This window comes from Thiocapsa sp. UBA6158, from assembly GCF_002423035.1.
In the GTDB taxonomy this organism is placed as follows: domain Bacteria; phylum Pseudomonadota; class Gammaproteobacteria; order Chromatiales; family Chromatiaceae; genus Thiocapsa.
On sequence record NZ_DIUM01000138.1, the window covers coordinates 1 to 55,467 of the forward strand.

Annotated in this window: 57 protein-coding genes, 1 tRNA gene, 1 other RNA gene and 2 pseudogenes (1 of these 61 only partly in view); 28 read left to right on the top strand and 33 right to left on the bottom strand. The window is 65.0% G+C overall.

Annotated elements, in window-relative coordinates; genetic code table 11:
* The first annotated feature begins 71 nt into the window (after positions 1–71).
* The 6 genes from trpE (at position 72) to trpC (ending at position 5,649) form a co-directional block, all read left to right on the top strand.
* Positions 72–1,565, top strand: a complete 1,494-nt coding sequence (gene trpE / locus B4N44_RS19285) for an anthranilate synthase component I (protein WP_296704558.1) — start codon at positions 72–74, stop codon at positions 1,563–1,565.
* 153 nt (positions 1,566–1,718) lie between these two features.
* Positions 1,719–2,213: a putative toxin-antitoxin system toxin component, PIN family gene (locus B4N44_RS19290; protein ID WP_296704561.1), complete on the top strand. Its 495-nt coding sequence runs from the start codon at positions 1,719–1,721 to the stop codon at positions 2,211–2,213.
* Positions 2,210–2,473 (top strand): hypothetical protein, encoded by a 264-nt coding sequence (locus B4N44_RS19295; protein WP_296704564.1) that lies wholly within the window; start codon positions 2,210–2,212, stop codon positions 2,471–2,473. Before B4N44_RS19290 ends, B4N44_RS19295 begins: the two co-directional genes overlap by 4 nt.
* A 110-nt stretch (positions 2,474–2,583) precedes the next feature.
* Positions 2,584–3,186, top strand: coding sequence for an aminodeoxychorismate/anthranilate synthase component II (locus B4N44_RS19300; RefSeq protein WP_296704566.1), 603 nt, complete (start codon positions 2,584–2,586; stop codon positions 3,184–3,186).
* Positions 3,187–3,799: 613 nt separating this feature from the next.
* Positions 3,800–4,840, top strand: a complete 1,041-nt coding sequence (trpD, locus tag B4N44_RS19305) for an anthranilate phosphoribosyltransferase (RefSeq protein WP_296704569.1) — start codon at positions 3,800–3,802, stop codon at positions 4,838–4,840.
* A 2-nt stretch (positions 4,841–4,842) separates the two neighbouring features.
* Positions 4,843–5,649: an indole-3-glycerol phosphate synthase TrpC gene (gene trpC / locus B4N44_RS19310; RefSeq protein ID WP_296704573.1), complete on the top strand. Its 807-nt coding sequence runs from the start codon at positions 4,843–4,845 to the stop codon at positions 5,647–5,649.
* Positions 5,650–5,896: 247 nt separating this feature from the next.
* Here the strand turns inward: trpC and crp are convergent, their stop codons facing one another.
* Positions 5,897–6,553 (bottom strand): cAMP-activated global transcriptional regulator CRP, encoded by a 657-nt coding sequence (gene crp / locus B4N44_RS19315; RefSeq protein WP_296704575.1) that lies wholly within the window; start codon positions 6,551–6,553, stop codon positions 5,897–5,899.
* 173 nt (positions 6,554–6,726) lie between these two features.
* On the opposite strand from crp, the gene B4N44_RS19320 reads away from it, so the two are divergent.
* Both B4N44_RS19320 and speD read left to right on the top strand, forming a co-directional pair.
* Entirely contained in the window at positions 6,727–7,176 is a 450-nt protein-coding gene (locus B4N44_RS19320; RefSeq protein WP_296704576.1) for an OsmC family protein, read from the top strand.
* A 36-nt stretch (positions 7,177–7,212) separates the two neighbouring features.
* Positions 7,213–8,037, top strand: coding sequence for an adenosylmethionine decarboxylase (gene speD, locus B4N44_RS19325; protein ID WP_296704579.1), 825 nt, complete (start codon positions 7,213–7,215; stop codon positions 8,035–8,037).
* Between the two features lie 28 nt (positions 8,038–8,065).
* On the opposite strand, the gene coq7 is transcribed toward speD, so the two are convergent.
* Complete coding sequence (gene coq7, locus B4N44_RS19330; protein WP_296704582.1) at positions 8,066–8,710, bottom strand: 2-polyprenyl-3-methyl-6-methoxy-1,4-benzoquinone monooxygenase; 645 nt, start codon at positions 8,708–8,710, stop codon at positions 8,066–8,068.
* Positions 8,711–8,925: 215 nt separating this feature from the next.
* Positions 8,926–10,164, bottom strand: coding sequence for a (Fe-S)-binding protein (locus tag B4N44_RS19335; RefSeq protein WP_296704585.1), 1,239 nt, complete (start codon positions 10,162–10,164; stop codon positions 8,926–8,928).
* 153 nt (positions 10,165–10,317) lie between these two features.
* Here B4N44_RS19335 and B4N44_RS19340 point away from each other — a divergent pair, with 153 nt between their 5' ends.
* From B4N44_RS19340 to B4N44_RS19360, 5 genes are all read left to right on the top strand, one after another.
* On the top strand, positions 10,318–10,629 hold the full coding sequence (locus B4N44_RS19340; protein ID WP_296704588.1) for a (2Fe-2S) ferredoxin domain-containing protein: 312 nt from the start codon (positions 10,318–10,320) through the stop codon (positions 10,627–10,629).
* Between the two features lie 389 nt (positions 10,630–11,018).
* Positions 11,019–11,456 (top strand): 50S ribosomal protein L13, encoded by a 438-nt coding sequence (gene rplM, locus B4N44_RS19345; RefSeq protein ID WP_296704591.1) that lies wholly within the window; start codon positions 11,019–11,021, stop codon positions 11,454–11,456.
* An 11-nt stretch (positions 11,457–11,467) separates the two neighbouring features.
* A complete protein-coding gene (gene rpsI, locus B4N44_RS19350; protein WP_296704593.1) occupies positions 11,468–11,857 on the top strand; it encodes a 30S ribosomal protein S9 in 390 nt (129 codons plus the stop codon).
* Between the two features lie 160 nt (positions 11,858–12,017).
* A tRNA-Gln gene (locus B4N44_RS19355) sits at positions 12,018–12,091 on the top strand.
* Between the two features lie 499 nt (positions 12,092–12,590).
* Positions 12,591–13,946 carry a porin gene (locus B4N44_RS19360; protein ID WP_296704596.1) on the top strand — a complete coding sequence of 452 codons (1,356 nt, stop codon included), beginning with the start codon at positions 12,591–12,593 and terminating at the stop codon, positions 13,944–13,946.
* Between the two features lie 442 nt (positions 13,947–14,388).
* Here the strand turns inward: B4N44_RS19360 and rpiA are convergent, their stop codons facing one another.
* Positions 14,389–15,048: a ribose-5-phosphate isomerase RpiA gene (rpiA, locus tag B4N44_RS19365; RefSeq protein ID WP_296704600.1), complete on the bottom strand. Its 660-nt coding sequence runs from the start codon at positions 15,046–15,048 to the stop codon at positions 14,389–14,391.
* A 541-nt stretch (positions 15,049–15,589) separates the two neighbouring features.
* Between rpiA and ilvA the strand changes: the two genes are divergently transcribed.
* Entirely contained in the window at positions 15,590–17,122 is a 1,533-nt protein-coding gene (gene ilvA, locus B4N44_RS19370; protein WP_296704602.1) for a threonine ammonia-lyase, biosynthetic, read from the top strand.
* Here ilvA and B4N44_RS19375 read toward each other — a convergent pair.
* Both B4N44_RS19375 and B4N44_RS19380 read right to left on the bottom strand, forming a co-directional pair.
* Positions 17,119–17,478, bottom strand: a complete 360-nt coding sequence (locus tag B4N44_RS19375) for a hypothetical protein (protein WP_296704605.1) — start codon at positions 17,476–17,478, stop codon at positions 17,119–17,121. The two genes, ilvA and B4N44_RS19375, sit on opposite strands and share 4 nt — an antisense overlap.
* 194 nt (positions 17,479–17,672) lie before the next feature.
* On the bottom strand, positions 17,673–17,894 hold the full coding sequence (locus tag B4N44_RS19380; protein WP_296704608.1) for a hypothetical protein: 222 nt from the start codon (positions 17,892–17,894) through the stop codon (positions 17,673–17,675).
* A 331-nt stretch (positions 17,895–18,225) separates the two neighbouring features.
* Between B4N44_RS19380 and B4N44_RS19385 the strand changes: the two are divergent.
* Positions 18,226–18,345 (top strand): annotated as a pseudogene (locus B4N44_RS19385) (diguanylate cyclase domain-containing protein); the annotation flags it as partial.
* A gap of 49 nt (positions 18,346–18,394) precedes the next feature.
* Positions 18,395–18,562: a GGDEF domain-containing protein gene (locus B4N44_RS19390; protein ID WP_296704611.1), complete on the top strand. Its 168-nt coding sequence runs from the start codon at positions 18,395–18,397 to the stop codon at positions 18,560–18,562.
* 50 nt (positions 18,563–18,612) lie between these two features.
* Here the strand turns inward: B4N44_RS19390 and B4N44_RS19395 are convergent, their stop codons facing one another.
* The 8 genes from B4N44_RS19395 to B4N44_RS19430 form a co-directional block, all read right to left on the bottom strand.
* Entirely contained in the window at positions 18,613–21,789 is a 3,177-nt protein-coding gene (locus B4N44_RS19395) for an EAL domain-containing protein (protein WP_296704613.1), read from the bottom strand.
* Between the two features lie 85 nt (positions 21,790–21,874).
* Positions 21,875–23,674, bottom strand: coding sequence for a sensor domain-containing diguanylate cyclase (locus B4N44_RS19400; RefSeq protein ID WP_296704618.1), 1,800 nt, complete (start codon positions 23,672–23,674; stop codon positions 21,875–21,877).
* 26 nt (positions 23,675–23,700) lie between these two features.
* Positions 23,701–26,598: a bifunctional diguanylate cyclase/phosphodiesterase gene (locus B4N44_RS19405; protein WP_296704623.1), complete on the bottom strand. Its 2,898-nt coding sequence runs from the start codon at positions 26,596–26,598 to the stop codon at positions 23,701–23,703.
* Positions 26,599–26,656: 58 nt separating this feature from the next.
* Complete coding sequence (locus B4N44_RS19410) at positions 26,657–26,878, bottom strand: hypothetical protein (protein ID WP_296704627.1); 222 nt, start codon at positions 26,876–26,878, stop codon at positions 26,657–26,659.
* Between the two features lie 105 nt (positions 26,879–26,983).
* Positions 26,984–27,124 (bottom strand): hypothetical protein, encoded by a 141-nt coding sequence (locus B4N44_RS19415; RefSeq protein WP_296704630.1) that lies wholly within the window; start codon positions 27,122–27,124, stop codon positions 26,984–26,986.
* Complete coding sequence (locus tag B4N44_RS19420) at positions 27,096–27,686, bottom strand: PAS domain S-box protein (RefSeq protein WP_296704632.1); 591 nt, start codon at positions 27,684–27,686, stop codon at positions 27,096–27,098. Before B4N44_RS19420 ends, B4N44_RS19415 begins: the two co-directional genes overlap by 29 nt.
* 125 nt (positions 27,687–27,811) lie before the next feature.
* The gene (locus B4N44_RS19425; RefSeq protein WP_296704635.1) at positions 27,812–28,084 is read right to left on the bottom strand and encodes a PAS domain S-box protein; all 273 of its coding nucleotides are present in this window, start codon (positions 28,082–28,084) and stop codon (positions 27,812–27,814) included.
* Between the two features lie 90 nt (positions 28,085–28,174).
* Complete coding sequence (locus tag B4N44_RS19430) at positions 28,175–30,766, bottom strand: ATP-binding protein (RefSeq protein ID WP_296704638.1); 2,592 nt, start codon at positions 30,764–30,766, stop codon at positions 28,175–28,177.
* Positions 30,767–31,088: 322 nt separating this feature from the next.
* Between B4N44_RS19430 and B4N44_RS19435 the strand changes: the two genes are divergently transcribed.
* Both B4N44_RS19435 and B4N44_RS19440 read left to right on the top strand, forming a co-directional pair.
* Positions 31,089–31,862 carry a transporter gene (locus B4N44_RS19435; RefSeq protein WP_296704779.1) on the top strand — a complete coding sequence of 258 codons (774 nt, stop codon included), beginning with the start codon at positions 31,089–31,091 and terminating at the stop codon, positions 31,860–31,862.
* Between the two features lie 105 nt (positions 31,863–31,967).
* Positions 31,968–32,213: a hypothetical protein gene (locus B4N44_RS19440; RefSeq protein WP_296704641.1), complete on the top strand. Its 246-nt coding sequence runs from the start codon at positions 31,968–31,970 to the stop codon at positions 32,211–32,213.
* Here B4N44_RS19440 and B4N44_RS19445 read toward each other — a convergent pair.
* The 4 genes from B4N44_RS19445 to B4N44_RS19460 form a co-directional block, all read right to left on the bottom strand.
* Positions 32,186–32,749: a 5-formyltetrahydrofolate cyclo-ligase gene (locus B4N44_RS19445; protein WP_296704645.1), complete on the bottom strand. Its 564-nt coding sequence runs from the start codon at positions 32,747–32,749 to the stop codon at positions 32,186–32,188. The two genes, B4N44_RS19440 and B4N44_RS19445, sit on opposite strands and share 28 nt — an antisense overlap.
* Before the next feature lie 70 nt (positions 32,750–32,819).
* Positions 32,820–33,005, bottom strand: a non-coding RNA gene (gene ssrS / locus B4N44_RS19450) — 6S RNA.
* A 14-nt stretch (positions 33,006–33,019) separates the two neighbouring features.
* Complete coding sequence (locus B4N44_RS19455) at positions 33,020–33,349, bottom strand: cell division protein ZapA (RefSeq protein WP_296704647.1); 330 nt, start codon at positions 33,347–33,349, stop codon at positions 33,020–33,022.
* Entirely contained in the window at positions 33,346–33,555 is a 210-nt protein-coding gene (locus B4N44_RS19460) for a TIGR02449 family protein (protein WP_093032316.1), read from the bottom strand. Before B4N44_RS19460 ends, B4N44_RS19455 begins: the two co-directional genes overlap by 4 nt.
* An 84-nt stretch (positions 33,556–33,639) precedes the next feature.
* Here B4N44_RS19460 and B4N44_RS19465 point away from each other — a divergent pair, with 84 nt between their 5' ends.
* The 4 genes from B4N44_RS19465 to B4N44_RS19480 all read left to right on the top strand — a co-directional run bounded on the left by B4N44_RS19465 (position 33,640) and on the right by B4N44_RS19480 (position 38,348).
* Positions 33,640–34,257 (top strand): UPF0149 family protein, encoded by a 618-nt coding sequence (locus B4N44_RS19465; protein WP_296704653.1) that lies wholly within the window; start codon positions 33,640–33,642, stop codon positions 34,255–34,257.
* Complete coding sequence (locus B4N44_RS19470; RefSeq protein ID WP_296704656.1) at positions 34,254–35,654, top strand: aminopeptidase P N-terminal domain-containing protein; 1,401 nt, start codon at positions 34,254–34,256, stop codon at positions 35,652–35,654. Before B4N44_RS19465 ends, B4N44_RS19470 begins: the two co-directional genes overlap by 4 nt.
* Before the next feature lie 206 nt (positions 35,655–35,860).
* Positions 35,861–37,099 carry a 2-octaprenyl-6-methoxyphenyl hydroxylase gene (gene ubiH / locus B4N44_RS19475; protein WP_296704658.1) on the top strand — a complete coding sequence of 413 codons (1,239 nt, stop codon included), beginning with the start codon at positions 35,861–35,863 and terminating at the stop codon, positions 37,097–37,099.
* Positions 37,100–37,124: 25 nt separating this feature from the next.
* The gene (locus B4N44_RS19480; RefSeq protein WP_296704781.1) at positions 37,125–38,348 is read left to right on the top strand and encodes a UbiH/UbiF/VisC/COQ6 family ubiquinone biosynthesis hydroxylase; all 1,224 of its coding nucleotides are present in this window, start codon (positions 37,125–37,127) and stop codon (positions 38,346–38,348) included.
* A gap of 242 nt (positions 38,349–38,590) precedes the next feature.
* On the opposite strand, the gene B4N44_RS19485 is transcribed toward B4N44_RS19480, so the two are convergent.
* Positions 38,591–38,782 (bottom strand): hypothetical protein, encoded by a 192-nt coding sequence (locus B4N44_RS19485; RefSeq protein ID WP_296704661.1) that lies wholly within the window; start codon positions 38,780–38,782, stop codon positions 38,591–38,593.
* A 78-nt stretch (positions 38,783–38,860) separates the two neighbouring features.
* Between B4N44_RS19485 and B4N44_RS19490 the strand changes: the two genes are divergently transcribed.
* The 5 genes from B4N44_RS19490 to yihA all read left to right on the top strand — a co-directional run bounded on the left by B4N44_RS19490 (position 38,861) and on the right by yihA (position 42,830).
* Positions 38,861–40,114, top strand: a complete 1,254-nt coding sequence (locus B4N44_RS19490) for a 6-phosphofructokinase (RefSeq protein ID WP_296704663.1) — start codon at positions 38,861–38,863, stop codon at positions 40,112–40,114.
* Positions 40,115–40,419: 305 nt separating this feature from the next.
* On the top strand, positions 40,420–40,968 hold the full coding sequence (gene ppa, locus B4N44_RS19495; protein ID WP_120796295.1) for an inorganic diphosphatase: 549 nt from the start codon (positions 40,420–40,422) through the stop codon (positions 40,966–40,968).
* Positions 40,969–41,104: 136 nt separating this feature from the next.
* The gene (gene moaC, locus B4N44_RS19500; RefSeq protein WP_349681106.1) at positions 41,105–41,680 is read left to right on the top strand and encodes a cyclic pyranopterin monophosphate synthase MoaC; all 576 of its coding nucleotides are present in this window, start codon (positions 41,105–41,107) and stop codon (positions 41,678–41,680) included.
* Positions 41,677–42,162 carry a bacteriohemerythrin gene (locus tag B4N44_RS19505; RefSeq protein WP_296704669.1) on the top strand — a complete coding sequence of 162 codons (486 nt, stop codon included), beginning with the start codon at positions 41,677–41,679 and terminating at the stop codon, positions 42,160–42,162. Before moaC ends, B4N44_RS19505 begins: the two co-directional genes overlap by 4 nt.
* 23 nt (positions 42,163–42,185) lie before the next feature.
* Positions 42,186–42,830, top strand: coding sequence for a ribosome biogenesis GTP-binding protein YihA/YsxC (gene yihA / locus B4N44_RS19510; protein WP_296704673.1), 645 nt, complete (start codon positions 42,186–42,188; stop codon positions 42,828–42,830).
* 72 nt (positions 42,831–42,902) lie between these two features.
* Here the strand turns inward: yihA and B4N44_RS19515 are convergent, their stop codons facing one another.
* The gene (locus B4N44_RS19515; protein WP_296704676.1) at positions 42,903–43,784 is read right to left on the bottom strand and encodes a hypothetical protein; all 882 of its coding nucleotides are present in this window, start codon (positions 43,782–43,784) and stop codon (positions 42,903–42,905) included.
* 389 nt (positions 43,785–44,173) lie between these two features.
* Here B4N44_RS19515 and B4N44_RS19520 point away from each other — a divergent pair, with 389 nt between their 5' ends.
* A complete protein-coding gene (locus tag B4N44_RS19520) occupies positions 44,174–45,661 on the top strand; it encodes a phosphomannomutase (RefSeq protein ID WP_296704680.1) in 1,488 nt (495 codons plus the stop codon).
* A 292-nt stretch (positions 45,662–45,953) separates the two neighbouring features.
* Here B4N44_RS19520 and ptsP read toward each other — a convergent pair whose 3' ends face one another.
* The 13 genes and pseudogenes from ptsP to kdsC form a co-directional block, all read right to left on the bottom strand.
* Complete coding sequence (gene ptsP, locus B4N44_RS19525; protein ID WP_296704684.1) at positions 45,954–47,696, bottom strand: phosphoenolpyruvate--protein phosphotransferase; 1,743 nt, start codon at positions 47,694–47,696, stop codon at positions 45,954–45,956.
* A pseudogene (locus B4N44_RS19530) lies at positions 47,693–47,821 on the bottom strand (HPr family phosphocarrier protein); the annotation flags it as partial. The gene ptsP and the pseudogene B4N44_RS19530, both read right to left, overlap by 4 nt.
* A gap of 108 nt (positions 47,822–47,929) precedes the next feature.
* Positions 47,930–48,241 carry an HPr family phosphocarrier protein gene (locus tag B4N44_RS19535; RefSeq protein WP_296704686.1) on the bottom strand — a complete coding sequence of 104 codons (312 nt, stop codon included), beginning with the start codon at positions 48,239–48,241 and terminating at the stop codon, positions 47,930–47,932.
* Positions 48,238–48,645 (bottom strand): PTS sugar transporter subunit IIA, encoded by a 408-nt coding sequence (locus B4N44_RS19540; RefSeq protein WP_296704689.1) that lies wholly within the window; start codon positions 48,643–48,645, stop codon positions 48,238–48,240. Before B4N44_RS19540 ends, B4N44_RS19535 begins: the two co-directional genes overlap by 4 nt.
* Positions 48,642–49,511 carry an RNase adapter RapZ gene (rapZ, locus tag B4N44_RS19545; RefSeq protein ID WP_296704785.1) on the bottom strand — a complete coding sequence of 290 codons (870 nt, stop codon included), beginning with the start codon at positions 49,509–49,511 and terminating at the stop codon, positions 48,642–48,644. The genes B4N44_RS19540 and rapZ overlap by 4 nt, the downstream gene beginning before the upstream one ends.
* Before the next feature lie 56 nt (positions 49,512–49,567).
* The gene (hprK, locus tag B4N44_RS19550) at positions 49,568–50,530 is read right to left on the bottom strand and encodes an HPr(Ser) kinase/phosphatase (RefSeq protein ID WP_296704692.1); all 963 of its coding nucleotides are present in this window, start codon (positions 50,528–50,530) and stop codon (positions 49,568–49,570) included.
* 22 nt (positions 50,531–50,552) lie between these two features.
* Positions 50,553–51,002 carry a PTS sugar transporter subunit IIA gene (locus tag B4N44_RS19555; protein ID WP_296704695.1) on the bottom strand — a complete coding sequence of 150 codons (450 nt, stop codon included), beginning with the start codon at positions 51,000–51,002 and terminating at the stop codon, positions 50,553–50,555.
* Positions 51,003–51,243: 241 nt separating this feature from the next.
* On the bottom strand, positions 51,244–51,579 hold the full coding sequence (gene hpf / locus B4N44_RS19560) for a ribosome hibernation-promoting factor, HPF/YfiA family (protein WP_296704697.1): 336 nt from the start codon (positions 51,577–51,579) through the stop codon (positions 51,244–51,246).
* A 30-nt stretch (positions 51,580–51,609) separates the two neighbouring features.
* Positions 51,610–53,094, bottom strand: coding sequence for an RNA polymerase factor sigma-54 (locus B4N44_RS19565; RefSeq protein ID WP_296704700.1), 1,485 nt, complete (start codon positions 53,092–53,094; stop codon positions 51,610–51,612).
* Between the two features lie 197 nt (positions 53,095–53,291).
* A complete protein-coding gene (gene lptB / locus B4N44_RS19570; RefSeq protein ID WP_296704703.1) occupies positions 53,292–54,062 on the bottom strand; it encodes an LPS export ABC transporter ATP-binding protein in 771 nt (256 codons plus the stop codon).
* 89 nt (positions 54,063–54,151) lie between these two features.
* Entirely contained in the window at positions 54,152–54,673 is a 522-nt protein-coding gene (gene lptA / locus B4N44_RS19575) for a lipopolysaccharide transport periplasmic protein LptA (protein WP_296704706.1), read from the bottom strand.
* Positions 54,670–55,296, bottom strand: coding sequence for an LPS export ABC transporter periplasmic protein LptC (gene lptC, locus B4N44_RS19580; RefSeq protein ID WP_296704708.1), 627 nt, complete (start codon positions 55,294–55,296; stop codon positions 54,670–54,672). The genes lptA and lptC overlap by 4 nt, the downstream gene beginning before the upstream one ends.
* Positions 55,293–55,467, bottom strand: partial view of a 3-deoxy-manno-octulosonate-8-phosphatase KdsC gene (gene kdsC / locus B4N44_RS19585; protein WP_296704711.1) — the end only. 347 nt of this gene lie beyond the right edge of the window; 175 of the gene's 522 nt are visible here — the last part of the coding sequence; its start codon lies beyond the right edge, outside the window — the gene reads right to left on this strand; it ends in the stop codon at positions 55,293–55,295. Before kdsC ends, lptC begins: the two co-directional genes overlap by 4 nt.

Consider the following 55,467-nt stretch of genomic DNA (forward strand, 5'->3'; position numbering starts at 1 on the left):
GAGATGTGTGTAATGGGATGGGTTGAGACCGCGTTCCGACCTGCCTTGAATCCCATTGCTCGGAGACCCCGATGACCCCAGCCGCATTTCGCGCCCTGGCCGACCAGGGCCACAACCGGATTACGATCCTGCGCGAGGTCCTTGCCGACCTCGACACACCGCTCAGCGTCTATCTCAAGCTCGCCGAGGGGCCTTACTCCTATCTGCTCGAATCCGTGCAGGGTGGCGAGAAGTGGGGGCGTTATTCCATCATCGGCCTGCCCTGCCGCACCCTGCTGCGGGTGAGCGGCCACGCGATCCGCGTCGAGCGTGACGGCGCGGTGATCGAGTCCGTCGAAACGGCCGATCCGCTGGCCTGGATCGACGCCTACCAGCAGCGCTTCAAGGTTGCCGATCTCGCCTGTCTGCCGCGCTTTACCGGCGGTCTGGTCGGCTATTTCGGCTACGACACCATCCGCTATATCGAGCCGCGTCTGGCGACCTGCCCCAACCCGGATCAGCTGCAGACGCCGGACATCCTGCTGATGGTCTCCGACGAGGTGGTCGTCTTCGACAATCTCAGCGGACGGATGTACATCATCCTGAACCTCGATCCGAGCGCCGGGGATACCCTGGAGGCCGGCGAGGCGCGCATCGATGCACTGTGCGAGCGGATGCGCTGCGGTGCACCGCGACGCTCGTCCGAGCCGGGGCGCACGGTCAGCGAGACCGACTTCGTCTCCGGCTTCACCGAGGACGGGTTCAAGCAGGCGGTCGAGCGGATCAAGGACTACATCCTGGCCGGCGACTGCATGCAGGTCGTGATCTCGCAGCGTCTCTCCATCCCCTTCCGGGCGCCGCCGCTGGATCTGTATCGTGCGCTGCGCGGGCTCAATCCATCACCCTACATGTATTTTCTCGATCTGGGCGATTTCCACATCGTCGGCTCCTCGCCCGAGATCCTGACCCGTCTCGAGGACGGCGTGGTCACGGTCCGCCCGATCGCCGGCACCCGCCGTCGCGGCGAGACCGAGGCCGAAGACCAGGCGCTCGAAGTCGAGCTGCTGGCCGATCCCAAGGAGCTGGCCGAGCATCTGATGCTGATCGATCTGGGTCGTAACGACGCCGGGCGCGTCGCCGAGATCGGTAGCGTGCAGGTGACCGACAAGATGATCGTCGAGCGCTATTCGCACGTGATGCACATCGTCTCGAACGTGGTCGGCGATCTGCGCGAGGGCATGGACGCGATCGACGTGCTGCGCGCGACCTTCCCGGCCGGGACCGTCTCCGGGGCGCCCAAGATCCGCGCGATGGAGATCATCGACGAGCTGGAACCCGTCAAGCGCGGGATCTACTCGGGCGCGGTCGGCTATCTGTCCTGGAACGGCAACATGGACACGGCCATCGCGATCCGCACCGCCGTCATCAAGGACGGCATGCTCCACATCCAGGCCGGCGCCGGCATCGTGGCCGACTCGGTCCCGGACGCCGAATGGAAGGAGACCATGAGCAAGGGTCGCGCGGTCTTTCGCGCCGTGGCCCTGGCCGAGGCGGGGATCGAGCGCGGTGCCGGGCGGGTCGTTTGAGCCTCGGCTTGCTATGATTGCAGGCACGCTCGTTCGTCGGAGTAAGCTCATCGCCAGTCTCGTCGTCGGAAATCCTGACCAAAGCATCGTCGAAGCGTTGAGGTGTCTGGTCGTCGTCGATGATTGGAGCGTTGAATCCGATCACCGCAGACCATGACCGGCTCGACAATCGCAGCCGCGTCCGGCGACGACGCCCGAACTGCCTGGGCAAACAATGCTCCGCGAGTCGTTGTCGATACCAGCGTGCTTGTCGCAGGACTGCGTAGCCGAAACGGGGCATCGTTCCAGCTCTTGGCGTCAGTGACCGCGCGTTGCTTCGTGCCCTTGCTCTCGGTTCCGCTGTTCCTGGAGTACGAAAGTGTCTTGAAACGTCAGGAACAGCGGGTCGTGCATGGTTTGTCAATCGCCGATATCGACGCGATCCTCAACACTTGGGCAGCGCTGGGTGAACCGATTCGATTGCACTACCTGTGGCGCCCGCAGTTACGCGATAGTGACGATGAAATGGTGTTGGAGACCGCGATCAACGGGCGAGCGAACGCGATCATTACCCACAACACGACGGATTTTCGCCCCGCTGCCGAACGCTTTGCGCTGGACGTGCTGACACCCGCTCAGATCATCGCTCGCTTGAGGAGAGAACCATGACCCAACTTGCCCTCGATCTACCCGATTCTCTGCTGAACGCAGCACGCAAGGCTGCGGCGCGCGATGGCACCTCGCTTGATCATTTTTTGGTGATCGCGCTCGCCGAGAAGCTTTCGGCGCTCCAGACAGAGGACCTGATCGCCAAAAGGGCAAGTCAGGCCGACTTCGCGCAGTATGCGGATGTCCTGAGCCGGGTGCCCGACAGGCCACCGTTGCCGGGCGACGAGCTTCCTGCCGAAACCCCGCCGATGAGCAATTGATGTAGAAGGCTCGGTCGGGCACGCTCACACCGAATTCGGTGACCGATGGAAGCTGGTGATACGCTTGCGACCTAGCGGATTGCTCAACGTCAACCTGTCCTAAAAACGCCATGCTCCTGATGATCGACAACTACGACTCCTTCACCTACAACCTGGTGCAATATCTGGGCGAGCTGGGTGCGGAGGTGTGCGTGGTGCGCAACGACGAGCTGAGTCTCGACGAGGCGATTGCGCTGGCGCCCGAGCGGATCGTGATCTCGCCCGGGCCCTGCACGCCGAACGAGGCCGGGATCTCAGTCCCGCTGATCAAGGCGATGGCCGGGCGTGTGCCCATCCTCGGTGTCTGTCTGGGTCATCAATCGATCGGACAGGCGTTCGGCGGACACATCATCAAGGCGCCGAGCGTGATGCACGGCAAGACCTCGCCAATCCACCACACAAACGTCGGTGTGTTCAGCGGACTGGAAAACCCCTTCGAGGCGACCCGATACCACTCGTTGGTGATCGAGCAGGCGACCCTGCCTGAGTGTCTTGAGGTCACGGCCTGGACCGAGACCGCCGAGGGCGAGCGCGAGGCCATCATGGGCGTGCGCCATCGCGAGCTTGCGGTCGAGGGCGTGCAGTTCCATCCGGAGTCCATCCTGACCCGGCACGGCCATGACCTCCTCAAAAACTTCTTAAACCGCGCCCGGCGCGGTAAGCGATGTTTTTGAATGGGATCGGCGCCGGCAGACCTGACGTCCGCTGGAGCCGGCGCGGTTTAAGATTTTAAGAAATATATCATTCTAAACCGCGTCCCCGCTAAGGGCCGTGGATGCACCAACCGTCGAACTCACTCGAAATTGAGCATGTCGCTCTGGACGCGGTTTAGGAAAGGTTCAAAAATAAGCCAAGCAACTCGACGAGAGAATGCCTTTTCGAGGGTGGTCGTGTTTGTGTTTGTGTTCGTGGGCATCCGGAATCCGATTACGACAACGACAACGAGTCGAGCCTTCGACCACTTTGCCTGGTGCCGGCTCTCTCGGGTCATCTAAACCGCGCCCGGTGCGGTATGCGTCATTTGTTGGAGTGGATCGGCCGCGCCAGCTCCGACGACTGTCGTAGCCGGCGCGGTTTAGAGTATTAAAAAAATATTAAATTTTTAAACCGCGTCTCCAAAAAGGTCGGAAAATCCTTGAGCCCGACACAACATGAATATAACGCACGTCGCGCTGGACGCGGTTTAGATTAAAAATAATCACTTAAAACGCGCAGCTCCGACAGACGAAAGCTGCGATAAGGTGATTTCCACATGACGATTTCTCATCAACCAAAGGGCGCGTTTTAATGGAGCTGAGAGAGGCGATCAACCGCTGCCTGGAGCACCGTGATCTCACCGCCGACGAGATGACGACGGTCATGCGCACCATCATGACCGGCGGTGCGACCCCGGCACAGATCGCCGGCTTCCTGATCGCGCTGCGCATGAAGGGCGAGGCGGTGCCCGAGATCGCGGCGGCGGCAGGCGTGATGCGCGAGCTGGCGACCGGCGTGGATATCGGCGGGCTCGATCATGTGGTCGACATCGTCGGCACGGGCGGGGATTCCTCGGGGACCTTCAACGTCTCGACCACCAGTATGTTTGTCGCAGCGGCGGCCGGCTGTCATGTCGCCAAGCATGGTAATCGCTCGGTCTCCAGCCGCTCCGGTGCGGCCGACGTGCTCGAAGCGGCCGGTGTGCGGCTGGATCTGACCTCCGAGCAGATCGCGCGCTGCGTGCGCGAGGTCGGTGTGGGCTTCATGTTCGCGCCGGGCCATCACAGCGCCATGAAGCACGCGATCGGCCCGCGCAAGGAACTGGGCGTGCGGACCATCTTCAACGTCCTGGGTCCGCTGACCAATCCGGCCGGTGCGCCCAATCAGGTCCTCGGCGTCTTCAGCGAGGATCTACTCGAGCCGCTCGCGCTGGTGCTGCAGCGTCTCGGCAGTCGTCATGTGCTGGTTGTCCATGCCCGCGACGGTCTGGACGAGATCAGCATCGGCGACAGCACCGACGTGGCCGAGCTGAAGGACGGCGTGATCCGCCGCTACGCCATCCAGCCCGAGGACTTCGGTCTGAAGCGCGTGAATCTCGATACAATCCGCGTCGGGAACCCGGCCGAGAGCCTGGTGATGCTGCGCGGAGTGCTCGCCAACCAGGCGGGGCCGGCACGGGATATCGTTCAGCTGAATGCCGGCGCTGCGATCTATGCCGCCGGCCGTGCCGAGAGTCTCGCTGCAGGACTGGCACGAGCCGATGTTGCCATCTCCAGCGGCGAGGCGGAGCGTCGACTCGAGCGTTTGATCGAGCTGACGGCGAGCTTCGATCGCGCGAAGGACGGTCATTGACGATGAGCGACACCCCCGACATCCTCAAAAAGATTATTCACCGGAAGGTCGAAGAGGTCTCGGCCCGGTCGGCGTGCGTGCCGCTCGATCGACTGGCTGCAGGCTTACATGAGGCCGATCCGCCGCGCGGGTTCGCCGACGCGCTCCGGGCTAAAATCGAGGCCGGTGCCCCGGCGGTGATCTCCGAGATCAAGAAGGCCAGTCCGAGCAAGGGTGTGCTGCGCCCGGATTTTCGGCCCGCCGAGATCGCGCAGAGCTATGCCCGCAAGGGCGCGGCCTGTCTTTCGGTGCTGACCGACCGTGATTTCTTTCAGGGGAGCGACGAGGATCTCAAGGCGGCGCGCGCGGCCTGCGCCCTGCCGGTGATCCGCAAGGACTTCATCGTCGACCCCTATCAGGTCTACGAGGCCCGCGCCCTGGGTGCGGACTGCATCCTGCTGATTGCTGCTTGTCTGGACGATGCCCGCCTCGCCGAGCTGAATGCTCTGGCCGGACAGCTCGGGCTCGACGTACTGGTGGAGGTCCACGACGCGGACGAGCTGGAGCGGGCGCTGGCGGTCCCGGGCCGCCTGATCGGGATCAACAACCGTAATCTTCGGACCTTCGAGGTGACCCTGGACACGACGCTCGGGCTTCTGGGGCGGGTCCCGAGCGACCGGCTTCTCGTCACCGAGAGCGGCATCCTGATCCCTGAAGATGTGGCGCGGATGCGCGCGAGCGGTGTGAACGCCTTCCTCGTCGGCGAGGCCTTCATGCGTGCCGATGATCCGGGCGAGGAGCTGGCGCGGCTGTTTCTCGGGGTGTCATGAGTTGGATTCCCCCGGGATCGTCGACTTGCAGTCGACTCTTCGGCTGCCCTGACGGGCTCAGGTTATTTCCGGGAATAAGCACCGGTCTGCGCATGCTTGGAAGGCCTTAGGGGCTCCGCGTGCGAATAAATTCGCACCTATACGCCGGTCGCTCTTTTCCCGGAGATCACCCAAACCCAACGATCTCCCGCGCGGGCGGGATCGCGTTTGATCCGGCAGCATCGTCCGGCTGGCGGCTGAAAGCCCCCTACCGTGTCCCGAACACCACGATCGTCTTGCCCTTTACACTGACCAGTCCCTGCTCCTCCAAGCTCTTGAGCACACGCCCGGCCATCTCGCGCGAGCAGCCGACGATGCTGGAGAGCTCCTGTCGGGTAACGCGGATCTGCATCCCGTCGGGATGGGTCATGGCGTCGGGCTGCTTGCAGAGGTCCAGCAGTGTACCGGCGATGCGGCCGGTCACGTCCAGGAAGGCCAGGTGACCGACCTTGCGGCTGGTCTGGCGCAGGCGCTGCGAGAGTTGCAGTCCGACGCTGTAGAGAAAATCCTTGGCGTATTCTTTGAGCTCGACATCGAGCAGACGATCGAGCCGCTGGTAGCTGATCTCCGCGACCTTGCACTTGGTACGGGTGCGGATGATGACGCTGCGTATCTTCTGCGGGACGAAGAGCCCCATCTCGCCGATGAACTCGCCCTTGTTGATGTAGGCGAGCAGCAGCTCGCGACGCTCCTCGGGATCGTCGATCATCGCCGCGACGGAACCTTCGATGAGATAATAGAGCGTGTCGGCCGCCTCGCCCTGACGGATGAATTCCACGTTCTTGTCGTAGCTCTTGGTGTGACAGTAACGCAGCAAGGGCTCCAGCCAACGGGGATCTTGTTTGGGCGGCGTCAGAATGGTCATGGATCGCTCTGCCTGATCTGTCCCGGACTCTGGTCTGGATTCTAGGCGCGCCCGTGTCCCTTGTCGAACACCGACAAACGCGAGGCGCGCCGCGGCTGCATGTCCCCGAGCGCGAGCGGGTTGCGCATCGGGTCTTCTTTATTTTGCGGGATGAACGACGGCGGAGAGTTCGGATGAAAGCGCGTGTGAAATGGATCGAAGGTGCAGCGATGCTGGGCGAGGCCGGCTCGGGTCATGCCATTGTGATGGACGGGCCGCCCGATCTGGGGGGGCGCAACATCGGGGTGCGCCCGATGGAGATGCTGCTCATCGGCTTGGGCGGCTGCACCCAGTTCGACGTTTTGCTCATCCTGCGCAAGGCGCGCCAGGCGGTGACGGACTGCGTCGTCGAGTTGACGGCCGAGCGCGCGGAGACGGATCCCAAGGTCTTCACCGCGATCCATGTCCATTTCATCCTGACCGGACGCGGCCTGGATCCGCAACGCGTGGAGCGGGCCATCAAGCTGAGCGCCGAGAAATACTGCTCGGCATCCATCATGCTGGGCGCGACCGCGACCGTCACGCACGATTTCGAGATCCGCGATCTCGATACTGCTCTTGCATCCGTCGAACCGGAACGGTAGCGTGCGCGCTCCTGTTGTTCTGGAGGTCTTACGCCGATGCCCACGACTCTGAAAAAGCTGCGCCTGGAGGGGTTCAACAACCTCACCAAGACACTCAGCTTCAACATCTACGATGTCTGTTACGCGGACTCGGACGAGCAGCGCGAGGCCTACATCCAGTATATCGACGAGGCCTACAATGCCGAGCGTCTGACCGCGATCCTGACGGATGTCGCGGAGATCATCGGTGCAACCATCCTGAATGTCGCGCACCAGGACTACGACCCGCAGGGTGCCTCGGTCACCATGCTGATCTCAGAGGAGCCGATCGCGGCGGGGCAGATCTCCAACACCACCTCGCCGGGCCCCTTGCCCGAGGCCGTGGTCGCCCATCTGGACAAGAGCCACATCACGGTCCACACCTATCCGGAGAGCAATCCGCAGACCGGGATCAGTACCTTTCGCGCGGATATCGATGTCTCCACCTGCGGGCGGATCTCGCCGCTGCGGGCCTTGAACTATCTGATCCACGCGTTGGAGTCCGACGTGGTCATCATGGACTACCGGGTGCGCGGCTTCACGCGCGATGTCGGCGGGCGCAAGCACTTCATCGACCACAACATCAGCTCGATCCAGAACTATCTGTCGCGCGACACCAAGAACCGCTATCAGATGGTCGATGTGAACGTCTACCAAGAGAACCTCTTCCACACCAAGATGGTCATCAAGCACTTTCGGCTCGACGACTATCTCTTCTGCATCGAGGCCAAGGATCTCTCCGAGCGCGAGCACCAGCGGATCCAGAAGCTGTTGCGCCGCGAGCTGAGCGAGATCTTTTACGGGCGCAATCTCGGGCGCAACCTGGAATATCTCGGGGGCTGAATCCCGCTATCGCGGGATTCAGCGCGGTTTAGACCCAGTAGACCGTGCCTGTCATCACCTTCGAGGTCAGGCGCATTGCCGAACGAATCGGCGCCGGCAGCTCGGCCCCGCCGGCGGCGTGGGCAATCTGCGCGTGGTGGACCTCGTCGGCCTTCATCTGCTCGAGGACGGTGCGCGTCTTCTCGTCGTCGCTCGGGATCTGGGCGAGGTGCTCGTCGAGATGGTCCTCCACCTGACGCTCGGTCTCCACGACGAAGCCGAGGCTCCATTTGTCGCCGGCCAGCCCGGCCGCCGCGCCCATCGCGAAGGAGCCCGCATACCACAGCGGGTTCAAGAGACTCTTGCGGTCCCCCAGGTCTTCCAGGCGCGCGGCACACCAGGCGAGGTGATCGTTTTCTTCCTTGGCGGAGCGCTCCAGGCGCTTGCGCGTGTCCGGCAGCTTGGCGGTCAGCGCCTGACCCTGATAGAGGGCCTGGGCGCAAACCTCGCCGGTGTGGTTGATCCGCATCAGGCGTGCGACGTGCCGCCGCTGCTCGTCGGTAAGGTCCGCCTCCGGGATGTCCTCGGCCGGGTTGGGGCGTTCGGTGGTTTGCGGGCGCCCGAACAGGGTCCTCAGTGCGTGATCGGCGTTGATCAGGATCTGGTCGATAGGCGTCAGACGGCGTGTCGTCATGGATTCCTCCGGTCGAAGAGTGATGAGTTGTGGTCAGTATCTCGGATTCCGAACAACAACGACAACGAGCAGCGCCTTCGAGCGCTTTTCTTGGTTCGGCTTTGCCGGTAGATCCTGATCCCGGAAATCACCTTAAACCGCGCCAGCTCCGGTCGTCGCAGGAGTTCGCGCGGCCGAGACAATCCAAAAACAACGCATACAGCATCGGGCGCGGTTTAAGGCTCGGGGCCGAGTGCCGCGGCGATCAGCTCGACGGGATGCAGGACCGCGATATCCAGCCCGGCCTCGCGAACGCCTGCGGACAGGTGCAGGGCGCACCCCGGATTGGTGGTGACGATCACGTCCGGGGTGTCCAGACGCACCGGGGCCAGCAGCTCGGCGAGCAGGGCCTCGGCCATGGCCGGGTGCTGGAGCAGGTAGGTTCCGGCGGCACCGCAGCAGCCTTGGCCGGGTGGCATCGGCGTTATCTCCAGACCGTGGATGCGCCCGAGCAGTCGATGGACCGCGGCATTCCCGCCGAGCCGGTTGCGATGCGAGCAGGGCTCATGGACCAAGACGCGACGCCGATCGGGTCGGATCCGCAGCGATTTCGGCCACTCGACCCCGTCCAGGAAGGCGCACAGCTCCAGGGTGTCGCGCAGCGCCGGATCCCCCCGAAGCTCGGCCACACAGGCGCTCGCCAGACCCACGAGCGTGCGCTCGCCATGCGTCCGAACGCAGGCATCGCGCTGCGCGTCGGCCTGTGCGGGCAATCCGTTGTGTCTGAGCATCGCGCCGCAGCAGGTGTCGGGCGAAACAATGCGAGGGCGCAGATTCAGTCGAGCCGCGACCTTCAAGGTCGCCTCGACGGCACGCCCTTCAGCCGCGGAGCCCATGCAGCCGAGGAACAGATCGATGTCCGCCCCTTCCGGGTTGCGTGGGGCGATCGGCCGCGCAACGGCCCCCATCGCTGTCGCCATTCGATGGTAGGGGCGCAGTGCGGTGATTCGGTCGAGCCTGAGTCGCTCCACCAGTCGGGCCAGACCAAGACGGCGGTACAGGCGCGTGATCCGGGCGAATCGGCTCATCAGCTGCGCGCTCGACAAGGCGCGAAGCACGAGCCGCTTGAGGGTCCGCGCGGGTGCGGGCGACGCGGCCGTGCGCAGCGCCTTCGCCTGATCGGCGATGCGCCCGTAGGCGACCTCCGAGGGGCAGACGCGCTCGCAATTCAGGCAGCCGAGACAGGTGTCGAGATGCCCGGCGAGGGTCGACGTCATCGCCAAGTGGCCGCCCGCCCACCCTTGGATCAGGGCGATCCGCCCGCGCGGCGAGTCCGCCTCTTGGCGTGCCTGTTGGAACGTCGGGCAGTGCGGCAGGCACAGCCCGCATTTGACGCATTGATCGGCAAGCTGCAACAGCTCGCGGTTTGCGCCGGTCTGCAAGAGGCTGTGCGGGTCTTCGGTCGAGTTCTTCAATCGCGCGGGTCGTCCAGTGGCTCGGTCGGTTCGTTCGGAGTGCGTCCATGCCGGCGGACCTGTTGCCTCGGACGTGGGTGGCGCTCGGTCGCTGCGGAGCTTGATTATGTTACCCTTCCGCGGCCGCTTTGCGTTCAATCCAGGTCATTTAAGATGTCGTACTACCGTTACCATGTCTTCTTCTGCACCAACCAGCGCGAGGACGGCAGCCAATGCTGCAACCAGTGCGGGGCCACGGCGATGCGCGATTTCCTCAAGCGTCGCACCAAGGAGCTGGGTCTGACGGGGCGTGGCGGGGTGCGCATCAACACCGCCGGTTGTCTCGATCGTTGTGCTGAAGGACCCGTGATCGTGGTCTATCCGGAGGACACCTGGTATACCTACGTCGACAGCGAGGACCTGGAGGAGATCCTGCAGGAGCATCTGATCGGCGGGCGGGTGGTGGATCGGCTGCGGCTACCCTAAACCGCGTCCATCGCGAGATGCTGAATTTTCCAGTGAACTCGACGTTTGGTGCATCCACGGCCTCCGGCCGGGACGTAGTTTTAAATCATTTGTTTTTGAATGCCTTAAACCGCGCTGGTTCCAACGCTCGTCAAATCTGCCGGGGCCGATCCCATCCGGAAACATCGCATACCGCGCCGGGCGCGGTTTAAGGTTACCGGCCTGAATCGCGGCTTAAATTTCGGGTTGCGTGCGACGATGTCGTCACGTAGACTTCGCGGTCTTTCTCGACACAGAAAACGAAATCGACGGCCCGCGCGCGACTCGCCACTCGAACCGTACCGGCTCAATGCCGTCACGACGGGTTCGATGTCGAGACAACGCGAGCACGGCATCCCGGAGCGAAGGACATGACGACGACAGTGAGTGCAAAACCGGCGGAAGTCCGCCGTGCCTGGTATCTGGTCGATGCCGACGGCAAGACCCTCGGGCGGCTCGCGAGCGAGTTGGCCCTTCGCCTGCGCGGTAAGCACAAGCCGCAGTACACCCCCCACGTCGACACCGGCGACTATATGGTCGTCATCAATGCCGAGAAGGTGCGGGTGACCGGGAACAAGCGCGAAGACAAGATGTATTACCACCACACCGGTTACGTCGGCAATCTCAAGTCGACGAGTCTCGCCAAGCTGCTCGATTCCAAACCCGAGCGCGCCATCGAGATCGCCGTGAAGGGGATGCTGCCGCGTGGACCGCTCGGGCGGGCCATGTTCAAGAAGCTGCGTGTCTATGCCGGGCCGGAGCACGGTCACCAGGCGCAACAGCCGCAAGTCCTTGAGCTCAACGTTTAGGAATCAGACGCATGTCCGAGAGACAACACGCCATCGGTCGACGCAAGACGTCCGCTGCCCGGATCTTCCTGACCCTCGGGTCCGGCAACATCACGGTCAACAATCGCCCGCTTGATCAGTTCTTCGGCCGCGAGACGGCGCGTATGGTCGTACGTCAGCCGCTCGAAACCGCCGGGTTGCTCGACCGCGTCGACATCAAGGCGACCGTCGTCGGTGGCGGCAACACGGGTCAGGCCGGCGCAATCCGCCACGGCATCGCCCGGGCGCTGGTACTGTTCGACGAGAATCTCCGTTCGCCGATGCGCCGCGCCGGGTTCCTGACCCGCGATGCCCGCGAGGTCGAGCGTAAGAAGGTCGGCCTCCACAAGGCCCGTAAGCGTCCTCAGTTCTCGAAGCGTTAACGGCTCGACCGCGACACCTCGACTGCGGAGCAAACACCCCCGATTGCAGGCTCGGCGCGCCCGAGTCCTCTCCAGCGGGTACCGCAATCGGGGCGCGCGCTCATCGCGGCCTGGTCGACCGGCATCATCACTCCTCGATGCCGGCGGCACGATCCAAATTTGGGGGATCGTCTAGTGGTAGGACAGCGGACTCTGACTCCGTCAACCTAGGTTCGAATCCTAGTCCCCCAGCCACATCCCGAGCGAACTCGTCGTTCAACCGGCATCCGTCTCCTGCGTTGCCGATCCGTTCCTGTCTAAGCGAGCGCTGTACACTCTGCGCGACACCCTATCGATGTGGCATCGACGTCAACCCTGGCTTTTCGGCGAGGCGTCCCCCGGCGGTCTCGGCGAGAATCGGATGTGGTGCTTTTTTGCTTCGTTTTCGGTCGCCTGATACATCGGTTTATCTCGCTGCGCTCGAAGTCGGCGCTCGAGCGGAATCGCTTGTTCAGGCGGCTGTCTTCGTCCGTAAAGCGACACCTTCGCTGGCCTGTCCAGCCTTCGGGCCTCAAGTGGCGGGCGCCTGCTTCGGTGTGCTCCGATGCTAAAAAGCAACATGTCCCGGGTGTGTGTCTTTTTTTGTCCCACTCTGTTGCAAAACACTCCGCCTTCCACTATAGTTCGGTACGCAAAGCATGATTGCGTTGGTTTCTGCAGTCTACCTGACAAATTCACAACAGCGGAGAAGAGTATGAACAAGAAGATCCTGAGCCTCGCGGTCGCTGCCGCGATGGTCGTCCCGGGCGCCGCGATGGCCGAAGCGATCCTGTACGGCAAGCTGAACGTTTCTCTTGACTATGCAAATGTCAAGAACGTTGTCCTTCCTGAATACGACTTCGCGAGGGATGGCAACGGCAACGTAATTCTTAACAACGGGAACCCGACCCTGGTGCGGGTTGCACCCGGCCAGGACTTCGACGGTTGGGGCATGTCCAGCAACGGATACATCCCCGGTGAGGGTCGCGCCAACCGAATCGGCGTCAAGGGTTCCGAGGATCTGGGCAACGGACTCAAGGCCATCTACCAGGTCGAGTTCGGCATCAATCTGAACGACGCCAAAGGCAACGTCCTGAACAACGACGACAGTGTCACCTATCGAAACACATTCGTCGGTCTCGCCGGGGACAGCTGGGGTACCTTCCTGATCGGGCGTCACGACACCCCGATGAAGATCTCGACCGGCAAGCTGGACCTCTTCTCCGACACCATGGCGGACTACAACGGCACGGTCGGCTTCCGCGATTACCGTGCGGACAATGTCGTCGCCTACATCAGCCCGAGCCTGGCTGGTTTCCAGTTGATGGGTGCCATCATTCCTGCCGGCGGCGCAACGGGCGGCAATCAGGGCCTCAACCTCAACGAAGACAGCATTGCAGGGGCCTATTCGGTTGCCGGTATCTACAGCAACGGGCCTTTCTACGCGTCGCTGGCCTACGAGTCGCTGGGCAACGAGCATTTCAATGACCGGAACACCAGCCTGTACTTCAATGATTGCCCGTACACGGCAACGGCAACTGACCCGGCCGGAACGCTTTCCACATGTCCGTACACGGACAATGACGCAACGGCCTTCCGCGTCGGTCTTGGCTTGCTTGACTGGAACGGCTTTACGCTGACGGGCATCTACGAGAAGCGCGAGCACGAGCCGGGCAGCGATCCGTTCATTGCGGGTACCTTCAATCCGCCGAATCAGAACTCCAACTTCTTCATCCCCGGCGCCTCGAAGGATGTTGACCTGTGGCAGATCCAGGCCGGCTATGCCTTCGGCAACAGCATGGTCAAGGCCATGTACGGTCAGGCCGACTACGAGAGCGATCTTTCGCTCGGCAGCGACTTCGTTGCCGCTGCGGGCGGTCAGCTCTTCTCTGATTTAGTCGATGCCGAGTACAACAACAAGATCGAAACCTGGGCCATCGGGTTCGATCACAACCTCAGCAAGCGTACCAAGGCTTACGCGCTCTACACTGCGGTTGACAGCGATGCCAAGGAAGTCCTCCCAGGTTCGCAATGGGACGGCTTCTCGGTGGGCATGATGCACAGCTTCTAAGCCAAGCTAGCTTAGGTCTGGCATGGAACGCGAAACGGGGCCTTCGGGCCCCGTTTTTTGTTGCTTAAACCGCGTCCGGAGCGGCATGCGTCGTTTTCATCGTGCGTCTGGCTTCGGAGATATCCTCGATCTCAGTGACACGCGGTTTAGAATTTAATATTTTTTAGGCCGACTTCAGATTTCGTTGGCGCGCCATCGCGGTCGCCTCTCCTCTTGTTGACTCCGAGATACGCCCCCCGGCGTGATGCCTCGATAAAATCGCGTTCAGAGCAAGATCCTGAGCTCCGGGCGGGTTCGGCGTTGAATGCACCGCCGAAACTCGTCACAAGCGCGATTTAAAGTTCCGATTTCTCAACATCCTAAACCGCGTCAGCTCAGACGCTCAAGGATCCGACCGAGGCAGGCCCAATCCAAAAACTCTTCATGCCGCTCCGGGCGCGGTTTAGGCCCGCAGCGTCTTGGGTCCATCCGGTGTTCCGAGGATCAAGACATCGGCCGGGCGCAAGGCAAAGATGCCGACGGTGACCACGCCGGCGATATTATTGATTTGCTGTTCCAGCTTGGCGGGCTCCATGATCTCCAGATGCTGTACATCCAGGATCAGATTGCCGTTGTCGGTGACGAAACCGTCACGCCAGACCGGGGTGCCGCCTAATTGGACCAGCTCGCGTGCCACATAGCTGCGTGCCATCGGAATCACCTCCACCGGCAGCGGGAAGGCACCCAAGACCTTGACCAGTTTGCTTTCGTCGGCAATGCAGACGAACTGCCGACTCGCCGCCGCGACGATCTTCTCCCGAGTGAGCGCACCGCCGCCGCCCTTGATCAACTGAAGCTGCGCGTTGGATTCGTCCGCCCCGTCCACGTAGAGCGAGAGCTCGCCGACGGCGTTGAGGTCGTAAACCGGGATCCCATGCGCCTTGAGTCGCTCGGTGGAGGCGACCGAGCTCGACACGGCGCCCTCGATCCGTCCCTTGATGCCGGCCAGTGCATCGATGAAATGATTCACGGTCGAGCCTGTGCCGACCCCGATGATGCCCTCCTCGACATAGGCAAGCGCCGCCTCGGCGGCCTGTTTCTTCATGGCGTCTTGTGTGTTCATATGTCCTCCGGTGTGTTGGTCGAGTGTGAGGCGTTAAACCGCGCTCGGAGCTGTATGCAGTGGGTTTGGATGGGATCGGCCCCGGCAGACTTGACGACCGCCGGAGCCGGCGCGGTTTAAGAGATTAAAAAAGATATGATTTTAAACCGCGTCCCCGCTAAGGGCCGTGGATGCATCAATCGTCGAACTCACTGGAAATGAGCATCTCCCTCTGAGCGCGGTTTAGCTTCCAGCCGCCAGCTCAGCGTCGACGATTGGTTGTGCCCCGCGCGGATCGGCCCAACCTGCTCTTTTCTAGGTCCGGCGGTATCATACCAGAGCCCAGAAACCCCACGGATCCGTCCGGGGTCACACCGTGCCGAGAGTGAGATGCTTCGTTTCGAGTGCGTCCAATGCCAAATGTCCGTCCGGCACTCGGTGGAGAGACGGCCTAAGAACCCGTCTTCTTGACACTCTAAACCGCGTCAGCTCCGACGCTCCTGCATGCAGTCGACACGGATCCAATCCAAGAACAATGCATATCACTCCGGACGCGGTTTAGATGCCCGACGCCTATATCGAACGGATACTGCGTGCTCGCGTCTACGATGTGGCGCACGAGACACCCCTGACGCATGCGCCGCAGCTCTCCTCGCGGCTCGAGAACGCGGTCTTTCTCAAGCGCGAGGACCTGCAGCCCGTCTTCTCGTTCAAGCTGCGCGGGGCCTACAACAAACTGATCCACCTGGATCCGGAGGTCCGCGCGCGCGGCGTGATCGCGGCCAGCGCGGGCAATCATGCACAGGGGGTTGCGCTCGGTGCCGCCAAGCTCGGGGTGCCGGCGATCATCGTCATGCCGCGGACCACGCCTGCCATCAAGGTGCGCGCGGTGCGCCGTCTCGGCGGCAAGGCCGTCCTGCATGGCGACTCCTACGACGAGGCCTTCGCCCATGCGATGACCTTGGTTGCGGAGAAGGGGCTGACCTTTCTACACCCCTTCGATGACCCCGACGTGATCGCCGGTCAAGGGACGATCGGGATGGAGATCCTGCGCCAGCATCCGGTCCCGCCCTATGCGATCTTCGTCCCGGTGGGCGGCGGCGGATTGATCGCGGGTGTTGCGGCCTACGTCAAATGGTTGATGCCGGAGGTGCGCATCATCGGTGTGGAGCCGCAGGATGCGCCCACGCTGCATGCGGCGCTCGCCGCAGGGCGGCGCGTCGAGCTGGCGCAGGTCGGGCTCTTTGCCGACGGCGTGGCCGTAAAGCTGATCGGCGAGGAGACCTTCCGAATCGCCCGAGAACGCGTCGACGAGGTCGTGCTCGTGAGCACCGACGAGATCTGCGCCGCGGTCAAAGACATCTTCGACGATACCCGCGGGATCGCCGAGCCGGCCGGTGCGCTCGCGGTCGCCGGCATGAAGCGGTATGTCGAGACGCACGGGATCAAGGGCGAGCATCTGATCGCGATCGAGAGCGGCGCCAACGTCAATTTCGATCGGCTGCGCCATATCGCCGAGCGCGCCGAGCTCGGCGAGCGGCGCGAGGCGTTGCTCGCGGTCGAGATCCCCGAGCGCCCAGGCAGCTTTCTGGCCTTCTGCCGCGTGATCGGGCGGCGTCAGATCACCGAGTTCAACTATCGCTACTCGGATCAGTCACGGGCGCAGGTCTTCGTCGGCGTGGAGCTTGCGCGTGGGGACGAGGAGCGTGCCGAGCTGATCGGCCGCCTGGTGGAAAAAGGTTTCGGCGTGCTCGACATGACCGAGAACGAGACGGCCAAGCTGCATATCCGCTACATGGTCGGCGGGCATGCCGAAGGCATCGAGTGCGAGACCCTGGTGCGCTTCGAGTTCCCCGAGCGCCCGGGCGCGTTGCTGGATTTTCTCTCGGCACTGGGGAGGCGTTGGAACATCACACTCTTTCACTACCGCAACCACGGCGCGGCCTACGGGCGAGTCCTGATGGGTGCCCAGATTCCGCCGGATGATACGGATGCCTTTCGCGAGGCGCTCGATACCTTGGGTTACCAATACTGGGAAGAGACCGAGAACCCGGCCTATCGGCTCTTTGCCGGATCTAAAGCGCGCGCGATTTAACCTAGATCCGGCAGGATGTTCTGCCGTTCTCCGATGGCTGTCGGGAAGGGCGCAACGCCCGCGACGCCCTCGCGTCCTTGCGCGAGCAGTGCATGACGCACGACATCGGATGGATTGACGACGCGGACATCACGGGATTCTTCGACAACATCGACTGGGGCTGGTGACGGAGTTTCATCCGGCAACGGATCAATGAGGGTGGGAGACTGCGGCTGATCGGCCGAGGGTTGAACGCCGGCATCATGGAAGGAGAGCACCTCAGCTACGTCTGATCGTTTGCAGGGTAGCGCAGTGATGCGCCGGAATGCGTGTTGGGATCCCGGTTTCCCGAGGAACCGGATGACCGAATTGGTCACATCCGGATCTGTGGGGGGGATGGTTCAGTCATGGCTGTCTCTACCCGGAGACGCCCGTCACGGGCCGTTTTTGGCCCGCGGGCAAGTACACATTGCGGCTGGTTCGACGGCTACGCCGGGGCCGGCAGCGCGGCCGGCGGTTGCAGTTGGCGGCCGTTGAGGTACTTCACCAGCGCACGCGAGAGCATCCGGTATCAGCATTGCAGGGGACTCAACTGCTCCGCAGTTCGGCGCAGGGTGCCGAAGAAGGCCGCGACCTCGCGGCAGGTCGCCTCCACCCACCCGGCTTCGGCATGGGGATGGCTGATGGTCAGGCGCGTCTGCCCGCCGTGACGGGTCAGTCGCGCCGGTGCGCTGAGCAGCAGCGGGCGGCTGGTGATGGCCTCGGTGTGCCGAGTCGGGTCGGCCAGGCGCACGAACAGGCTCCACCAGTTGTCGGTCAGCGCGGTGATGCACGCCCAGCACCGGGGCCACGCAGGCGTCGAGGTGCTTCTGCAGCCAGGCGACCCCGTCGGCTTCATCGAGCCGGCGCAGGTTGCGGCGCACCGCGTCCTCGCTGACCACCGCCTCCATGCCCAGCAGGGCGGCGTTGATGGACGTTAGGCAAGGTGTAACTGCTCTTTTTAGGCTGAAAGATGCGATCGGCGATGTCGCGGGTGGTGTTTTCATAGACGGTGCGGGCGCGCGCCTGTAGACCACTTTAAGGCCTTCAACGACAGCCAGGGCCATCAGGCCGGCGACGACTGCCTGCGCCGCATCGCGGCCACCCTGTCTGAGAAGCTCAAGCGCGCCGAGGACTTCGTCGCGCGCTACGGCGGCGAGGAGTTCGTTTGCCTGCTGCCCGGGGTGAGCCGGGAGGGGCTGGCCTCGATCGCCGAACAGTTGCGGGCGGCGGTGGAGGCCTTGCACATCCCCCATGGGGCCTCTGCCTGCCACCAGCCCCTGGGTGACCATCAGTCTCGGGGCGGCCCTGCGCCAGCCTACGCCCGAGGCGCCCCCGAGCAGCCTCATCGATGCGGCGGATGCACAGCTCTATGCCGCAAAGACCCTCGGCCGCAACCGGGTCTGTCTCGCCGACCCATGATGTGCTCGAGTGCGGCGTCCATCGCCCCATCCATCGCCCCATCCGTCGCCTCATTGGGACGCGGCCTGCCCCGTCTGCGCAAACAAGGGGAAAAAGTCGCGGTCCTCATGCAGCAGATGACGCGCGACCACCTCCTGGGATAAGAATTCCGCCAGCTGGCCGAAGCGCAGCCGGCCCTGCTCGACCTCGGTGCGCAGCGCGAGCGCCCGCTCGAGCAGCTGTTTGTGCAGGGCGCTGTGGCGCTCGAGGCCCGCATAGCCCTGCTGGCGCAGGAGCACCTCCTCGTGGGCAAAATGCGCCGCGACGTGCTCGAGGAGGGCATCCAGGGTGGGGATGAGGTTGGCGGGCGCCGGATCGATGATGGCCAGGTCCAGCAGCGCATTGGCCAGCTGGAACAGCGCGCGGTGCTCCTCGTCGATCTGCGGCTCGCCGCAGTCATAGCTGGGGCGCCAGAGCAGATGCAGGCTGGCCGCCGCGTCGAGGCTGACGCTGGCCAGGGTGTGCCAGGGGCGGTTGCGGGGCCAGTCGCCGAGCCAGGGCAGGACCTGCTCCGCGGGCATCGGCCGCGCGATCCCATAGCCCTGGGCATATTGGCAGCCCAGCCGGTGCAGCATCTGTCCGATCTCCACCGACTCGACCCCCTCGGCAAGCGCCGGCCGTTGCAGGGCCTTGGCCATGCGCACGACCCCTTCGACGATGGCTAGGTCTTCGGGATTGTCGAGCATGTTGCGCACGAAGTGCCGATCGATCTTGACGATGTCGATGGGCAATTGATGAAAGTAGGCCAGCGATGAGTAGCCCGTGCCGAAGTCGTCCAGGGAGAAGCGCACGCCCAGCTCCCGGCAGGCGCGCATCACCTCGGCGGCGGCGTTGACGTTCTCCAGGGCGGCGATCTCCAGGAGCTCGATCTCGAGCTGAACAGCGCCGTCCTTGCAATGCTCGGCCAGCGCGCGGGCGAGAAAGGCGCTGAAGCTCGGCTCCTGAATCTGCCGCGGACTGATGTTGAGGCTCACGGGCAGATCGACACCCTGACGGTGCCAGGCCTGCTGCTGCGCCAGGGCAGTGTCGATCACCCATTCGCCCAGGGCGGTCTCGAGCGGGGTGTCCTTGATCTGCGGCAGGAAGCGCTCCGGCGCAAGCATGCCCTGGCGCGGGTGCTGCCAGCGCACCAGCCCTTCCACGCCGAGCACGCTGCCGTCGCTCAGCGCGACCTTGGGCTGGTAATGCAGCCGCAGCTGTCCGGCCTGCAGGGCCTGGGCGAAGTCCTGGCGCCATTGCCGGCGCTGGCGCTCTGCGTGATCCTGGATCGGGTCATAGAGGTGATAGCCGCCCTTGTTCCGGCCCTTGGCCCGGAACAGGGCCTCGTGGGCGTGCTGCAGCAGGGCATCGGGTCCGGCACTGTCGGTCGGAAACAGGGTAAGCCCCAGGCTGGCGGAGAGGTGCAGCCGATGTCCCTGCACCTCGATGGGCTGATTGACTTGTTTCAGGATCCCTTGCACCAACTCCAGGGCAGCGAAGGGCGAGCTCAGGCCGGTGAGCAGGAGGCCAAACTCGTCGCCGCCGACGCGTGCCAGCGCATCCCGGGCACGGAGGCACCCCTGCAGACGCTCGGCCAGCGCGCACAACAGCGCATCGCCGAACGCGTGCCCGTAGCTGTCGTTGATCGGCTTGAAGTCATCGAGGTTGAGGTAGCAGACCGCGACCAATTGATCGGTTCCGCTGGCTGCGTCTATCGCCTGGCGCAGCCGCTCGATGAGGGCGCGGCGGTTGGGCAGGCCGGTGAGTTCGTCGGAATGGGCCAGGTATTCGAGGCGGGCCTGAGCGCGCTTCTGCTCGGTGATGTCCAGGGAGATCACATGCAGCAGGGCCTTGCCGCCCTGGCGGATGGGGGTCAGGATCGTAGAGGTGAAAAACGCCTTGCCGTGGGCATCGATGTTCTGCCATTCGAAGCTGTGTGATCCGTTTTCCTCGGCCAGACGGATCATCTCGGCTGCCTTATCCGCGGATGGCGTGCCGTCGGGCTGCATCGGGGTGGAGAAGTCCAACGGCGAGCGTCCCAGCAAGTCCTCCATCTGTTGCAGCCCCAACATGTGCAGGGCGGCCCGGTTGCCTGCGATATAACGCCCGTCCTCCAAGATCACGCTGGGCTGAGGCGAATCCTCGAACAAGTGCCGGAAGCGCACTTCGCTCGCGCGCAGCGCGGCGTTGGCCGCTTCGAGCGCGTGCGTGCGCTGCTCGACCTTACGCTCGAGGGTGGCGTTGAGTGCGCGGATCTCCTCTTCCATGGTGCGCCGTTTGCTGATGTCCTCCACCACGATGTTGATGCCCGTCACCGCTCCGCGCGCATCCAGTAACGGATAGTAGTGCTCCAGATGCGTGCGCGAGCGGCCGGTGTGCGGATCGGGCTTGCCGTGGATCTCCTGGTTGCGCAGCGGCTTGCCGGTGGCGAGCACCATGCGCAGCTTCGGCTCGATCGCATCGGCGAGCTGGGGCACCAGCTCGCGCAGCGCGCGCCCAAGATGGGCCGCGACGGGCTGTCCGTTCATTTCGGCCAGGCGCTGATTCAGGCGCAGATAGCGCAGCTGCGTATCCAGGACCGCGAGGCCGACCGGCGCGGTGTCGTAATAGGTCTGGATCTCGGCCAACTGTCGCCGCGTGATCTCCTCGCTCGCCCGCAGGCGCTGCTCGCTGTCTTTGCGCGCCGTGCTGTCGAGGGTGACGCCGCCCATGCGCTCGACCGCTCCGTCGGCCGACCGATACACCCGGCCCATGGCGCTGATCCAACGCGGCGTCCCATCGGGCAGGCGGATGCGGTACTCGGTCGCATAGTCTGCGCCCGTTTCGAGGGAGTGCGCCACGAGCCGGGCGACGCGCTCGCGCTCCTGCGGGTGCAGCGTTGCGAGGAAGCAGTCATAGGACACCGGCGCATCCAGCGGCAAGCCAAACATCAGCTTGCATTGCTCCGAGAAGAACAACGCCTGGGTGCGTAGATCCCAGCTCCAGATGCCGACCTTGGCGCCATCGATGGCCAAGCGCAGCCGCTCCTCGCTCTGGCGCAACTGCTGCTCCACCTGGCGAAGCGCATCGAGCTGGGCCTGCAGCGCCGCGGTTCGCTCCGCGACGCGCTGCTCCAGGGCATCGGTCGGGTGCGGGAGCTGCGATGCGGGCGTTGAAGGCGCCTGCGCGGGCCTTGGGCTGACTGGGTGGTTTTCCTGGCCTGTGTCCATGGTGATTGTTCGTGTCCCCTTCGAGGATCGTGACCGGCCGACCTGCGCTCGACGCAGGCCGCTCGGTCAGCGACAGCCGTGATGCCTAATCTGTTGCCACACAGACCCGATTGCGACCGGCAGACTTGGCTGCGTAAAGGGCGTCGTCGGCGCGCTTGAGCACGGTATCGAGCGTATCTTGCGGCAGAAACCCGGCGACACCGAAGCTCGCGGTCACCCGGCCGACCTGCGCGAAGGGCTGGCTCGCGATCAGCCGGCGCAGTTTCTCCGCCACCGGCTCGGCCTGTGCGAGCGTGCATTGCGGCAACAGCACGGCGAACTCCTCCCCGCCCCAGCGCGCCAGCGCATCGACCGCGCGCAGCTGCGCGCGCACACGTTGGCTCAGCTCCACCAGCACCGTATCGCCCGCCTGGTGGCCATGGGTATCGTTGATCACTTTGAAATGATCGACGTCGAACAACAGCAGCGACATGGGCTCGGCGTAGCGGTGCAGGCGCGCGATTTCAGCCAGGATGACATCCTCGAATGACCAGCGGTTGTGCGCCCCCGTCAGCCGGTCCGTGGTGGCGAGCCGCTTGAGGTCCAGGTTGGCCTGCTTGAGGGCCTGCTCGGCGCGCACGCGCTCGGTGACATCGATCAGCACCCCTTCCCAGACCGTCGTGCCATCGGGCAGGTCACGCGGGATGGACTCGGCGGTGACCCAGCGCACCTCGCCCTTGACGATGACCCGCGTCTGTCCGAAGAACCGCCGCTTGGCGGCGAAGGCCTCGGCATTCAGACGCACCCAGTCGTCGAAGTCCTCGGGATGCACGCCGGCAAAGGCCTTCATGGTGTCGCGCTGCGCCTCCTCGCGCTCGAGGCCGGTCAGCTCCAGGAAGCGCCGGCTCATGAAGGCGAACTGGGCCATCTCGGCGCCGGGCCTGAGCACCATGGTGTAGGTGCCGACCGGGATGGCCTCGGTGAGTTCATAGGCGGTGCGCTCCAGCGCCTCGCGCGTCGAGCGCAGGTCGCGCTCCGCTTGCCGCCGCTCACTGATGTCCATCAGCCCGATCAGCAGCCGGTCCGCGAGGACGATGGCGTTGATCAGCGTGTCGCGCACGCGCCCGTCCTTGCAGGTGACACGCAATTCCATGGACTCCACCTGGCCGGTCTCGTGGACCGCGCGCGCAACGGCCGCATCCCAGATCTCGAAGACCTCTCGGCGGTAGCCCGCGTCCGGGTAGGCCTGGTGCGCCCACTGCTCAACCGTGGGGATGTCCGCCAGGGTATAGCCGAAGGTCTGCACCATCTGCTGGTTCAGGAAGAGGATGCGCGGGCTGGCGTCCAGGGTGATGATGGCCACGGCCATGGGCAGGCCGTCGATCAGCCGGCGCAGCTCGGCCTCCTTGGCGGCCAGCTCGGCGGCGGCCCGGGTGCGCTCGGTCACATCGTCGAAGGCGGTGATGAGCAGGTCATCGACGACGGATGCGCTGATCCGCACAGTGCGCTCGGCGCCGTCTTTGCGCGTGACGCGAAACTCCCTCGCCTCGATCTGCCCGTTCCCGGCGGCGGCCCGGGCGACTGCGCCGTCCCACCACTCGGCGGCGCGGGCGCGATAGGCCGCGTCGGGATAGGCGCGCCTGGCCCAGTCGGCGAGGGTGGGGATGTCCTGCGGGCTGTAGCCGAAGGTGCGCTCGAACTGGGCATTGCTGAACAGGATGCGACGATCGGGTGTCAGCGCGGCGACGGAGACGGCCGTGGGCAGATGCTCGAGCAGCCTGCGCTGTCTCGCCTCCGCGGCCTGCGCCTGCGCCTCGGCCCGCTTGCGGGCGCTGATGTCGTTCATCCGCTCGGTCAGATCCGGCGTCGTCTGACGCTCGGTTGGCGTCGGTGGTTGTTGATGCATACGCGAGGATCCTTGATCGAAGGGGCTCAACCCCTTGTGTCGCGGTCGCGTGCCTGCAGCCAGCGCTCAAGCTCCGCCGCCGGCATGGGCTTGGCATAGAGGTAGCCCTGGGCCGCGTCGCAGCCCATGCTCTTCAGCGCTTGCGCCAGCCGCGCGTCCTCCACGCCTTCGGCGAGGGTGCGCAGGTTGAAGGCGCGCGCGATCTGGATCACGGCTTGCACGATCGCTCGGTCCTCGGCGTTGGTATGGAGGTCGGTGACGAACGACCGGTCGATCTTGAGCGTGTCGACCTTGAAGCGTTTCAGATAGGCCAGGCTCGAGTAGCCGGTGCCGAAGTCGTCGATGGACAACTGGATGCCGCACGCCTTCCAACGCTCGACCGCCTGTCGTACCGAGTCACCGTGCTCCAGCAGGATGGATTCGGTCAGCTCCAGCTCCAGTCGCCTCGGATCGAGCCCGCTGAGCGCGACCGCATCCAGGACCTGCTGCTCGAGATCGCCCTGCCTGAGCTGGACCGCCGAGAGGTTGACGGCCACGACCAGCCCCTCCCATCCGGCGCTGTGCCAAGCGGCAGCCTGCCGGCAGGCCTCGCGCAGGACCCAGTAACCGATCGGCACGATCAATCCGGTCTCCTCCGCGGTCCCCAAAAAGGCGCCCGGCATGATCAGACCCTGATCCGGCCGCTGCCAACGGATCAGTGCCTCGACCCCCACCACCTGACCGCTGCGCAAGTCGATCTGCGGCTGGTAGTGCAAGCGGAACTCCCGCCGCTCCAGGGCGAGGCGCAGGGCGTCGCGGGTCTCGATGAAGCTCCGCAGCCTGGCATTCATTTGCGGCTCGTAGAAACGGTAGCTCTGCTGGCCAGTCCGCTTGGCCTCTGCCAGGGCGGCGTCGGCATGGTTCATCAGGGTCTCGGCATCGGTACCGTCGTCCGGATAGAGCGCGATACCGATGCAGAAGGAGACGTAGAGTGCCGCGTTATCGATGTGGAATGGCTGGGCGAGTATGTCGAGGATACGCTGGCTCATGGCTTGGGCCTCGATGGCCGCCTGCTCGGGTGCCAATTCAGTCAGCACCAGCATGAACTCGTCCCCGCCGAGCCGACAGGGTCCGTCGGCCGAGCGCAGCTGCTCGGCCAGACGCTCGGCTGCCTGGATGAGCAGCGTGTCGCCGACCAGGTGTCCGTAGGTGTCGTTGAAGTATTTGAGCTTGTCCAGGTCCATGAAAAGCACTGCGAGGGCGCGACGGTGGGCCTTGGCGCCGAGCAGATACTGCGACAGACGCTCGCGGCCGAGCCGTCGGTTCGGCAGGCCGGTGAGTGCGTCGTGGTAGGCGAGATAATCAAGGTGCTCTTCGCTCTCGCGCAGCCGCGCTTGCGCCCGCTGACGCTCCGTGATGTCGATGATGAAACCGACGAAATACGCGACCTCACCGTCCGCCTGCCGCTTGCAGCTCACCGCGAGGGCGCAGGGCACCGCGCTGCCGTCCTTGCGCATGAAGCGCTTATCCAGCCGATAGCCGTCGATCTCCCCGGCGATGACACGCGCGTAGAGGGCCGTCTCCGCGTCCAGATCATCCGGATGCGTGATATCCCGCCAGCTCAACGCCTCAATCTCTTCCGACGCATAGCCCAGCAGGCGACAGAGGTAGGCATTACAGGCGACGAGGCCTTCGCTCGGGGTGCTGATGGCCATGCCGACCAGGCCGAGGTCGAAGAAGGCGCGGAAGCGCTCCTCGCTCGCGCGCAGCGCGGCCGTGCGCGCACCGACCTTCGCCTCCAGCGAGGCATTGAGCGTGCGGATCTCCGCTTCCATGGCATGCCGCGCGGCCAGCGTTTGTCGAGCCGTATGCAGGTCTTCGTCACTGCGTTGTTGACCCCGGACCAAGACCCACACCAGGAGCGCCAGCAGCAGGCTGCTACTGGTGCCGGCAAGGGCGATCCAGAACGGCTTGCCCTGTCGCAGGCGCGCGTCGAACGCCGGGGTGGAGGTGAACCGCAGGGTCCAGACATGCCCTTGCAGCGGCAACTGACGCAGCGTATGGAACGCGGGCGCCCCGGTCCGCTCGGCCTGACCCGAGCGAAACAGGCGCGCCTCCTCCCGCGGACGCTCGCCATCGAAGATCTCGATCCCGATGTCGACACTGAGGTGGCTCAGCTGCAGCTCCGGGGTCAGCGCCGCCTGCATCAGATCGCCCATGCGCAGGACCGAGCCGACCCAGCCTGTGAGCGCGGCACGGCGCTCGGCCACGGTGCTCGGGGTGCTGCCCTCACGATAGACCGGCACCAACAGGACGAAGCCCGGCTGCGCGTCGGCCGCGTCCTCCTGGCGCAGGATGACCTTCCCCGACAGGGCCGGCTCGCCGGTATCGCGCGCACGGGTCGCCGCGGCCCAGCGCACCGGCTCGGTTGCATTGTCATAGCCCAAGGCGCGCAGGTTGCTGCCGGACAACGGCTCGATGTAGACCACCGGGGTGTAGAACGCGCGCGCCCCGGGCGGGGTGATCGCATACTCAGCGAAGCCCTCGCGCCGCAGCTCGGCGACATGCGCCGCCTGCTCTTCCGCCGCGATCAGACGCACATAGCCCACGGCCTGGATGCCGGGATGACGCTGCGGAAGATGCAACGCCTGCACATAGCGTGCGAATTGCGCACGCGCGACCTGGGTCGACGCACCGAAGTGGGCGGCCACACCCAGCAGGATCTGGACGTTCGTCTCGAAATGCGCCTCGATCCTGTCGGTGACCTCATCGACGGTGAGCTTGAGCTCTGCCGCCAGCTGTCGGGTCAGCGTCTCGCGGCTGTGCTGCCAGGCCATCAGGCTGATCGCAAGCCCAAGCACGAGCACCAGCGCGGGCAGCAGAAACGTCCGCGGGCCGCGGGACCTGAGCAGACCTCGGGTCGCATCGATGATGGCGTCCAGCACCCTGGGGTTCCTTGAAGATCAGTCAGGAGGATAGGATACTCGACCGCCGCCTCCGCACCTATTCATGGCTCGGCCGCGTGGGGATCGGCGCGCGGAACCCAGTCGGCGACAGTGGGGCTGTCCCGTGTGCCTGCAGCCAGCGCTCAAGCTCGGGCGCCGGCATGGGCTTGGCATAGAGGTCGCCCCGGGCCGCGTCGCAGCCCATGCCCTGCAGCTGCTCGGCGATGGCAAGTGTCTCCACCCCTTCGGCGATGACGCGCAGCCCCGGGCTGCCTGCCATCTGGACCAGACCCACCCCGGGCCGCTGCCAGCGCAGCAGGGCCTCGACGCCGTCGACCGCGTCGGTGCGCAGATCGAGCTGCGGCTGTTAGTGCAGCTCGAAGGCCTATTGTTGCAGGGCCGGGGCGAGCGCCTCGCGGGTCTGCATGAAGCGCATCAGCGCGGCATTCATCTGCGCCTCGAAGCAACGGAACCGGTTCCGGCCGCCGCGCTCGGCCTCACGCAGGGCGATGCTGGCATTGAGCATGCGACCAGCCGTAGTGCCGGCAGGCCTGGTCGTCGACCGCGAGGAAGCGGCCCTGCAGATCGATGATGAAGATGGGGTCTGCCGCGCTGTTGAAGAGCATGCGGTACTGCTCTTCGCTGGCCTGAAGTGCCGCGCTCGCGGCGCGGATCTCGGCGGTGCGCGCCTGCACCTGGCGCTCGAGATCGGCGCTCAAGGCACGATAGCGCTGCTCGCTCGCGCGCAGCTGATGCTCAGCGCGCGTGCGCGCGGTGATGTCGAGCATCACGCTCAGCAGATAGGCGCGGCCCTGGCTGCGGATCAGCTCGCCGGAGAAGAGGCCGTCGAGGAGCGTCCCGTCCTTGCAGCGGACCTTGAGCTCTGCGTTGCTGATGCGCTCCCCTGCCACGAGCTGCTGCACCAGGCGCTGCTGCGCCTCCTGCTCGGCGCTCAGGTCCTTGATGAGGGAGTAGATGCAGTCGGCGCCGTTCCAGCGGCCCGGCCAGATGCGGGTCTCCACGGGCACCAAAGCGCCATCCTTGGCGATCAGGGGCAGCGGACAGTGCTGACGCTCGCCGCGCAGCATGGCGGCAAAGATGTCCCCGGCCTCGGCGCGCAGCTCGGGGCCTCGATCATCCCTTCGCCCACATCGGCCGCCAAATGCGTAGTCAGGCCATCCTGGCCTGACAGAATCAGGGCTGGAAGCCCTGACTACGCAGGGACCGCAAGCAGTTGGACCAAACGATGATCAAGGCCCAGCTCGGCGGGATGCAGGTCGAGCACCTGCAGCTGGCTCAGCTCGGCGCGGCTGTAGCCGAGGATGCGCTGGCAGGCCTGGTTGGCATACAGGATGCGGCCCGCGGGGGTGACCACCAGGATGATGTCGCCGACGGTCTCGAAGAAGGTCTGAAAGTTGGCGGCGAGCTCGCGCAGCGCCTGCGCGGGGTGCTCGCCCTCGGCCACGTCGATTGTCAGCTCTTCCACGCGCTTCTCTCCTGCATCACGCAAGCGCCAGTTTCCTACGCGACATGATAAGGCTCAATCGAGCAGACCGGCACACACGTCGGCCGCGGCCTAGAGACCATCAGAATGACCAGGATGCGTCTGGTGAAAGGTCTCCAATACCTGCTCGCCGCAACGCTCCTGACGGCACCCCTCTTGCGTCTCCTCCGCTGTCCGGGATCCCTGCGTTGCGACGGGCTGCAGAAACGCGCCGATCATCGCCTTCAGTTGTTGCAGCTCGATGGGCTTGCTCAGATGGGCATTCATGCCCGCGGCGCGGGCCTGCTCGACGTGCTCGGAGAAGGCGTTGGCGGTCAGCGCGATGATGGGCACCTCGGCATCCAGGGCGCGGATGCGCCGCGCGGCCTCGTAGCCGTCCATGACCGGCATCTGCAGGTCCATCAGGATCAGCTCCGGGGGACCGTCGCCGGCCGCGGCGTCGATGAGGGTCTGAAACCGCTCGAGCGCCTGCGCGCCATTGTCGGCGACCTCGATCTGCAGCCCGGTATCGGCCAGCAGACCGCAGACGATCTGCTGGTTGATGGCGTTGTCCTCCACCAACAGGATACGCCGGCCCGCGAGCGAATCCTCAAGGGCCGGGTCCGCCCCGGACGGGGCCTGTGGCTCGCGACCGGTTGGCGACATGGCCTCGGCATGGGTCACGCAAGCGCCTGCATCGACCGATGTCCCGGCGAGCGCCGCGACCGGCTCCGCGGCGATCTCGAAGCGAAAGCAGCTGCCTTGGCCGGGATGGCTCTCGAGCGCGATCCGCCCGCCCATCAGCTCGATCAACTGTTGAGTCACGACCAGCCCGAGGCCGGTGCCGCCGAATTGGCGCGTCGTGCTGTCGTCGGCCTGGGAAAAGGCCTGAAACAAGCGCTGTTGTTGTTCGGCGCTGATGCCGATGCCGGTGTCCGCGACCTCGAAACACAGCCGTCCGTCTTCCCCGCAGAGGCCACCGGGGCGCACGCGCAGGCGCACCTCGCCCTGGTGCGTAAATTTGATGGCATTGCCCAGCAGGTTGGTGAGGACCTGCTTGAGCCGCAGCGGGTCGCCGCGGTACTGGGTGGCCATGACGGGATCGATCTCGATGCCGAAATCGAGGCCTTTGGTGCGCGCGCTCAGCTCGAGCAACTGACGCACGTCCTCGACCGCACGGCGCAGATCGAAGGGAATCCGTTCCACGGCCAGCCGGCCGGCCTCGATCTTGGACAGGTCCAGGATGTCGTTGAGGATGCCGAGCAGGGAGCGCGCCAGCCCCTCGAGCTTTTGCAGCTCCTGGCGCTGTCCGGGCTCCAGCGCGCCGCGCAGCAGCAGCTGCGCCAGCCCGATGATGCCGGTCATGGGTGTGCGAATCTCATGACTCATGTTGGCCAGGAACAGGCTCTTGGCCTGGTTGGCGTCCTCGGCGGCGGCACGCGCCTGGCTGAGTTCGGCGGTGCGTGCGGCAACCAGCTCTTCCAGGTGGTCGCGGTAGCGCGCCACGATGGCCGAGAGCTTGCGCTCGGCAATGAGCGCGCTGGCCAAGCGCGACACCAGCACGACCCCGAGGAGCAGAAACACCGCCGTGAAGGCATAGGTCGCCCAGTAGATGCCTTCGAAGGAAGCGCGTCCGCCCAGGCGGAGCAGGTCGAGCACGCTGGCGACCAGCAGCGCGCTGGTGGTGAAGGTCACCATGACATGCATGGGCTGGCGCGAGCGCCAGGACCAGCGGAGCATGGCAACGGTCAATGCGATCGTGGCCGCACCCAGGGGGAGATAGAGGCCCAGGACGACCCAGCGGTCGTTGCCGCTCAGCCAGGTCGCCACGGGCATCAGCACGGCATAGCCGATCAGGACCGCCTTGAGGCGACCGTGGGCGCGGCCGAAGAAGGCCAGGAGCATGAGCAAGAACAGCGGCGCCGTGACCATGCGGATGGAAAACACGAACCAACTGTAGAGTTCGGCGCCGATCGGCACCGCGGCGACCAGGACGTTGAGATTGCTCAGGGCATTGGCAACGGCGCAGAGACCGAACCAGAGATACAGCGGCTCGGAGCGCAAGATCCAGGCCAGCGCCAAGGCCAACAGCCCCAGCGACAAGACGACCCAGGTCAGGGCGCGCAGCGACTCCACCTGCCACAGATGACGTTGCAGGTAAGGACCGCGATACAAGGCGTCAGCGGGCCCCACCTGCACCGGCGAGAGGCCGTTCATCTGCCGGTCGTTGACGTAGAGCTCGATGGCGATCTGGTTGTCGCCGGCGCGCCAAAGCGCGGGCGGCGGCACGAACAGGCTCGGCTGATGCAGACAGCGCAGGTCTTCCAGGGCGCCGATGGCGCAGGCGCCGACCACGACGCCGTTCAGGCTGAGCTGACCCGACACACTGAGCTTTGGGATGTAAACGCCCAAGGCTTCCGCCGGGGCCGCGTCCAGGTGGAGGGACAGCTGGTAGCGCACCCGCCCGCCACCGGGCGGGATCTGCGCCGCGCTCAGGACATGGGGCAGCGTCACCTGACTTGCGCCAGCCGGGCTGAGCAAGGTGGCCGCGTTCAGCGTCTGGGTGTCTGCCGAAGCGTCCGGCGCCGAGCCCGCCATGACGCCCAACAGCAAGACGCTCCCCGGGAGCCACGACGAGAAGAGACGCGGAGCTTGGCGTGTGTGGCGAGGCTGGATCGTCTGCATGGATTGCTGTCACTGGCTTTGCGGAAGGCTCTTTTGCAGTTGGTGCGCGCGCTGAGGCGATGCTGCCCCGCGCAGGTTGGCGTGTCGCAGGCCAGCCCCGGGGCCGACCGGTGACCAGAATCGCGCTAAACGAGCCACACTGCTGGTGTATCCTACACAGCGCTCGGGCATCCAACCATCTTGAACCGATCCTATTCGTCCAATGACTCGTCTGCTTCGCTGCATGTTGCTCCTGATATCGAGCGCGGCCCCCCTCGCGCCGGCCCATGCCATCGACCTGGTTCCCCAAGACGTGATACCGCCCCCGCCCGGGTTGAACACGGTGCAGTTGACCTACAGCTCAAGCGAGCGGGGCGATCTCTACCGCGAAGGCAAACGACAGGCCAGCGATACGCGGCTGGACGTCGACCAGATCACGCTGCGCATTGGTCACGCCTTCCAGTGGGGTCGACGTCCCGCGTATGTCTACGCCCAGGTGGCGCGCAGTCGCGTCGATCCCGGCGGGTCGCTGCAGGCGGTCGACGCGAATACCGGCATTGGCGACCTGGGTCTCATGCTGGCGACCTGGCCCTACGTGAACCGCGAGGCCGAACGCTATGCCGGTGTCGCGGCCTATCTGAGCCTGCCCACGGGCTCCTATGATCCGCTGAAGACGGTCGGCGTGAACACCAACGCGGGCCAGAACCGGTTTGCCGGGGCGCTGCAGGCGGGCTACGGGCAACGGCTGCGTGGCCCGCTCGCCTGGATGATCGCGGGCGATGTCGCCTGGTTCGGTGACAACGGCGCGTACTTCGGCCCGAACCCGACAGAGGAAACCCTGAGTCAGCGGCCGATCGTCAGCACCCAAACGGCGCTCACCTACAGCGTCAACCACTGGGCATCGCTCGGCTTGAGCTATTTCTACAACACCGGCGGCGAGACCCGGCTCGGCCAATCCGGTTGGGACAATCGGATCAACCTGCATCGCTACGGCGCCAACGCGCAGGTGCGGCTACCGTTCGGCCGCCTGACCATCGAATACGGCGGGGATATCACCACCGACAGCGGCCTGCTCGAAGAGGCGCGCTGGGCGGTGAGGCTGACCAGCATTTTCTGATGCAAGGCCCACTCGATCGGCATTTCCCGTGCGGCAGCGCAGCCCTGAGCCGTCTTGTGCTGGGCCTGCAGCCAGCGTCCCCGCTCAGGCGTCCGCGGCGGCCCGATGTCGAAGCCGCCCGGCGACAACCGCCCCGATCACGCACAGGACGGATCCTCCGGCGTCCAATCCCGCCTGCGCCGGGCGGCGAAGCCGATGATGGCGGCCGACAGCAGATTCACGACGATCGCCAGGCGTGGCAGTGCGGCCTTCACCCAGCCGGTGAGCCGTCAGACGAGCGCGATCGTCAAGACCGTCAAGACCTTGCATGAAGCACGAAGCGGTCAACTGCCGGATCTAGGTTTAAAGTAGATGCGTCGCTCGGTCACGACGGCGTCGAGCGGGATATCCCAGGGGGCAGGCGCGATCGTCTCGATGCGCTGGCACTCGTGCGCAACGCCGATGAGTCGTGGTCGTCGCCAGAATCGGCGGCCCTTCAGATAGGCCAGGGTGCGGTCGTAGTAGCCGCCGCCCATGCCGATGCGATTGCAGGCGCTGTCGAATCCCACCAGCGGGACCAGGATCTGGTCGAGGTGGCGAGCGGGGCGGATGTGCCGGCCGCGCCGCGTGGGCTCGGGGATGCCGAAGCGATTGGGGCGCATCGTCTCGCCGGCGATCCAACGCACAAAGCGGAGTTTGACCCGGGATCGGCCCTCGATCCGTTTGCCCAAGACCGGGAGATAGACCGCTTTTCCGTCCGCTAGCGCGTCGTTCAGCACGGGGCGCGGATCGAGCTCGCCATCGGCCGGCCAATAGGCCGCAATCCGGCGGGCGCGCCGAAAGCGTATCTCGCGACGAAGCAGTCGAGCGACGAGACGCGAATGATTGCGTTGCGAGCGGCTGCTCAAGGCTCGGCGGCTTGCACGCAGCGCTCGGCGAAGGAGTTTTGGATGAGGCATTGCGGGAGTCAAAAAGGGGACATCCCCCGCCTGTGCCGTTGCAGACCTTTGTTCTTGAACCAAGAGGTTCAAGTGGGGACACTTGGTTCGGCTTCAGGCTTCCCGCTCGAAGGCGGACTTGCACAACAGCCTCACTTCCATGTCCCCAGGGCAGTGATTAGGCTCAAGAAATTACCCAGGCCACTGTCGGACACTGCAGGGGATGTCTTAGGCAGAAGGCTATACCCTTTCGCCTGACGCGTCCAGCGCCTGTTCGGCCGCCAGCGCTTTCGCGACGCGTTCCTGCAGGAGCACAAGCCGCGCGTCGATCTCGCCATTGGTCACGACGCGGGTTTTCCGAAGTTGAAACAGCTCATGGGCAATATTCAGAGCCGCCATCACGGCGATACGATCGGTGCCGATCACGCGTCCGGTCTTGCGGACCTCGCGCATCTTGCCGTCGAGAATCCGTGCCGATTCGCGCAGTCCCTGTTCCTCGTCCGGTGCGCAGGCGATTCGGTAGTCCTTGTCGAGGATCCTGATGCTGACCTGAATCGGCTCGTCGCTCATAGACTCTCCTCCATCGCGCGCAGACGCGACAACATGGCCTCGACTCGACTGCGTGCCTGCTCGGTCTTTTCGATCAGCTCGCCGCGCTCGCCGACCAGCGTCTCTTGGCGAGCTCGCAGGGATTTGTTTTCGTCGCGCAGGCGCTGATTCAGGCGGATCAAGGTCTCCACCTGTTGTTCCAATTGGTCGAGGTCGAAATGTGCCAAAGTCCACGACTCCGTTGAAGTTCGTCGCACTATAGAAGGGGTGCGGAGGGCGGTCAATCGCGCGAAAGCGCGTGGTATTATCGCATGGTTGCCGGGCTTTTGATCCTCCGGCACCCATCCCCGTTTCCGCCCTATCCCCGAGAGGAGGTCGCCACGAATATCGACGACGATCGGCTTGCCCGTTATCTGGCGGCGGGCGCGCTTTGCGCGACGCCCAGCGAGGCCCACGGCATCCTCTGCGGCCTGATGTGCGGCGGCGATGCGAACCCCGAGGCCACTTGGCTGCGCCAGCTCCGGCCCGAGTCCGATGCGGGCGATCTGCCGATCGAGGAGGGGCTCGAGGCCCTGTCGGCGTTGGCCCGCCTGACGCGCGAGGAGCTCGAGGCGTCCGAGTTCGCACTCACGCTGTTTTTGCCCGATGACACACGCCCCCTTGCAGAACGGGCGACGGCGCTCTATGACTGGGTGCGCGGGTTCCTCTACGCTTGGGGAACACTCGACCATACAGGTGCGGAGCCCTCGCCGGAGACCCGCGAGATCCTAGGTGATTTTACCGACGTGACCCGCATGGATCTCGACGGACTCGACGACGACGAGCAAAACGAAGAGGCATTGACCGAAGTGAGCGAATTCATCCGGGTTGCGGCGATGACGATCTACCAGGAGCGCGTTGTTGCTCGCGCGCCCTCGTCCGAGTCATGACGGCGGCCGAATACAAGCGACGCCGTCGTGCCCTGGCCAGCGCGATCGGCCCGAACGGCATCGCGATCCTTCCGGCCGCGCGCGAGGTCGTGCGCAATCGCGATGCCCACTACCCGTTTCGCCAGAACAGCGATTTCGTCTATCTAACGGGCTTTTCCGAACCCGATGCCTTCGCCGTGATTGCGCCGAAGCGCAAAGACGGCGAGTACGTGCTCTTTTGTCGGCCTCGCGATCCGGAGCGCGAGCAGTGGGACGGCCGGCGCGCGGGCGTAGAAGGCGCGACTGCGGATTTCGGAGCCGATCAGGCGTATCCGCTGAGCGAGCTCGATACCATCATGCCGACCCTGATCGACGGGCGCGAGCGCCTGTATTTTGCGATCGGGGTCGATGCGGCGCTCGATGCGCAGGTCATGGGTTGGGTCAACCGCGTTCGGGCCAACGTGCGCGCCGGCGCCGGCGCGCCCGAGACCTTCGTGACCATCGAGTCGGTCCTGCACGAGATGCGGCTGCGCAAGAGCCCTGCCGAGATCAAACAGATGCGCCGAGCCGCGGAGATCTCCGCCGCCGCCCACCGGCGGCTGATGCAGATCTGCGAGCCCGGCATGAACGAGTCCCGGCTCGAGGCCGAGTTTCATCACCTCTGCGCCGTCTCGGGTGCGCGCGATCAGGCGTACTCCCCGATCGTCGGCGGCGGCGCCAACGGCTGCATCCTGCACTACGTGGAAAACAACGCCCGCCTGAACGACGGCGAGCTGCTGCTGATCGACGCCGGCTGCGAGCTGGACTGCTACGCCGCCGACATCACGCGCACCTTCCCCATCAACGGGCGCTTCAGCCCGGAGCAGAAGGCCCTGTACGAGATCGTGCTGGACGCNNACGGCTACGCCTCCGACATCACCCGGACCTTTCCCGTGAACGGACGCTTCAGCGCGGCCCAGCGCGAGCTCTACGAGCTGGTGCTCGAGGCGCAGGTCGCGGCGATCGGCAAGGCCAAGCCGGGCAATCTGTGGAACGAGCCGCACGACGAGGCGGTCAAGGTCTTGACCAAGGGCCTGATCCATCTCGGCCTGCTCAAGGGTAAGCTCGCCGAGCTGATCAAGGAGGAAGCACACAAGCCTTACTACATGCACCGCACGGGGCATTGGCTGGGGATGGATGTCCACGACGTCGGAAGCTACAAGCAGAAGGGCGCATGGCGACCCTTCGAGCCCGGGATGGTGTTGACGGTGGAGCCCGGACTCTATTTAACCGACTCGGATGCGATCCCGGAGCCTTATCGACGCATCGGGATCCGCATCGAGGACGATGTCCTGATCACGGAGTCGGGCAACGAGATCATCTCGGCCGCGGCACCGAAGGATCCCGATGCGATCGAATCCCTCATGGCGGGCGATTAAACCGCGCCCGGCGCGGTATGCGATGTTTTTTTGGGTGGGATCGGCCCCGGCAGGCTTGACGACCGTTGGAGCTTGCGCGGTTTAAGAGATTAAAAAAGATATCATTTTAAGTCGCGTCTGCGCTTAGGATTATGGATGCACCCAACGCCGAGTTCGGTCGCAAGCGAGCACCTCGCCCTGGACGCGGTTTAACAGGCAAGCAAACCATGCACGAATACGACCTGGTGATTATCGGTGGAGGCCTGGTGGGCGGCAGCCTGGCCTGCGCCCTGTCCGGCTGCGGTCTGCGGATCGCGGTCGTTGAGGCGGTGTCGGCCTCCGCCGAGCACCAGCCGAGCTACGACGAGCGCGTCATTGCCTTGTCTTGGGGCAGTCGCCGGATCCTCGAAGCGATCGGCGTCTGGCCGGACATCGCCCCCGAGGCAGAGCCGATTCGGCAGGTCCATGTCTCCGATCGCGGGCATTGCGGGTTCACACGGCTCGGTCCGGACGATGCGGGTGTGGAGGCACTCGGTTACGTCGCCCCGGCGCGCGTGATGGGGGCTGCCATACGCACCGCACTCGCCGTGTCTCCCGATGTCGAGCTGCTCTGCCCGGCACGACTCTCGGAGCACCGCATCGTGGCCGACCGGGTCGAGCTCGAGGCGCGCCTCGGGGAGGAGCGGCTACGTCTGAGCACCCCTTTGCTGGTGGCGGCCGACGGAGGCGACTCTGCGGTGCGCCGACAGCTCGATCTCGAGACCCGAGACGAGCGCTACGAGCAGGACGCCGTCATTACGACGGTCTCGCCCGATCGCCCGCGCACCGGTGTGGCCTTCGAGCGCTTCACCGCCACGGGGCCCTTGGCCTTGCTGCCGATGACCGGCGGGCGCTACTCCGTCGTCTGGACCTGTCGTCGCGACGAGACAAGCGACTTGCTGGCGCTCTCGGACGAGGCATTTCTCGGCCGTCTCCAGGCGCGCTTCGGCTACCGACTCGGACGCTTTCTCCAAGTCGGCCCGCGTCGCGCCTATCCCCTGAAGCTGGTGCTTACGCGCAACCCGGTGCAGCCGCGTGTCGTGCTGATCGGCAACGCGGCACACACGCTCCATCCGGTGGCGGGCCAAGGTTTCAACCTCGGTCTGCGCGACGTCGCCGCCCTCGCCGAGGTCATCGCCCAAAGCGCCCGCGCGGGTGCTGATCTCGGTGGTCCGGCGGCACTCTCGGACTATCGGGCCTGGCGCGGGTCGGATCAGCCGAGCACCGCACGACTGACCGACCTGCTTGCCCGCCTCTTCGTCAACCCCTGGACGCCGCTGCGGCTCGCACGCAATGCGGCCATGCTGGGTTTGGATCTCGTCCCCCCGGCGCGCCACCGCGTGGCGCAGCGGTTCATGGGCGTGGGCGGGCGCTTGCCACGTCTCGCCTGCGGGGTCCCTTTGGAGAAGGTCGATGCACGAAACTGAGTCCATGTCGTCACGCATTCCGGACATGACGGCGTCGCAGGGGCCTCTGTACGACCTGCTCGTGGTCGGCGGCGGAATGGTCGGCGCCGCACTCGCCCGCGCCTGTTCCGGCAAGGGGCTGCGGATCGCGGTCATCGAGACCCGTGCGCCGCAGCGCGATTGGCCGGCGGGGGAGATCGACCTGCGTGTCTCGGCCTTGAGTCGGGCGAGTCAGCGGATCCTCGCGCGTTTGGGCGCGTGGGAGCGCATCGCGGCGCTCGGCGCCAACCCCTATCGCAAGATGTGTGTGTGGGATGCACTCGGCGGCGGGAGCATCCATTTCGATGCCCAATCGCTCGGGGAGCCCGATCTCGGGCACATCGTCGAGAACCGGGTGATACAGCTCGCACTTTGGGAAGCCTTGGAGTCCTCGCCCGACATCCGGCTCGTCTGCCCGGCATCCATCGTCGAGATCGATCGCGCGGAGACCGCGTCGCGGGTGGTGCTCGGTGACGGGCAGGTCATCGCGGGTCGGCTGCTGGTCGCCGCGGACGGGCGCGATTCGCTGGTGCGCGAGCTCTCGGGTATCGAAACCGAAGGCCGGGATTACGACCAGCGTGCAATCGTCGCCAACGTCCTGCCGCAGGAGTGGCATCAAGAGACCGCTTGGCAGCGCTTCCTGCCGACCGGGCCGCTGGCTCTGCTGCCCTTGGCCGACGGGCGCTGCTCGATCGTGTGGTCCGCCACCGACGAACGTGCCGCCGAGCTGCTGGCGATGAGCGATGCCGCCTTTTCGGCGGCCCTCACCGATGCCTCCGAAGCACGGCTCGGCGCACTCGTCGTGGAAGGGCCGCGCGCGGCCTTTCCGCTTCGACTCCAGCATGCCAAGCAGTACGTCCTGCCGGGATTGGCCCTCGTCGGCGACGCCGCCCACGCGGTCCATCCGCTCGCCGGACAGGGTGTGAACCTGGGGTTTCTCGACGCCGCCGAGCTGGCCGCGGCAATCGATCTTGCGCTGAATCGTGGACGCGATATCGCGGGCCTCTGGGCACTGCGTCATTACGAACGGGCGCGCCGCGGCGACAACACCGCTATGCTCGCCGCGATGGATCTGATCAAACGGACCTTCAGCAACGAAGTGCCGCCGATCGCTGCAGTGCGCAGCCTCGGGTTGACCCTCACCGACCGAATCGGCCCGATCAAGTCACTCTTCATGGAGCGTGCGCTCGGGTTGGGGAGCGATCTGCCGCCGCTTGCGCGCCCGCTCTGACCCGTGGCCGCGCGACACGCCTATCGGTATCGCATCTCTCGGATGCGCGCGCTTCGAAAGCCGCACGCTAGACTTGACTTAATCCATCGGTTTTCTTGTTGTTTAAGCCGCGTCAGGCACGACATTGCGAGTTGCGTGGCGCTGCGTATCCCACAAGGCCCAGGTGCTGCACGAGACGCGGCTTACTCGGCATGCTTTTTCCGCTCCGATCGCTTACCCTTTGCAGTGCTGGCACCGCCTGATCATCCCTGCCGAGATTTTCGTTTTGGCGGCCGATCCGGTGCCGGTTCTTCTGCAAACACTCTAAACAGATGGGAACCGGCGTCGAGGAACACGACGACCTTGCCGAGTGTGCCGTCGCCCAGCTCCGCGCGCAGGCCGAGGATGTCGCCGAGCAGCGCGGGAATCTGTCTGCCTGCAAGCGCCGAACGCACACCGGGAACCCACTCACTGCATCGTCGGGCAATCGCACCGATACCTCACGACAAGCACCTAGAGACAAGGGGACAGACATGACAGCCAAGAATGCCTTTTACGCACAATCCGGCGGCGTCACCGCCGTCATCAACGCCTCGGCGTGCGGCGTGATCGAAACCGCGCGGCTTCACTCGGTGCGGATCGGCAAGGTTTACGCCGGACGCAACGGCATCATCGGGGCCCTGACCGAGGACCTGATCGACACCGGTCGCGAGTCCGACGAGGCGATTGCCGCGCTGCGCTACACGCCCTCGGGCGCGTTCGGCTCCTGCCGCTACAAGTTAAAGAGCCTGGAGGCCAACAAGCGCGAGTACGAGCGTCTGATCGAGGTCTTCAAGGCCCACGAGATCGGCTACTTCTTCTACAACGGCGGCGGCGATTCAGCCGATACCTGCTACAAGATCTCCCAGCTCTCCGAGACCATGGGCTATCCGGTCCAGGCCATTCACGTCCCCAAAACGGTCGACAACGATCTGCCGATCACCGACAACTGCCCGGGCTTCGGCTCGGTCGCCAAGTACATCGCCACATCGACCCTGGAGGCCTCGTTCGACGTGCGCTCCATGGCCAAGACCTCGACCAAGATCTTCGTGCTCGAGGTGATGGGTCGCCATGCCGGCTGGATCGCTGCAGCGGGCGGCTTGGTGGAGGATCACGGCATCCCGGTGATGATCCTGTTTCCCGAGATCGAGTTCGACCAGGAGCGCTTCCTCGCCGCGGTCCGGAAGAAGGTCGAGCAGCACGGTTACTGCACCATCGTGGTCTCCGAGGGCGCGAAATATCCCGACGGGCGTTTCCTCGCCGAGCAGGGCACGCGCGATGCCTTCGGTCATGCCCAGCTGGGCGGGGCGGCGCCGGTCGTGGCCAATATGATCAAGGATGCCACCGGCTACAAGTTCCATTGGGCGGTCGCCGATTATCTGCAGCGCGCGGCCCGTCATCTGGCCTCCAAGACGGACGTCGAACAGGCTTATGCGATGGGTCGGGCCGCGGTCCAATTTGCCCTGGAGGGGCACAACGCCATCATGCCGACGATCAAGCGCGTCAGTCAGGACCCCTATCGCTGGGAGGTCGGCGAGGCGCCGCTGTCGCAGGTCGCCAACGTCGAGAAGTTCATGCCGCGTGAATTCATCTCCGAGGACGGTTTCGGGATCACGCCGGTCTGCAAGGAGTATCTGATCCCGCTGATCCAGGGCGAGGACTATCCGCCCTTCGAGAAGGGGCTGCCCAAGTACGTCACGCTCAAGAACGTGGCGGTCGAGAAGCGGCTGCCGGCGTTCGAGATCTAAGGGGCTCGGAACGAGCCAGCCGCCAGCCGCCAGCCGCCAGCTTTTACCTGCTCGTCCTCAGCTATTAGCTATCTGCAGGAAGCAGGAGGCCGGAGGCAGGAGGCAGGATCCGCTCAACGATCGAATGCTCCTCGATCTCGGGCGCACCCCGGCTGCGGCTCAATCCGCGCACGATCATTGGGATTTCCCGGCATCCGATGGGCTACAATCGGGATCATTCAACCCGACATCGCCAACGCGACCCGCCGTGTATCGGCGATCCGGTTGTGTCTCGGCGATCCCATCCGTACCACAGAGGCTGACCCATGGATCCAAAGCGAGTCCCGCGCGGCGATAATATTCCGAGCGAAATCAACGTCATTATCGAGATACCCTCGCATGCCGAGCCGGTCAAGTACGAGATGGACAAGGCGACCGGCGCCATGTTCGTGGATCGCTTCATGTCCACGGCGATGCATTATCCCTGCAACTATGGCTATGTGCCGAACACCTTGTCCGCGGACGGCGACCCGGTCGACGTCATCGTGGTCACGCCCTATCCGCTCATCTCTGGCTCCGTCATCAAGTGCCGTCCGATCGGCGTACTCAAGATGACCGACGAGTCCGGAGATGATGCCAAGATTCTGGCGCTTCCGATCGACAAGCTCTTCAAGGGCTACCGCGAGATCGAGAGTTTCCGCGACATGCCGGCCCATCTGCTCGACCAGATTTCACATTTCTTTGAGCATTACAAAGATTTGGATGAGGGGAAGTGGGTCCGTGTCATGGGCTGGGGCGGCCGTGAAGAAGCGCGCGAGGAGATCATGGCCAGCGTGAGAATGTTCGAAGAGGCACCGGAGAAGCCGGCGTTCTGATGCGACCGTCGCTCGCCTCGCCTCGGGGCGAGCGCTCGACAAGGCGTCTCGGTCGGGCCATTCACCGGGATTCGCGTCGTCGACCCATGTCGGTGACTTTGCCGACCCTTCACGCCCTCCACTCCGCGGATCGCAGATGCCGTTGACACATTTCGACGAGACGGGTGCGGCCCATATGGTGGACGTGGGCGAGAAGGCCGTCACCAAACGCCGTGCCGTTGCGGAGGGGAGCATCCGGACGGAGCCTTCCACGCTTGCACTGATTCTGAGCGGCGAGCACCGCAAGGGCGATGTGCTCGGCGTTGCGCGGATCGCAGGGATCATGGGTGCCAAGCGCACCGCCGATCTGGTGCCCTTGTGTCATCCGCTGAGTCTGACCCGGGTTGCCGTCGAGCTGGAGCCGCGCGCCGAGACCTCGAGCGTCTATTGTTCCGCCACCGTCGAGACCATAGGTTCCACCGGGGTCGAAATGGAGGCGCTTTGCGCGGTACAGATCAGTCTCTTGACCATCTACGACATGTGCAAAGCGGTGGATCGGGGCATGAGTATCGAAGGTGTGCGATTGCTCGAAAAGGAGGGAGGGCGGTCCGGCCTTTGGGTCCGGGGCCTGGCGTCTGCCGGTGACTGCGATCCGGATGCGGGCGATCACTGTATAGATGATCCCGCTCGAGTTGACTCGGACGCGGACGTCGCATCAGGTAGAACGCGATGACTCAATTCGTGGACTGGTCCGCCGCGCTCAGCGTCGGCATCGACGAGATCGACGCCCAGCATCAGGCTCTGATCGACCTGATCAACCAGGTGCAGGACGCCGTTGCCGGGGGGCTCGATCGGGAGCGACAGCTCGATGCGCTCGGCAGGCTCGCCGAGTTCACCAAGATCCATTTCGCCGTCGAGGAGAGCCTGATGCGCATCTTCGGCTACCCGGATTACGAGCGCCACAAGGCTCAGCATGAAGGGCTGATCCGCAGCATGCTGGATCTGCAGCGTCGCCTCGACATGGATCGCGCACCGCTTGACGATGGCCTGATGCGGCACCTCAAGCATTGGCTGCTCGATCACATCCTGCAAAGCGATCAGGATTACAGTCGATTCTTTCTCGCCGCAGGCGCCCTGCCGCGACACCAAAAGCTGTCCCGGGCGACTCGTATGTGGGACCACTTACACTTCTGCGGCTCCAAGTGTTGGAGCTAAACCGCGACCGGTCCCGGCTGACGATGAATTCATTCTACCAACGTGCTCGTTTCCTGACGGCTGCCGCGCGGGTCGAGCAATGTCCCGCGGACGAGGGTCGCGAGGTCGCGTTCGCGGGGCGCTCGAATGCCGGAAAATCCAGCGCAATCAATGCGCTTTGCCATCAGAATGCGCTCGCCCGCACGAGCAAGACACCCGGCCGAACGCAGCAGCTCATCTTTTTCGAGCTGGACGAGGCGCGTCGCTTGGTCGATCTCCCCGGCTACGGATATGCCAAGGTTCCGGATACGGTCAAGCGCGACTGGCAGCAGCACATGGCGGCCTATCTCGAGCAGCGTCGCTCACTCGGCGGTCTCGTCGTCGTCATGGATATCCGCCATCCGCTCGCCGAGTTCGATCGCCAGATGCTTCACTGGGGCGGGCGGGCGGATCTGCCGATGCTCGTTTTGCTCACCAAGGCGGACAAGCTCAAAACGGGTGCGGCCCGTGCAACTCAGCATGCGGTCGAGCAGGCCGTCTCGGGTATGGTGGGGCAGGTCGAGGTGATGCTGTTCTCCGCCTTGAAGCGCCAAGGCGTGGCGGCCGCTCAGCGATTACTCGATGTCTGGCTCCAGGTGGGGGCCGTGATCGAGCCTGCGGATCCGTCGGAGACTCGGACAAGCGCCTGACGCCGAAGCGGGCCGACGGCGCCGACCGGACTGCGCCGGCGCTCCGTCAACCCGCGGCTGTGTCCTCCGATATCAGTAGCCCATGCCCTGCGGCCGCCCCTGGTCGTAGCCGGGTGCGCCGTAACCGGGTGCATCGTAATCGGGCATCATGGGCGGATGCCCCATGCCTGCGCGCCCTGGATAAGGCATGCCGCCGGGATAACCGCCCTGCGGGCCGTAACCGTATCCATAGCCCTCGCGCTCATACCCACCATATTGCGGCGGCATACGCGGCATCTCGGGCATCGGAGGAGGGCTTCCGAACAGTGCGCGGGCCGCCTCGATCTGCTCCTCGCTCATTGCCTCGACCGTCTTGCGATACGTCTCGAATCGCTCCTCCATCTCCTTGCGACGCGCCTCGGCCTCGGCCCAGGGCGGCGTCTCGGGCATCTCGACTCCGCGTTCCGCAGCATCGGCCCGCATTTGCTGCCAATGCGCATCGCGCATCGCGCGGCGTTCTTCGGGGGTCATGGAGCGCATCTGCTCGCGCATCTCTTGGCGTTGTCGGCGCATCGCTTCCATGTCCTCGGGCGACATGCCGCGACGCTCGGGCATCGGCGGCCGATCGGTCGACTCCCACGGCGGCATCTCGGGGAGCGCAAGGCCGATCTCGGCGGCACGAGCACGAAGCTCTTCGTAATGCTTCTCCCGTTCCGCCATCATGGCGGCGCGACGTTCTTCGGCCTTGGCTCGGGCCGCCTCGCCGGGTGTGGACGCATCGCTCGAGGCATCGGCAGGCGCATTGGTCGGCGCAGCGGCCGGCGCCGGAGCGGGAGCCGGAGCTGCTTCGTTCGTTGGCTCGGCCGGCGTTTGGCTCGCTTCCGTTGCCTGCGGATCGGCGAACGCGCCTTGGCCGATGACGAGCGCCAGTGTTGCCGCCGAGACGAGCGGGATCATGCGAGACGTGTCGGGCATGGAGGTACTCCTCGAAGTGGTGATCGTCAGGGAAATTCGGCGGATCCGTTGCCTTCGGCTCGGTGTCGCTTGACCGGTTAGGCGTGGCCGAGCCCATCTCCATAAACCTGCACCGGTTGCCGCCGTGCCCGCCTGGAATCAACATGTGTCTGCTTTTGCGGAGCAGGTCGATGCCCCGAGACGAACGCCGACAGCGCCGCCGAGCTTAACCGATCCGTGACCCGGAGGGACAGCCCCATCCGGAATGCGATCGGCCCGATCGAGCCGATCGGGGATCCTTTTCGGCCATCCATCGGCATCTTGCACCGACGCACGCCACGCACCGGCTCCCCGGGTTAGGATTGGGTGGTGCGGGTTGAGGAAGCCCGAAATCGACGCGAGGACCCTGTATGCAGATCGGCGACTTGATGAACATGAGCGGTGTGGCGTTCGGCACCAGCGGTGCCCGCGGGCTGGCGCAGGCGATGACCGATCGGGTGTGCTATGCCTACACGGCCGGGTTTCTCGGCCATCTTCGCGCGAGCGGCATGCTCGCACCGGATGCCGAGGTCGGCTTGGGCGGTGATCTGAGGCCGAGCACAAGCAGGATCCTCGTCGCCTGCGCCCGGGCGGCGCTGGATCTGGGTTGCCGACCGCGCTATCTCGGGCGTATCCCGAGTCCGGCGGTTGCCGCCTGGGGGCTGGCGCGCGGCGCTCCGAGCCTGATGGTGACCGGCAGCCACATCCCGGACGACCGCAACGGCATCAAGTTCAATCTGCCGACGGGCGAGATCCTCAAGCGCGACGAGGAGGGCATTCGCGCGCAACCGCTCCAAGTTGCCGAGGCGCTCTTCGATACGGCCGGTGCCTTCGTGGATGACCAGTCCGCTGCGCTGCCGAAGGAGGATCCGCTCGCTTATACCGACTACCTCGCTCGCTATCTGGACTTCTTCCCGTCGGGCTGTCTGGATGGTCTGCACGTCGGTGTCTACGAGCACTCCAGCGTCGCTCGGGGCGCTTACGTCGCGGTGCTGGAAGGACTCGGCGCATGCGTGACGCGACTGGGATTCTCGGAGATCTTTGTCCCTGTCGATACCGAAGCAATTCGCCCCGAAGACGTCGCGCTCGCGCGCGATTGGGCCGCGACGGGGCGTTTCGACGCACTGGTTTCCGCCGACGGGGACGGCGATCGTCCGCTGATCGGCGACGAGTCCGGAGACTGGCTGCGCGGGGACATCGCCGGGATCCTGTGCGCACGTCAACTCGGCGCCCGCGGTGTGGTGACACCCGTGAGCAGCAACACGGCGGTCGAGCGTTCGGGTTGGTTCGAGACGGTGCTGCGCACCCGGATCGGATCGCCCTTCGTCATCGAAGGGATGCAGGATCTCGTCGACCGAGGCATGGACCGGGTGGTCGGCTACGAGGCGAACGGCGGCTTTCTACTCGCGACCCATATCGAGCAGGACGGCCGAATCCTGTCGGCCCTGCCGACCCGCGATGCCGTCTTGGTTGCGCTCGCCATCCTGCGTTCCTCCGTCGAGCAGGGAAAACCCGTGTCGGCCCTGTCCGCCGATCTCCCGCGCCGCTTCACGTGGAGCGATCGTCTAAAGGATTTCCCGACCGAGATCGCTCGGGCGCGTCTTGCCGAGATCCATCTGGGCGATCCCGTCCGGGATCGAGCCGCTGCGCAGGCCGTTTTCGGCGCCGCTTTCGGGCCGGTCGCCGATCTGGATATCACCGACGGTCTCAGGATCACCTTCGTCAGCGGCGAGATCGCGCACCTGCGCCCGTCGGGCAATGCGCCGGAGCTGCGCGCCTATACCGAGGCGGACAGCCCGGAGCGTGCGGAAGAGATGAATCGGATCTGCATGGAGATCCTCTCCCGCTGGCGTGCTTAAACCGCGTTCGGCACGACCTGGAATCGTTGGCGTGTCGGCGCAGCCTCGCAGCGGCCAAGAACCGTCGACGCGACGCGGTTTAAGGAATTTTGGACAGGATTCAAAAATAGCCGATAGCCGTAGGAGGGGTTTCGCTGACGCTCTACCCATCCTACGCGTGAATCAAGATGTTCCTTTCTTCTGCAGCGTCTCTTGGATTGTCCTTTCCTTAAACCGCGTCAGGGATAAGGCATTTGGGGTCGTCGAGGGTGCCGCTTTCAGGCCGACATCGATTTGGACCGTCGGACGCGGTTTAAGCCGCGTTGAGCTCGTCGATCAGCGCCCCCGGGTCCGTGTCGTCGAGACGGGCGTAGAGCGTGGCGGTGCGGCGTTTCAGGTCCAGCGTATCGGCCTCCAGTACGACCTCTTTGACATCCAGGATGGCGCCCGGCTGCATGCTGAATTCGCGTAGCCCCATACCGAGCAGCAGACGGGTGAAGCGCGGATCGCCCGCCATCTCGCCGCACATGCTGACCGGTCGGTTCAACTCGCACGCCGCCTCGATGGTCATGCGGACCAGGCGCAGGATGGCCGGGTGGGTCGCATCGAAAAGATAGTTGACGCTGTTGTCGAGACGGTCGATCGCGAGCGTGTATTGGATGAGGTCGTTGGTGCCGATCGACAGAAAATCCAGGCGCCGCGCGAGCGCGCGCGCGCAAAGTGCCGCAGCGGGAACCTCGATCATGGCGCCGATCGGCAGGTTCGGGTCGTAATTCAGCCCGTCACGGTCGAGCTGAGTCTTGAGCTGCCGGATCAGCGCGAGAACCGTATCGACCTCGTGGACGTTGGAGACGAGCGGCAGCATCAGACGGATCGGGCCGATCGCGGAGGCGCGCAGGATCGCACGCAGCTGGGGTCGGAAGAGGTCGGGCTCCTTCAGGCAGAGTCGGATCGCGCGCAGTCCGAGCGCCGGGTTCGAGACCCCGGGACCCGGCTCGAGCAGTGTATCGACGCGCTTGTCGACCCCCAGATCCAAGGTGCGGATGGTTACGGGGATCCCGCCGAGCCCGGCGACGATCTCGGCGTAGCTCGCCAGATGCTCCTCCTCGTCGGGGAGATCCCGGCGATTCATGTAGAGGAACTCGGTGCGATAGAGACCGACTCCGCTGGCCCCGTTGGCCTTTGCAAGCGCCACGTCTTCGGAGAGTTCGAGATTCGCGAGGAGACCGATCTCGACCCCGTCGCGCGTGACCGAGGCGCGTCCGACCAGACCGCGCAGACGGACCTGACGGGCCTCTGCCGCACGCAGGCGGTCCCGGAAAAACGCCAGGGTCAGGGCGTCGGCATCGGCCAGCACGGTGCCGGTCTCGCCGTCGACCAGGATGAGCTCGCCCTGACGCAGATAGCGGGTGATGTTGTGGACGCCCATCACGGCGGGTACCCCCAGGCTGCGCGCCAGGATGGCCGTGTGGGACATGGGGCCGCCGAACTCGGTCACGAATGCGACCGCACCGCGATGGCGCAGTAGGATCGCATCCGCGGGTGCGAGGTCGCGCGCCACCACGACCCTGCCCTCGAGATCCCGCGTCGATGGCTCGCTTTGCTCGATTGCGCCCTGCAGGAAGGTTTGAATCTGCTGGACGACATGCTCGACGTCGTCGCGGCGGGTACGCAGATAGGGGTCGTCCATCTCGTCGAAGACCCGCACCAGGGTGTCGCGTTGGCGCTGCAGTGCCCACTCGGCATTGCAGAGCTGCTCGGCAACGATGCGGCGCACCTCCTCGACCAAGGCGGCGTCCTCGAGCATCAGAAGGTGCGTGTCGATGAACTCGGCGATGTTGAGTGGCGTGTGATGCGGGATCTGGTCGCGCACCGCCTTCAGGGCCTGGCGGGCCGCCATGACGGCCAAGTCGAGTCGCTCGATCTCGGCGGCGACCTGGTCCGCCGCGATGTCGGATTGCGACACGGTAAGGCCGCCGCGCCCGTCTACGAAGGCGGGCCCGAGTGCGAGCGAGCGACTGGTGGAGATGCCGATCCCCTGAAAGGCGGTGGTCATTCCGACTCTCCGAAGCGATCGCCGATCAAGGCCTCGATCGCCGCCATGGCGGCATCCTCGTCCTCGCCGGATGCCTCGACCGTGATCCGAGTGCCCTGGCTCGCGGCCAGCATCATCACGCCCATGNNGGTAGCGCGGCACGTCGATCATCCGCGACTCGAGCACCACCGCGCGGCCGACGACGATGCCGCCGCCGATGCCGGTGCCGTGCAGACTGAACATCGCGCGCCGGGTCAGCGGCCCGCGGGGCCGGAAGGCGGGACGGTGTCGGGGGCGCACACCCCCTCCCCGAATCCCGATCCGATCAGCGCCGCGAGCGCGGCGACCGCCGCGTCCTCGTCGGGGCCCTCGGCCTCGATGACGAGCGTCACGCCCCGCGCGGCGGCGAGCATCATCACGCCCATGATGCTCTTGCCGTTGACGCTTTGACCGCGTCGCTCGATCTCCACATGGCTCGCGAATCGCCCGGCGCATTGCACGAGCTTGGCCGCCGCACGGGCATGCAGACCCAGCTTGTTGGGGATCTCGATCTCTTTGCGAATCATGTGCGGTCGTCTCGTCGCGAGCAGAGCAAGACGCCGTCGCGCCCGCCCTGCAGCGCCTTCTCGGTCACGGCATCCAGGTCGAGCGAGGCATAGGTCAGGGCACGCAACAACATGGGTAGATTCAGTCCTGCGATGACCCTCGACCGCTCGTGGATCGCGAGCAGCGAGACCGCGACATTCGCCGGTGTGGATCCGTAAAGATCGGTCAGGATCAGGACACCCTCGCCCGTATCCAAGCGCTCCAGGCGTTTGGCGGCTTCCGCCATCACGACCTCGCAGGGCACATCGTTGACAACCTCCATTGCCTCGACCCCGGGCGGGCGTGCGCCGAGAATCGCAGTCGCGACCCGCAGCAGATCCGCGCCGCACGGCTGATGGGTCATCATCAGGATGCCGACGCTCAAGGCAGATCCCGATGCCGGACCATCACCTGATGGCCGTCGGCCTCGAAATGACGCCGCAGTGATTCGGTCATATAAACCGAGCGGTGCTGACCGCCCGTGCAGCCGATCGCAATCGTGAGATAGCTGCGACCGTCGGTCTCGAAGTCGGGGATCCAGCGATCGAAAAACCCCTCGATATCGGCGCGCATTCGGCCAAAGGCTTCGGCGGAATCTAGAAATTCCATCACGGGCCGATCGCGTCCGGTCAAGCGTCGCAGCTCGGGTTGCCAATGCGGATTGGGCAGGCTGCGCAGGTCGAAGACGAAGTCCACATCGTGCGGAACGCCGTGCTTGAAGCCGAAGGACTGCAGCAGGATAGACGCCTTCGGCGAGGCGCCGCCGACCAGACGGCTGCGCACCAGATCGCGCAGCTCGTGGACATTGGTCTGGGTGGTGTCGATACGGATGTCGGCGCAGCTTCGGATCGGCTCGAGGAGTCGGCGCTCGAGCGCGATCGCCTCGGGCAGCGAGCGGTCGCCGCGGGTCAAGGGGTGCTTGCGACGGGTCTCGCTGAAGCGCTTGATCAGGGTTTCGGTTTGTGCATCGAGAAAGAGGACATCGCAGCCGATGCCGCGCTCGCGCGCCGAGCGAACCAGCTCGGGAAGGTGTCGGAGTTCGTCCGGGCCGCTGCTCGGACTGGTGCGCGCGTCGATTCCGACCGCGATCATGGTGAAGGCGTCGTCGAGCCCTTCATGCAGTCCGAGGGCGAGATCCTGCAGCAGGAAGAGCGGCAGGTTGTCGATGCAGTAGAAGCCCACGTCTTCGAGTGTATGGAGCGCGACGCTCTTGCCCGAGCCGGAGAGGCCGCTGAGGATGACGAGCCTCATCGGCTTGCCGACGTTCGGCGGCCGTTCGCGCGTCTGCTCCTCTGCCGGTGGTTGTGTCATGACGGTGATCTCGGCGGGTCGGGCCGGTCGATGCTGATGGCACGCGCCTGGCGGTCGACGAAGTCGACGCCGGCATCGTAGCCGCGGATGCGCAGAATCTGGTGTCGCACGGCGGCCTCCACCAGGATCGCCAGATTGCGGCCGGGTGCGACCGGCATCGTGATCTTGGGGACGGCGACCCCGAGGATGTTGTGCACCGAAAGGCTGCCGCTGAGCCGGTCGATACACTCGAGTTGTTGTTTGTCGAGCGGCTGAAGATCGATGATCAGGTTCAAGGTCTTGCTGCGCACGACGGCGCCTTCTCCGAACATGGCGCGGATATTGAGAATCCCCAGGCCGCGGACCTCGAGAAAATCGCGCAGCGCTTCGGGGCAGGTGCCCTCCAATGTCTCCGGGGCAATACGTGCGAAACGGGGCGCGTCGTCGGCGATGAGCCGATGGCCGCGCGCGATCAGATCGAGCGCCAGCTCGCTCTTGCCGACGGCCGGATCGCCGACCAGGAGAACGCCCATGCCCAGGACCTCGATGAAGACCCCGTGCACCGTCCGGCGCTCGGCGAGCGCATGGGTGAGGAAATAACGCAGATGATTGATCAGCTCCTCGTCGCCGAGGGAGGAGCCGAGCAGCGGCGTGCGTGTTTGCTCGGCGGCCTCGCGGAAGGCGGGCTCCGGGTCGATGCCGTCGGAGAAGATGACGGCGGTCGGATGATCCGAGAAGAGCTTCTCCACGGTCTCGCCGAAGGCGGTCCGGCCCAGATCCGCCAGGTAGAGCAGCTCGGCGTGTCCGATGACCTGCAGACGATTGGGGTGGATGCAGTTCAGGGAGCCGATCAGCGACTGCCGCGAGCGTCCCGGATCCTCGCCGCGCAAGGGGCGCGGGGTCGCCGGCTCGGGCGTGAGCCAGCGCAGCTTGAGCCGCGGCCCGGTCTGCGAGATCAGAGATTGAAGGGTTTCGATCATCGCCGGCGGCCGCGCTCGAGTGCTAGGTCGCTTTCAAAAGGTCCAGAATGGCCGTAGGCGAGCCCGCATCGCGCAAGCGCGCGCGGGTTGTCGACTCGCTGAAGCGACTTGCCAAATGGGCGAGCAGTTGGAGGTGCTCCTCGGTCGCGGTCTCCGGAACCAGGAGCGCGAAGGCCAGATCGACCGGCTCGCCGTCGGCTGCGTCGTAATCCACCCCCCGCGCGGTTTGCACGAAAGCCCCGATGACCTGAGAGACCTCCTTGATCCGCGCATGGGGCAGGGCCACACCGTGACCGAGCCCGGTGCTGCCGAGACGTTCGCGCTCCAGGAGACGCTCGAAGACGCCCTCCTTGCTCAAACGCGGGTGATCGTTGGCGAGCAGCTCGGCAAGGGTTTCGAGTAAACGCTTCTTGCTGGAAATCTCGAGCCCCTGACCGATCCGGGCCTCGTTGATCAGATCGGGGCTGAGCATCGGTATCGGCTCCCGTGCGCTGCAGGCGCGCTGCGCTGCAGCTGGCTCTTGGATCGATGCCCGCGCAACGACGGCGGGCGAGGGTGTGTGGTCATGGATCCTGAATATCCTCGGATGTCTGGCCGCGGCCGGTGGTCCCGCATACCGGCCTCGTACCCGATCCCGTTCATTGAATGCCTCCGAAGGGGCAAGAGTGCTCCATCGGAGGTTTTCGCGGCGTTTGCGCGCCGCGCCGAGTGCGTCAGCTCTGATCCGACTCTTCGACCTCGCTGACCTTCGGGCCCGCGGCGCGATGATCGCTCTTTTTCTCCTTGTGGCGAAGCACCTGGCGATCGAGCTTATCGATCAGCCCGTCGATCGCGGCATACATGTCCTCGTGGACCGAATCGGCAAAGACCTTGCTGCCGTTGATATGCAGTGTGGCTTCCGCCTTTTGGGCAAGCTTCTCGACGCTCAGAATGACGTGAGCGTTGATGACGTGGTCGAAGTGCCGCGCAAGGCGCTCGAACTTCGTGTCGACGTAGCCTTTCAGCGCATCGGTGACGTCGATGTGATGACCCGTCAGGTTGATCTGCATCTTGTGACTCCTCATGGTTCAAACGGCCTGTCAGTCCAGGCGCTTGCGCTCGTTCGAGGGTGGAACCCCCATGGCCTCGCGGTACTTGGCGACGGTTCGCCGCGCGACATTGATCCCCTGATCGGCGAGCTCCAAGGCGATCTTGCTGTCGCTCAAGGGCTTTCTTGCGGACTCGCCGGCGATCAGCTTGCGGATCAGGGCACGAATGGCGGTCGACGAGCATTCGCCGCCGGAAGCGGTGTTGACGTGCGAGGAAAAGAAATACTTGAACTCGAAGGTCCCTCGCGGCGTGTGCATGTATTTCTGCGTGGTCACTCGAGATACGGTCGACTCGTGAAGCTCCAATGCCTCGGCGACATCGCGCAGCACCATCGGCTTCATCGCCTCGTCCCCGTGCTCGAAGAACTCCTGCTGCATCTCGACGATCTTCGCGCCGACACGCAGCACCGTGTCGTTGCGGCTGGCCAGGCTCTTGATGAACCAGCGTGCCTCCTGCAAATGGCTCTTCAAGGTGACGCCGTCCGCGCTTTGATCGGCGCGTCGGATCAGGCGCGCGTAGTCGGCGTTTACTCTGAGTTTAGGCGTCGAATCTGGATTTAGCTCGACCGACCATCGGCCTTCGCGTTTGCGCACGAAGATATCCGGGACGACATACTCGGGCGGTGTGCCGGCGATCAGGCTGCCGGGGCGGGGATTGAGCCGACGAATCAGTGCCAGCGCACCTGCGACGGTCTCCTCGGATTCCTTCAGCTGTCGCACCAGCGAGGCGATGTCGCGTTTGGCCAGATACTCGAACCCGTCGCGGCAGACCGCCGTCGCGGCGCTTCGCCAAGGCGTTTGGGGGGGCAGCTGACTGAGCTGGATCAGCAGGCATTCCGGGAGGTTGCGGGCACCGACGCCCGGCGGGTCGAAGGACTGAATGCGGTGAACGACCGCCTCGACCTCCTCTGCACTGATTTCGGGATAGTCGATGGTCAGAAGCAGCTCGTCGACATCGATGCGCAGATAGCCGTCGGCGTCGATCGAATCGATGACCGCTTGGGCGATCATGTTGTCGCGCTCGCTCAACCTGCAGAGGTTGAGCTGCCAGGCGAGATGGTCGAGCAGGGTCTGAGGGCGGCTTTGTTGGGCAAGGGGATCGTAATCCGAGCCGTCGTCCGAGCCGTGCGAGGTGCTCGGCAGGTGGGAGTCGAAGACGTCGGTCCAGAGCGTGTCGACCGGCAGCTCCTCGGGCATCTCGTTGGATTCGGCGTGGATCTCGCGGTCGACGGCTTGCTCGACCGAGACCCGCGGCGTTTCGATATCTTCGCTCTGGATCGTGCCCGATTGCTGCGCCTCGCCGGCGTTGAAGCGCTCGGCTTCATCGCCTTCCTCCAACATCAGATTGGTGTCCAGCGCCTCCTGAATCTCCTTCTGGAGCTCCAGTGTCGAGAGCTGCAACAGACGGATCGCCTGCTGCAACTGAGGCGTCATGGTCAGGTGTTGGCCGAGCCGAAGCTGGATGGATTGCTTCATGAATCGCGGATGCGCTTTTCGAGGTGTTCGCTCAGGTGGCCGCCATGGCAGGTGGCCACCGTGGCCAATGCTGCTCGATTCTAGCCGTCTCAGTCCGGTGAAGGCGTCATCAGCCGAGTCGGGATGTCATCTTACACCCAACATCCCGGAAAGAGCAGCCAACCGATGCGCGTTCCCATGTGAGTGCCGGTTCGCACCTACATGGAAAAATCCGCGCCGAGGTAGACATCGCGCACCTGCTGATCGGCCAACAGCTGCGCCGGCGTGCCTGCCGCGATCACGCATCCCGAGCTGATGATGTAGCCTCGGTCGCAGATATCGAGCGTCTCGCGCACGTTGTGATCCGTGATCAGCACGCCGATCCCGCGATCGCGCAGATGCGACACGATGGCCTTGATGTCTCCGACGGCGATGGGGTCGACGCCTGCGAAGGGCTCATCGAGCAGCATCACCAGGGGGTCGACTGCGAGCGCGCGCGCGATCTCCAGGCGCCGTCGCTCCCCGCCCGAGAGGCTCAGTGCGAGCGATCCGCCGACATGGGCGATTCCGAGCTCTTCGAGCAGGCGCTCGCAGCGCAGGTTCCGCTCGGCCCGGGACAGGTCGCCGCGCGCCTCCAGGATGGCGAGAATGTTGTCGCGCGCGCTGAGCTTGCGAAACACCGAGGGCTCCTGTGCCAGATAGCTCAGTCCGGCGCGTGCGCGCGCATGCATCGGCTTCAGGGTGATGTCCTGCCCGTTCAGCGCGATGCGGCCCTCGTCCGCCGGGATCAGGCCGACGATCAGATAGAAGCAGGTGGTCTTGCCCGCGCCGTTGGGCCCGAGCAGGCCCACGACCTCGCCGGCGCCCACGCTCACGCTCACATCGCGCAGGACCTGACGGCCGCGATAGCTCTTCTTCAAATGCTCCGCGCGCAGTGTCGTGGAGCCCGAGCCGAGGTCTGAGTCGGAAACCGCAACGAGATCGTTCATCCTAAACCGCGTCTCCGCCGAGGCTCTCGGGATCGTTCAAGTGTGGTCTCCGATCGAAGGTCATCGGTCGCCTCGTACGCGGTTTAGCCTCATTCCTCCTCCGGGGTGATGGTGATCTTGACCCGTCCGCTGCCCCCGGCACGGAAATGGGCGCGGGCGCGATCGTAGACGATACGCTCGCTCGCGACGCGGTCGGTCCCCTGAATCAGCAAGGCGTCCTCGATCAGGGTGAGCTCGTCCTTGTCGGCGTCGTATTCCATGCGCTTGGCGAAGGCCAGGACCTCGCCCTCGTCGTTGTCGAGGAGCTGTTTGAAGCTGGCGGGCGCGCCGAGTGCGATGATAAAGCGCGGGCGGCGGTCGTCGCGATGATAGACGGTCACATGATCGCCGAGGAGCCGCATGCTCCCTTGGTCGACCTGAACATTGCCGACATAGATGCTGGTGTTCTCCGCCTCCAGGACCTCGACATCGTCTGCTTCGATCAGGATGGGTTGGCTCGCATCCTCCTCGAGCGCCGCCGCCGGGGCGCACGCGAGGGCGATGATGCAGGTCAAGGTCGCGGTCAGGGCGATGCCCCGGCGCCGACGTTCGTCGAATCCTCTCTCGCTCATGGCTCCTCGATCTGCTCGGGTGCGATAAAGATATGTGCGCGTCCGTCGAACTGGGCACGTACGGGCTCGTCGTACCAGAGACGCATCCCGGTCGCGGTCAGCCGATCCAACGCGCTGGTGACTTGGACCGGTCGATCGGTCTCGGCGAAGGCCCGTTTGTGCCAGATGCGCATCAGCTCGGTCTCCATGCGGGTGGCGGGCCGACTCGCGTCGCCCTTGTGCTCGAGTTCCACTGCCCCCTCGAGCCGGACCTCTTCGCCGCCGGGCAAGACCAGGCCGCTGTCGGCGCGCGCGCGCCAGGGCTCGGCTGCGGTCTCGCCTTCGCGCTGATAGAGCGTCATACGCGGGCGATCCAGCTCCGAGACATCCTCCTCGACATACTGGCGCAGCTCGTCGGCGATCAGGCGCCGACTCGGCTTGCCCGTGTCGTCGGTCTCCATGGCCGTGAATCCGGCGACGACATAATCCGGGAGTCGCGCACGCTCGACCTCGGGTGCGACCGGCTCGGGTTCAGGTCGCAGCTGCCACCACCCCAACAGCCCGGAGGCTACGAAGAAGGCGGCGAGCATCCATTGACGTGCGGACCAGATCTGCAGGTCGTTGACCCGGAGACGTCCGCTCATGGCGTGCCGGCGATGATCCGCGCCCAGGTGCCCTGCGCTTCCATGATCAGCTCGCAGACCTCGCGCGCAGCCCCGCGACCGCCGCGCGCTTGGGTGCACAGATGGGCGTGGCCGCGCACCAGATGGTGCGCGTCGGCGACTGCGATGGCGAGCCCGACTCGGCGCATGATG

Excerpts from the sequence above, each read along its gene's own strand:
- trpE (WP_296704558.1), top strand. The coding sequence starts at position 72 with ATGACCCCAGCCGCATTTCGCGCCCTGGCCGACCAGGGCCACAACCGG.
- B4N44_RS19290 (WP_296704561.1), top strand. The coding sequence starts at position 1,719 with ATGACCGGCTCGACAATCGCAGCCGCGTCCGGCGACGACGCCCGAACT.
- B4N44_RS19295 (WP_296704564.1), top strand. The coding sequence starts at position 2,210 with ATGACCCAACTTGCCCTCGATCTACCCGATTCTCTGCTGAACGCAGCA.
- B4N44_RS19300 (WP_296704566.1), top strand. The coding sequence starts at position 2,584 with ATGCTCCTGATGATCGACAACTACGACTCCTTCACCTACAACCTGGTG.
- trpD (WP_296704569.1), top strand. The coding sequence starts at position 3,800 with ATGGAGCTGAGAGAGGCGATCAACCGCTGCCTGGAGCACCGTGATCTC.
- trpC (WP_296704573.1), top strand. The coding sequence starts at position 4,843 with ATGAGCGACACCCCCGACATCCTCAAAAAGATTATTCACCGGAAGGTC.
- crp (WP_296704575.1), bottom strand. The coding sequence starts at position 6,553 with ATGACCATTCTGACGCCGCCCAAACAAGATCCCCGTTGGCTGGAGCCC.
- B4N44_RS19320 (WP_296704576.1), top strand. The coding sequence starts at position 6,727 with ATGAAAGCGCGTGTGAAATGGATCGAAGGTGCAGCGATGCTGGGCGAG.
- speD (WP_296704579.1), top strand. The coding sequence starts at position 7,213 with ATGCCCACGACTCTGAAAAAGCTGCGCCTGGAGGGGTTCAACAACCTC.
- coq7 (WP_296704582.1), bottom strand. The coding sequence starts at position 8,710 with ATGACGACACGCCGTCTGACGCCTATCGACCAGATCCTGATCAACGCC.
- B4N44_RS19340 (WP_296704588.1), top strand. The coding sequence starts at position 10,318 with ATGTCGTACTACCGTTACCATGTCTTCTTCTGCACCAACCAGCGCGAG.
- rplM (WP_296704591.1), top strand. The coding sequence starts at position 11,019 with ATGACGACGACAGTGAGTGCAAAACCGGCGGAAGTCCGCCGTGCCTGG.
- rpsI (WP_296704593.1), top strand. The coding sequence starts at position 11,468 with ATGTCCGAGAGACAACACGCCATCGGTCGACGCAAGACGTCCGCTGCC.
- B4N44_RS19360 (WP_296704596.1), top strand. The coding sequence starts at position 12,591 with ATGAACAAGAAGATCCTGAGCCTCGCGGTCGCTGCCGCGATGGTCGTC.
- rpiA (WP_296704600.1), bottom strand. The coding sequence starts at position 15,048 with ATGAACACACAAGACGCCATGAAGAAACAGGCCGCCGAGGCGGCGCTT.
- ilvA (WP_296704602.1), top strand. The coding sequence starts at position 15,590 with ATGCCCGACGCCTATATCGAACGGATACTGCGTGCTCGCGTCTACGAT.
- B4N44_RS19390 (WP_296704611.1), top strand. The coding sequence starts at position 18,395 with ATGGGGCCTCTGCCTGCCACCAGCCCCTGGGTGACCATCAGTCTCGGG.
- B4N44_RS19395 (WP_296704613.1), bottom strand. The coding sequence starts at position 21,789 with ATGGACACAGGCCAGGAAAACCACCCAGTCAGCCCAAGGCCCGCGCAG.
- B4N44_RS19400 (WP_296704618.1), bottom strand. The coding sequence starts at position 23,674 with ATGCATCAACAACCACCGACGCCAACCGAGCGTCAGACGACGCCGGAT.
- B4N44_RS19410 (WP_296704627.1), bottom strand. The coding sequence starts at position 26,878 with ATGGCAGGCAGCCCGGGGCTGCGCGTCATCGCCGAAGGGGTGGAGACA.
- B4N44_RS19415 (WP_296704630.1), bottom strand. The coding sequence starts at position 27,124 with ATGCTCAATGCCAGCATCGCCCTGCGTGAGGCCGAGCGCGGCGGCCGG.
- B4N44_RS19420 (WP_296704632.1), bottom strand. The coding sequence starts at position 27,686 with ATGCTGCGCGGCGAGCGTCAGCACTGTCCGCTGCCCCTGATCGCCAAG.
- B4N44_RS19430 (WP_296704638.1), bottom strand. The coding sequence starts at position 30,766 with ATGCAGACGATCCAGCCTCGCCACACACGCCAAGCTCCGCGTCTCTTC.
- B4N44_RS19440 (WP_296704641.1), top strand. The coding sequence starts at position 31,968 with ATGTCGAAGCCGCCCGGCGACAACCGCCCCGATCACGCACAGGACGGA.
- B4N44_RS19455 (WP_296704647.1), bottom strand. The coding sequence starts at position 33,349 with ATGAGCGACGAGCCGATTCAGGTCAGCATCAGGATCCTCGACAAGGAC.
- B4N44_RS19465 (WP_296704653.1), top strand. The coding sequence starts at position 33,640 with ATGGTTGCCGGGCTTTTGATCCTCCGGCACCCATCCCCGTTTCCGCCC.
- ubiH (WP_296704658.1), top strand. The coding sequence starts at position 35,861 with ATGCACGAATACGACCTGGTGATTATCGGTGGAGGCCTGGTGGGCGGC.
- B4N44_RS19480 (WP_296704781.1), top strand. The coding sequence starts at position 37,125 with ATGACGGCGTCGCAGGGGCCTCTGTACGACCTGCTCGTGGTCGGCGGC.
- B4N44_RS19490 (WP_296704663.1), top strand. The coding sequence starts at position 38,861 with ATGACAGCCAAGAATGCCTTTTACGCACAATCCGGCGGCGTCACCGCC.
- ppa (WP_120796295.1), top strand. The coding sequence starts at position 40,420 with ATGGATCCAAAGCGAGTCCCGCGCGGCGATAATATTCCGAGCGAAATC.
- moaC (WP_349681106.1), top strand. The coding sequence starts at position 41,105 with ATGCCGTTGACACATTTCGACGAGACGGGTGCGGCCCATATGGTGGAC.
- B4N44_RS19505 (WP_296704669.1), top strand. The coding sequence starts at position 41,677 with ATGACTCAATTCGTGGACTGGTCCGCCGCGCTCAGCGTCGGCATCGAC.
- yihA (WP_296704673.1), top strand. The coding sequence starts at position 42,186 with ATGAATTCATTCTACCAACGTGCTCGTTTCCTGACGGCTGCCGCGCGG.
- B4N44_RS19515 (WP_296704676.1), bottom strand. The coding sequence starts at position 43,784 with ATGCCCGACACGTCTCGCATGATCCCGCTCGTCTCGGCGGCAACACTG.
- B4N44_RS19520 (WP_296704680.1), top strand. The coding sequence starts at position 44,174 with ATGCAGATCGGCGACTTGATGAACATGAGCGGTGTGGCGTTCGGCACC.
- ptsP (WP_296704684.1), bottom strand. The coding sequence starts at position 47,696 with ATGACCACCGCCTTTCAGGGGATCGGCATCTCCACCAGTCGCTCGCTC.
- B4N44_RS19535 (WP_296704686.1), bottom strand. The coding sequence starts at position 48,241 with ATGATTCGCAAAGAGATCGAGATCCCCAACAAGCTGGGTCTGCATGCC.
- rapZ (WP_296704785.1), bottom strand. The coding sequence starts at position 49,511 with ATGAGGCTCGTCATCCTCAGCGGCCTCTCCGGCTCGGGCAAGAGCGTC.
- hprK (WP_296704692.1), bottom strand. The coding sequence starts at position 50,530 with ATGATCGAAACCCTTCAATCTCTGATCTCGCAGACCGGGCCGCGGCTC.
- B4N44_RS19555 (WP_296704695.1), bottom strand. The coding sequence starts at position 51,002 with ATGCTCAGCCCCGATCTGATCAACGAGGCCCGGATCGGTCAGGGGCTC.
- hpf (WP_296704697.1), bottom strand. The coding sequence starts at position 51,579 with ATGCAGATCAACCTGACGGGTCATCACATCGACGTCACCGATGCGCTG.
- B4N44_RS19565 (WP_296704700.1), bottom strand. The coding sequence starts at position 53,094 with ATGAAGCAATCCATCCAGCTTCGGCTCGGCCAACACCTGACCATGACG.
- lptB (WP_296704703.1), bottom strand. The coding sequence starts at position 54,062 with ATGAACGATCTCGTTGCGGTTTCCGACTCAGACCTCGGCTCGGGCTCC.
- lptA (WP_296704706.1), bottom strand. The coding sequence starts at position 54,673 with ATGAGCGAGAGAGGATTCGACGAACGTCGGCGCCGGGGCATCGCCCTG.
- lptC (WP_296704708.1), bottom strand. The coding sequence starts at position 55,296 with ATGAGCGGACGTCTCCGGGTCAACGACCTGCAGATCTGGTCCGCACGT.